This is a genomic window from Pseudomonas sp. CMR5c (assembly GCF_003850545.1).
Classification (GTDB): Bacteria; Pseudomonadota; Gammaproteobacteria; order Pseudomonadales; family Pseudomonadaceae; genus Aquipseudomonas; species Aquipseudomonas piscis.
Genome location: NZ_CP027705.1, coordinates 6,664,930 through 6,721,106 on the forward strand (window position 1 = coordinate 6,664,930; position 56,177 = coordinate 6,721,106).

Here is a 56,177-nt window from a genome sequence, read left to right on the forward strand (position 1 = left end):
GCAGAGCGTGCCCTACGACCTGCCGGCCAACGCCACCCAGAGCGGCATGAAGAGCCGCTCGAGCAAGGGCGGCTCGCCGGCCAACTTCAACGAAATCCGCATGGAGGACAAGAAGGGCGCCGAGCAGCTGTACATCCATGCCGAGCGCAACCAGGACATCGTGGTCGAGGTCAACGAGAGCCACTCGGTGGGCAACAACCGCAACAAGAGCATCGGCCACGACGAGTTCGTGACCATCGGCAACAAGCGGGTGCGCATCGTCCGGCACGTGGATGAACTGGCGGTGGGCGAGAAGAAACTCGACAGCATCGGCCAGAGCTACGTGATCGAGGTCGGCGAGCGCCTGCGCCTGGTCTGCGGCGCCAGCATCCTGGAGCTCAACGCCAGCGGCCAGATCAACCTGTGTGGGGTCAATATCAGCGTGCATGCCTCGGGCGATGCCGAAATCAATACCGGTGGCGTGCTGCACCTGAACAATGGCGGCGGCCCGGGAACCACCACCGAGGGCCAGGGCGTACAAGGCGCCATCACTGCCAAGGTCAACGCGGTCTTTCCCGCCCCCAAGGGTTAATCAAAGGACACATGGGTCATGACCTATCGCCTCAACGAACTGCAGTTCCAGCCGCCAGCCGGCGAACTGCAGGACGCCTCGATCAACATCCTCAAATTCCCGGCCCTGGGCACTTCGCTGATCGTCAGCCGCAGCCTGCTGGGCGACGGCGAAACCCTGGAGAACAGCCTGGCCAGCCAGTTGCAACGCCTGGAGCAGCAGGTGCAGGAGCTGCGCGCGCAAGAACCCAAGCCGGTGCTGGTGGGACCAGCCAAGGACATCCAAGCCATGGAGCTGCGCAGCCAGTTCACCAAGGGCAAGGAACGCGTATTCCAGTACCAGCTGGCGCTGGTGCTACCCGGCACCCGACAAATGCTCGCCATGAGCTACGTCAAGGCCCAGAAACTCGGCGACGCCGAAGCCGCGCATTGGCAGCAGATCAAGAACACCCTGGTCCTGGGCTGAGGTTCGCGCATGTCTGATGCACTCTGGGCCGCCCGCCTGGGCGACGGGCTGGAACACACCTCGATGATGGCCGACATCCTCGGCGGCGTACTGGAGGTCGCGGCCAACGTCGCCATCGGCACCCTGGCAACCATGGCAGTGGCCGCGGCAGCGGGCATCACCGTGGCCACTGGCGGCCTCGGTGCCTGCGTGCTAGGGCTGGTGGTGGGTGTGGTGGTCGGCGTGGTCATGAGCAAGACCGGCGCCGATAAGGGCTTGAGCAGTTTATGCGAGGACATAGGCAACGCACTGTTCCCGCCCTCGATCCAGGCCACCATCGCCAGCGGCTCGAAAAAAGTCCTCACCAACAACAAGCCGGCGGCCCGCGCGGCCGGTATCGCCCCGCCGTCGCAGATCAACGGCGACGGCGCCGAAGAAGGCGAAGCCACCGACACGCCTTCGGCCACCCCGGAGGAAGGCCCGGGCTTTCTCGACATGGCCACGGAATTTTTCTCGCAGATGTGGCGTCCCACCGTGGCCTCCCCGGCACCCGGCTCCCAGCCCAAGGACCTGGACCAGGTGACCTGCACCAAGCACCCGCCGATGCCTTTGCAGTACCTGGCCGAAGGCTCGGAGAAGGTCAGTATCGATGGCCAGCCGGCAGTGCGCAGCGGTGACCGCAGCACCTGCGACGCCAAGGTGGTGTCAGCCGGGCCGATCTCCCCCGACGTGACCATCGGCGGCGGTTCGGTGGTCGTACGCGAGATCCGCAGCGGCAAGACCCCGGGGGTGGGCCTGGCGGTGACCGTGCTGATGATGCTCAAGGGCGGCAAGGGCAAGTTCAAGGCCAACCTGCCGTGCATGCTGATGGCCGGGGTCAATTCGTTTGTCGTCAGCCAAGCCACCAATGCGCTGACCCAGGCTGTCGCCGGCTCGCCCAATCCGGTGCATGCCGCGACCGGGGCCAAGGTGCTGGGTGGTGAGGATGACCTGGACTTCGTCCTCCCTGGCATGCTGCCGATCGCCTGGCAGCGCTTCTATAACAGTCGCGATGAACGCCAGGACGGCCTGTTCGGGACCGGCTGGAGCGTGCCCTTTGAAGTCAACGTGCAGATCGAGACGCATCCCGAGGGAGGCGAACGGCTGCTTTACACCGATGAGCAGGGACGCCAGATCGACATGGGCTCGATTGCTCCGGGTGGCGCCATGTTCAGCCCCGGAACCGGACTGAGCGTGAGGCGCAATACCGATGGCCGCTTGCTGATCGAAAGCAGCGATGGCGTGTATCGGCTGTTCGAGCCCAGCCCTGGCAACCCGCTGCGACTGCGCCTGGGCCTGCTGGGGGATCGCAACGACAACAGAATCCATCTCGACTACGACCCGAGTGGACGCATCACCCGCCTGCGGGACAGTTTCGACCTGCTCCAGGTGGAGCTGATTCCCAGCAATCAATGGCCAGGACGGCTGGCGCGGATCGAGCGGTTGCATGCCGACCAGCAGCGCGAGGTCCTGGCCAGTTATGACTACGACACCCAGGGCAATCTCGCGCAGGTGCGCGATGCCAGCGGCCAAATCAGCCGTCACTTTGCCTACGACCCGCAGCAGCGCATGGTGGAGCACCAGTTGCCCACTGGCTTGCGTTGTTTTTACGCCTGGGACCGGGTCGACGAGCGCGAATGGCGTGTGGTGCGGCATTGGACCGACGCTGGTGACGAGTACCATTTCGACTATGACCTGCAAGCCGGCATCACCCGTATCACCGATGGCCTGCAGCGTCAGAGCTTGCGCAAGTGGAACACTCAGCACCAGATCACCGAATACCAGGACAAGCTTGGCCACGTCTGGCGGTTCCAGTGGAACGAAGAGCGCCAGTTACTCGGCGCCACGGACCCGCAGGGCGGCCAGTACCAATACAGCTACGACGAGACTGGCAACCTGTGTAGCCATGTCGATCCCCTGGGCCGCAACGAATCGACCCTATGGCTTGAGCATTGGTCGCTGCCGCTGACAGAAACCGATGCCGCCGGGAACAGCTGGAACTACCAGTACGACAAGTCTGGTAATTGCATTGGCGAAACCGACCCGCTGGGCAATACAACCCGCTATCGCTACGACAATCACGGTCGGGTGGTGGAAATCATTGATGCCGGTGGCAAGCGAAAGCAGTTGACCTGGAATGACCTGGGCCAGTTGCTCAAATACGTCGACTGCTCGGGCTACCCCACCCGTTTCAGTTATGACCGCCACGGCTATCTTCAGGTGGCGACCGATGCCCTCGGTGAACGCCAGGCCTTCGAGCACGACCCTCAGGGGCGTCTGCTGAGCATTCAACTGGCCGACGGCCGCATCGAGCGGTACCAGCGCAACACCGCAGGTCAATTGCTTTGCTACACCGATCCGGCGGGACATAGCAGCCGCTACGAATACGATCGGCGCGGCAAGCTCCAACTGCGCATCGATGCCCATGGCCGACGTGTCCACTTCAACTACGACAATTACGGGCGCCTGCAGACGCTGACCAACGAGAACGCCGAGAGCTACCGCTTCACCTGGGACGCCGCCGATCGACTGCTGGAGCAGCGCGACCTCGACGGCAGTGCCAGGCGTTTTGCCTACGACCCGATGGATAACGCCGTCAGGATGGAGTTCGCCCCGGCGCCTCAGGACGACGATCCAGCCTCGCCTCCCAGTACTCCTATCGTCCACCTGTTCGAACGCGACGCGGTGGGACGCATGCTCGCCAAAGTCACCGACGATGGTCGCAGCGAGTACCTGTACGACCCGCTTAATCAACTACTCGGCGTCACCTTTACCGACGGGCATGGCCAGAGCCGCTCATTGGGCTTTACCTACGACGCCCTGGGCCAGCTTCTGAAGGAGCAAAGCGCGGCGGGTCAGTTGCGCCACCACTACGACGAACTGGGCAACTTAACCCAGACCCAACTGGCCGATGGGCGCTGGATCAACCGGCTGTATTACGGCAGCGGTCATCTGCATCAGATCAACCTCGACGGCCAGCTCATCAGCGACTTCGAGCGTGATCGTCTGCACCGCGAGGTCCTGCGCACCCAGGGGCGGATCAGCACCCACAGCGAATACGACCGCACCGGCCGCTTGCGCTCGCGCATGCGGCGCCCCACGGGCCAGCAGCAACTGTTGTCGGCCTCCCGGGAAAGGCAGTTCGCCTACGACCCCGCCAATCAGCTGGTGGGGCGCATCGATCGCCTCCCCCAGGGCGAGCACCGGCAGTTGCTGCACTACGATGCCACTGGCCGGATCATTGCCACCCAGGACAGCCCACAAGGCACCAGCGAAACCTTCGCCTACGATGCTGCGGCCAACCTGCTGGACAGCCCGCAAGCCGGGGCCGGTCTGGTGGTCCACAACAAGCTGCTGACCTACCAGGACAAACGCTATCGCTACGATGCCTTTGGCCGGGTAGTGGAAAAACGCAGCGGCAGCCGGCGCGTCCAGCACCTGCGCTATGACGCGGAACATCGGCTGGTAGAAGTACGCACCCAGGATGGCGCCCGGGAAACCCTGGTGCGCATGGGCTATGACCCATTGGGGCGGCGGACCGAAAAGATCGAACTCGACTCTCAGGGTCAGGTACTGAACGAAACCCACTTCACCTGGAATGGCTTACGCCTGTTGCAGGAACGGAAAAACGGCCTGAGCAGCCTCTATCTGTATGCCGACGAGGGCCATGAAGTGCTGGCGCGAGTCGACGGTATCGGCGCACAACAAAAGGTCCGCTATTACCACAATGATCTCAACGGCTTGCCCGAACAGTTGACGGAGGCCGACGGGCATGTACTTTGGCAGGCTCGCTATCGGGTCTGGGGTAACTGTCTCGAAGAGCAGCGCGAAGCTCATTTCCTCGAAGAGCAGAACCTGAGATTCCAGGGACAGTACCTGGACCGGGAAACCGGGTTGCACTACAACACCTTGCGTTTCTATGACCCGGATATAGGCCGCTTTACCACACCTGATCCGATTGGCCTGGAAGGTGGCTTCAACCTTTACCTCTATGGACCAAACACGGCCACCTGGATCGATCCCCTGGGTCTGACTGCCGAGGAACTCGGAAAGAACATGGCCAATGCCGGGCGACCGCTGGCACCGGGACAGACCCCGCACCATGCGGTCAAGGAGAATGCGACCAATATCTACGCCAAGAACTCACGCAAGATACTCGAGGACGCCAAACTGCACCCGGATATCCCAGAGAACGGCGCAAGGCTTTGGGGCACCCACCCCAACCAACTGGCCCAGCCTGGGCACCCAGGCAAGGACGCGGCGAAGGCAGCAGGCAACTATCACGGTGGAACCCATATTCACGGCAAGGAAAACGACAAGTTGCTGTACAAGATCCTCAAATCCGCCAAGCGCAAGAATCTGAACATGAGAAACGTGCTTGCCAACATCACGGGAAGAATGGAAAACGGCTCGTGGAAGAAATCCTTCAACGCCTGCGGGGGGAAATAACCCAATGAATGTCATGAACAACCCGGAGCTTGAAAGCCGGCGCAACACCCTCGGCGAGCTGTTCAAGCGTTATGGGCCGGAAGTTCACCAGCAATATCTGGCGATCAGGCAAACCGTGGTCCGCTGGGAGTATTCCCTTGGCCCGACCCTGGAGCTTATCCCCTTTGAACGCTTGATCCCCAGCGTCATCAAGGAGGGAAAACCCCTGGCATCGCTGAGCAAGGCCAATCGTGAATCGAAGAATCTGCAGACCTATGGCTTCGATGCCGACGGGCAACTGATCCTGAGCATCAGCCGCTTTGACAAGGACGTGCCCACCTATGGTGAAAACGTTCGCTATCGCCATCTGTTCGATGGCAAGTCGCTGATCGTCAATGCGCACATTCACGAGGCACGACCAGAGGAGTCGCGTCTGATGTCATTGTGCTGGACCTTTAGCGCCGATGACCTGAGTTACTACCTGTCCGTCACGCCGCCCAACAACTGGTACGTCCGCGTCGACCAGTTGCAAGCTGGACGCGTCGCCAGAGCATCGACCTTTGCCACCAGTTGGTTCAAACAGCTCGACTATGACCTCGGCTATGACCCGGATCAGACCCTGTCGACGGTCACGATCGGTGAGCACCTGCATTGGCAGCGCGGCAGCTGACAGAGGACAAGGCTGGCCGGGTCAGATCGCCGTACCGCGCCTCTTGCCCGGTTTGATGATCAGCAACTGGTCCAGCTCCTGCTTCCGGGCGCGGGTGACGAACTCCAGCGCGGCCTGCATATCCCTCTCGAACAACTCGAAAGTCGCCCGGTCGATGGTGTAGTACTCCTCGTAATCGACCACGCCGCTGCTGACCGGGAAGGAGAGGTAGTACTGACCGGAAATTTCTTCGACGCCCATCGAGAACAGCTCCTCACGACTGACGAACAGAGCGCTGAACTTCATATTGCTCCCTGGAAGCTGAAGATCGTCCCATTCAAGTCGAACTCAAGAGCTCTGGCGCCGGTCAAGGCCTCGCTGCCCACTCACTGGAGCCTGGCCGACTCTCTCCGCGGGAGCGTGGCTGCCAGGCTATTCAGCGCGTACTCCGCAACCTTTGCAGTCAGGCCACCGACGGCTGCGGCTTGAGGCTCTGCATGGCCTGCTTCCAGGCTGGCTCGTGATGGGGCAGGTCGTTGACCGTGGTGGTCAGGGTGGTGATCAGTACCGCCGGCTTACGTTCGACGAACACCTGGCGCAACATCAGCTCGCGGCCTTCGCGCTTCCAGCTGTAGTCCAGCAACACGGCGGCGTGGCCGTGCATGTCGAAGTCCCAGCGCTTGATCAGGCTGAAGCCTGGCAGTTGCTGCTCGGCGCTGCTCAGTTGCCGGGCTACGTAGTCGCTGAAGGAGGCGTCGCCCTGGCTCGGGTCGCGGCTGATGACGAAACTGGCTTCCTGGGCACCGCCGACCGCGGGCAGCTTGAAGATGTTGATGCTCTGGTCCTGCCAGGAGTCAGGAATGTCGAGATCGGCTTCTTGGAGACGGTAAGAGGACAAGGGCTGGCGTTCCATGCTGAAAAGGGAGGGTCGTTCTGCGGCAAATCTTCAAGCAATGCCCGGTAACAATCAAGGAACCCGTCGGCAACTTTGAACTAACACAGCATCGTCCGTGCTGATGCACGGCCAGGGCTCAGCGCGCATCCAGGCAGGATGCATAGGCCTTGGCCAAGCGCCGATCGAACGTCAGGGCTTGAGGTTCCTCGGGATCGATGGTGACGTTCCACAAGGCTTGTCGCGCCACGTCATAACGGACCCAGCCGATGATCCCGCTACCGGAGGTTTCATAGAACAGCTGCAGGCTCAACTGCTGGCCATCATCCCGATCGACCAGAAGCTTGAGCTTGTCCGGGGTGGTGAAGTCACGGTAGGGATAATCACTGCTACGCACCATCTTGGTGAGGTAGCCGTAGCAGCCCTGGCCCGGAGCCGACTCATCGGCCTGGACGGAAAAAACGCTGCAAGCGATCAGCAGGCCAAGGCCGGCCAGGTTCAGGTGCCGCATGATTGCCCCTTCAGGGTCAGGGTCTGGACCTGATCGTTGATTTCGATGCGTGCCAGCACCTGGCGATCGTGGGACTCCTGGTACTCGCTGAAATTGTTGCGCTTGAGAATGTCCAGGGTGATCCGGATACCCGCGCCCAGATTCTGGTACTCGCTACGCTCCGGGCTTTGCACCGCGCCCGTGAGCTCCAGCAACTGGCCGCCGGTCTTGAGGTAGAGAAAACGCTGCGCCACCTCCACCAACAAGCGCGGGGCCTTGGGCGCCACGCTGTAGTCTTCGCGAGCCAGGGAGTAACCGCAGATCCAGGAGCCGGTGTCGTCGTACTTCTGGCTGTGGAACCAGCTGAGGGCCTCGCGATAGCCAATCTGTTCCAGGCGCGGCTGGCTGCCGGCCAGAGCCGACGGCAGGCCCAGGGCCAGGAAACCGGCGACGCAGGCCGGGACGAACAGACGGCGCAGCAGGTCGGTCGATAGCGGGGAATTGTTGATCGAACGGGTCATCCTTGGCCTTGGGTCGCGACGCAAACAGGCGGGCATCCTAGCCACGCCCACAGGCCTTCGCAAGCCAAGCCTGCGATTTGTGGCAGGCAAAAAAATAGGCACCCGATGCGCTCGGCGTGCCTATTTTCCCCTGTGCGCCCCCGCTGGCGGGAGAGCACTCAATGCTTATGGATTGACGCTGTCTTTCAGCGATTTGCCAGGCTTGAATGCCACGGTGTTGCTGGCCTTGATCTTCACCGGCTCGCCGGTCTGCGGGTTCTTGCCGGTACGGGCGCCACGATGACGTTGCAGGAAGGTGCCAAAACCGACCAGGGTGACGCTGTCTTTGCGATGCAGGGCCCCGGTGATTTCCTCGAGGATGGCGTTGAGCACGCGGTTGGCTTGCTCTTTGGTCAGGTCTGCTTTTTCAGCAATGGCTGCGGCGAGTTCTGGTTTACGCATAGTGTGAAGCCTCTTTGACGGTTTTTTGTTGTTATGTCCGTGCTGTTCACGGGAACAGCGCCCAAGGCGCCGCAGGCTCTACACTGCGGCAGACGGGAGTGAGGATGGCACGCGCTGGAGAGTGGCGCCAGTCTCCGAGCGAGCTTTGTGAAGGCAAAAACCCGGTTATTCCGACAGAACGACCGGTATTCAGGCCAGCAGCGCCGGAAGCTCCTTGTTCAGGGCCAGTTTTTCCATCACCGCGGCCCCGGTCAGGGCATAGCCCAGCAACTGGCCGCTGGCGTCGCGGCACAGGGCCCGAACGTCGGCGCCCTGCCCTTCGGCGGTCCAGACGCCTTCCATGCCCCGTGGCGGCGGCGACACCACCAGCGGGCAGACCGGGGTCTTGACGGTGATCGGCATCGGGCCATAGCTGACCGCAGTCGGGTTGCCGGCCAGGGTCTGCGCCAGTGCCCGGGCGCAGCTCATCAGCGGCAGCACATACAGCAGGTTCAGGCCATCGACCTCGGCGCAGTCGCCCAGGGCGTAGATATTGGAGTGGGACGTCTTGAGCTCGCGGTCCACCACGACGCCGCGATTGACCATCAGCCCGGCAGCGGCGGCCAGGTCGATGCGCGGACGCAGGCCGATGGCCGAGACCACCAGGTCGCAGATGATCACCTGGCCATCGGACAGATGGGCCTCCAGGCCGTCGGCATTGCGTTGCAGGCGGTTGAGCACCGGGCCCAGGTGGAAGCGCGCGCCCAGGCTTTCCAGGCCGGCCTGGACCGCCGCCGCTGCCGCCGCAGGCAACAGGGTCGGCATGATCTGCTCGCAAGGCGCCACCAGGTCCACCTCGTAGCCACCGAGGATCAGGTCGTTGGCGAACTCGCAGCCGATCAGGCCGGCTCCCAGCAGCAGCACCCGGCGCTTGCCGGCTGCGGCGGCCCGAAAGCGCGCATAGTCTTCCAGGTCGTTGATCGGGAAGATCAGCTCGCCGGCATCGCCCTGCACCGGCACCCGCACGGTCTCGGCGCCCCAGGCCAGGACCAGATCGCGATAGACCACCGCTTCCTCGCCGATCCACAGGCGCTTGTGGCCCGGGTCGATGCCGCTGATCCGGGTATGGGTGCGCACCTCGGCCTTGAGCTGCTCGGCCATGGCGCCGGGCTCGGCCATGCTCAGGCCATCGGCGTCCTTGTTCTTGCCGAAGCCGGTGGAGAGCATCGGCTTGGAGTAGGAACGACCGTCATCGGCGGTGATCAGCAGCAGCGGCGTGTCGCCGTCGAGCTTGCGAAATTCCCGGGCCAGGTTGTACCCCGCCAGGCCCGTCCCTACGATCACTACCGGTGCGCTCATTCCCTGCTCCTTGTTATTGGTCATTGTCTGCAAAAGTCGATCAAGCGATCTCGATCATTTCGAAGTCGGTCTTGCTCACGCCACAATCCGGGCAGAGCCAGTCTTCAGGCACGTCCTCCCAACGGGTGCCCGGTGCGATACCGTCGTCCGGCCAACCTTCCGCTTCGTTGTAGATCAAGCCACAGACCACACACTGCCACTTCTTCATCGATGCATATCCTCGAGCATTCAGGCTTTGCCGGCGGGGCGGTCGATGGGTCGACTCTGGAAGGTCCCCACGCTGATCAGCTTCCGGCACTGGGGTTTTTTACTGGTCGCTACCGGCAGATGCAAGCACGTTCGTGCCGCCTGGCGTCCCCGGTCAATCAAAACCACCGGTGGCCGTGCTAAGCTCGCCGCCTCATTTGCTGCCAATAACGAACCACCGTGCCGCACTCAATGCCCCCCGCGCCGGCCCCGACCTGGCTGGTGCAAAGCCGTCTGTCCCCTGTTCCCGGCGCACTGGTCGCCAACTGGCTGTTCGACGAAGGATCGCTGACCCGACGCCTGACCCGCCTGTCCAACAATGGCTTCAGCGTCACGCCGCTGGTGGAACAATGGCAAACCCTGCGCAGCGACGAGTGCGCGGCCCTGGGCCTGCCCGAGCACAGCCAGGGCTGGGTCCGCGAGGTGTACTTGCGCGGGCATGGCGAGGCCTGGGTATTCGCCCGCAGCGTGGCCGCCCGCAGTGCCCTCGAAGACGGCGGGCTGAACATCGACGAACTGGGCAGCCGGTCCCTGGGCGAGTTGCTGTTCTGCGACGAAGCCTTCACCCGCCAGCCCATCGAAGTCTGCCGCTATCCCCAGCCGTGGCTGCCCGCCCAGGTCGCTGCCAGCGACCTGTGGGGCCGGCGCTCGCGCTTCGATCGCGGGCCTCTTAGCCTGTTGGTGGCCGAGGTCTTCCTGCCCGGGCTGTGGCACGCCATAGAGACCCAATCGGAGGCTTGCTGATGTACTTGCGCCTGCTCCAGTCCCTGAACCGCCTGCACCCGCGGACCTGGGATTTCCTGCAACTGACCCGCATGGACAAGCCCATCGGCATCTACCTGCTGCTGTGGCCGACCCTCAGCGCCCTGTGGATCGCGGCCAAGGGCGCGCCATCCCTGGGCCATGTGCTGATCTTCGGCCTCGGCGTGGTCCTGACCCGGGCCGGCGGTTGCGCGATCAACGACTTCGCCGACCGCAAGGTCGACGGCCAGGTCAAGCGCACCGACCAGCGTCCGCTGGCCACCGGCAAGGTCAGCGCCAAGGAGGCCCTGGTGTTGTTCGCGGTGCTCATGGGTACGGCCTTCCTGCTGGTGCTGTGCACCAACGCCACCACCGTCTGGTTGTCGTTCGGCGCCCTGGCCCTGGCCGCCTGCTACCCCTTCATGAAGCGCTACACCTATTACCCGCAGGTGGTGCTGGGGGCGGCTTATTCCTGGGGCATCCTGATGACGTTCACCGCCCAGGACGGCCAACTGCCGGCGACGGCGTGGCTGCTGTACATCGCCAACCTGCTGTGGACGGTGGGCTACGACACCTACTACGCCATGACCGACCGCGACGACGACCTCAAGATCGGCGTGAAATCCACGGCGATCCTGTTCGCCGAGGCCGACCGGGTGATCATCCTTACCCTGCAGGGCCTGTCCCTGGCCTGCCTGCTGCTGGCGGGCGCGCGGTTCGACCTGGGGGGCTGGTTCCACCTGGGCCTGGTAGTGGCGGCGGCATGCTTCGCCTGGGAATTCTGGTACACCCGGGATCGCGACCGGATGAAATGCTTCAAGGCCTTCCTGCACAACCACTGGGCGGGCATGGCGATCTTCATCGGCGTGGTCCTGGACTACGCTCTGCGCTAGGGCCGTATAGCCGCTGCCGAAGGCTCGGGCCGCGATCGGAGATACAGCGCACTTGAGAGGCCGCCAGAGGTTCGACAGGACCGCCAAGCAAGGCCCCACGGGCCTTTTGCGTAGCTTGGCGGGTCCAGCAGCGGCTACAGGACCTGTAGCCGCCACAGGTGGGGTTACTGCTTGGCGACCTTCCAGGCGCCGTCCATCTTGCCTTCGCCGGTCATGTCGCCGGCCTTCTTGTCCATCACGAAGCCATACAGCGGCTTGCCGTCATAGGCCCACTGCATCTTGCCGTCGTCGCGCTTGATCACCGTCCACTTGCCTTCGGCCTTGTCGCCGGTCTCGGCCATCAGCGGCGGCCAGTTGGCGGCGCACTTGTCGTTGCACATGGACTTGCCATCGGCATCCTTGGCGAAGGTGTAGAGGGTCATGCCCTTGTGATCCACCAGCATGCCGTCCTTGCTCATCGCCGGCTCGGCGGCCAGGGCCAGGGTCGGCAGGGCCAGGGCGGCGCCCACCAGCAGGACTTTCAGGGATTGCTTGAACAGAGTCATGGAAACCTTCTTTTGTGGTTGTCAGGAATCGGACCCCAAGCTTAGTCGAGGAAGCTGCGCCACGCCCCGCGACCTGAAATACTGTCACACGACTGCAATAATTCCGTTATCTAATGCGGCGCAAGACAGTTGAATGACAAGAGGTTCAAGCATGGTTGGCAGAAGCATTCTGATCGTTGACGACGAAGCGCCCATTCGCGAGATGATCGCCGTTGCGTTGGAAATGGCCGGCTATGACTGCATGGAGGCAGAGAACTCCCAGCAGGCGCATGCCATCATCGTCGACCGCAAGCCGGACCTGATCCTGCTGGACTGGATGCTCCCGGGAACCTCGGGCATCGAGCTGGCGCGCCGCCTCAAGCGTGACGAGCTGACCGGCGACATCCCGATCATCATGCTCACCGCCAAGGGCGAAGAGGACAACAAGATCCAGGGCCTGGAGGTCGGCGCCGACGACTACATCACCAAGCCGTTCTCCCCCCGCGAGCTGGTGGCCCGGCTCAAGGCCGTGCTGCGCCGCGCCGGCCCGTCCGACGGCGAGGCTCCCATCGAAGTCGGCGGCTTGCTGCTGGACCCCATCAGCCACCGGGTGACCATCGACGGCAAGCCGGCGGAAATGGGCCCCACCGAATACCGCCTGCTGCAGTTCTTCATGACCCACCAGGAGCGCGCCTACACCCGCGGCCAGCTGCTGGACCAGGTCTGGGGCGGCAATGTGTACGTCGAGGAACGCACCGTGGACGTGCATATCCGCCGGCTGCGCAAGGCACTGGGGGATGCCTACGAAAATCTGGTACAAACCGTGCGCGGCACCGGGTATCGGTTTTCAACCAAAGGTTGAAAGCAGTTGCAAGCTGCCAGCTACAAGCGGCAAGTAGGAAGCCGTCTGCTTTGACTTGCAGCTTGCAGCTTGAAACTTTTCACCGTCCGAAGGACCGATTGTGAATCAAAACTGGCATGGCACCCTGATTCGCCACATGTTGCTGTTGCTCACCGGCTGCCTGCTGGTGGGGCTGGTCAGCGGCTACTACGGCTGGAGCCTGGCCGCCGGCCTGGGGATCTACCTGGCCTGGACCCTCAAGCAGCTGTTGCGCCTGCACGAATGGCTGCGCCTGCACCAGCCCGACGAAGCGCCACCCGACGGCTATGGCCTGTGGGGCGAGGTGTTCGACAGCATCTACCACCTGCAACGCCGCGACCAGCGGGTCCGTGGGCGTCTGCAAGCGGTGATCGACCGCGTCCAGGAGTCCACCGCGGCGCTCAAGGATGCGGTGATCATGCTCGACAGCGACGGCAACCTGGAATGGTGGAACCGCGCCGCCGAAACCCTGCTGGGCCTCAAGACGCCCCAGGACAGCGGCCAGCCGGTGACCAACCTGGTGCGTCATCCACGCTTCAAGGAATACTTCGAGCAGGACAACTACGCCGAGCCGCTGGAGATCCCCTCCCCGGCCAACGACCGCGTGCGCATCCAGCTGTACATCACCCGCTACGGCAACAACGAGCACCTGATGCTGGTGCGCGACGTCACCCGCATCCACCAGCTGGAGCAGATGCGCAAGGACTTCATCGCCAACGTGTCCCACGAGCTGCGCACGCCGCTGACGGTGATCTGCGGCTACCTGGAGACCCTGCTGGACAACGTCGACGAGGTGAACCCGCGTTGGAGCCGCGCCCTGCAGCAGATGCAGCAGCAAGGCGGGCGCATGCAGACCCTGCTCAACGACCTGCTGCTGCTGGCCAAGCTGGAGGCCACCGACTACCCCTCGGACAACCATCCGGTGCCCATCGACACGCTGCTGCAATCGATCAAGAGCGATGCCCAGGCGTTGTCCGGCGAACGCAACCAGCACATCACCCTGGAAGCCGATGCCTCGGTACTGCTCAAGGGCAGCGAGGCCGAACTGCGCAGCGCTTTCTCCAATCTGGTGTTCAACGCGGTGAAGTACACCCCGGCCGAAGGCAATATCCGCATCCGCTGGTGGGGCGACGAACAGGGTGCGCACCTGAGCGTGCAGGATTCCGGGATCGGCATCGACAGCAAGCACCTGCCGCGCCTGACCGAACGCTTCTACCGGGTCGACTCCAGCCGCAACTCCAATACCGGTGGCACCGGCCTGGGCCTGGCCATCGTCAAGCATGTGCTGCTGCGCCACCGCGCCCGCCTGGAGATCAGCAGCGTGCTGGGCCATGGCAGCACCTTCACCTGCCATTTCGCCCCGGCCCAGATGAAGAAAAACCGCATCGCCAGCCTGACCGACCAGCGCTGACAGCGGCCTGCCCCCTAGGCAACCGCCCTGTCAGCCGCTACATTGCGTAGCTTGTGCCTGCCCTCCAGGCACCGTGTCACCCTCTTTTCGAATACATGGAATCCGCAAAACCCCATCATGGACCCTTCCCCTGGTTTTACCCTCGCGTCTCTGTTCGCCGACTTCGGCATGATTGTCTTCGCTCTGCTTCTGGTCCTGCTCAACGGCTTCTTCGTGGCCGCTGAGTTCGCCATGGTCAAGCTGCGCTCGACCCGGGTCGAGGCCATCGCCCACAAGAACGGCTGGCGCGGGCAGATCCTGCGCACCGTACACAGCCAGCTGGACGCCTACCTGTCGGCCTGCCAGCTGGGCATCACCCTGGCCTCCCTGGGCCTGGGCTGGGTCGGCGAGCCGGCCTTCGCCCACCTGCTGGAACCGCTGCTGGGCGCCGTGGGCGTCAACTCTGCGGAAGTGATCCGCGGCGTATCGTTCTTCACCGCGTTCTTCATCATTTCCTACCTGCACATCGTGGTCGGCGAGCTGGCGCCCAAGTCCTGGGCGATCCGCAAGCCAGAGCTGCTGTCGCTATGGACGGCGGTACCGCTGTACCTGTTCTACTGGCTGATGTACCCGGCCATCTACCTGCTCAACGCCAGCGCCAACACCATTCTGCGCATCGCCGGCCAGGGCGAGCCCGGCCCGCACCACGAGCACCACTACAGCCGTGAAGAGCTCAAGCTGATCCTGCACTCCAGCCGTGGCCAGGACCCCAGCGACCAAGGCATGCGGGTACTGGCCTCGGCGGTGGAGATGGGCGAGCTGGAAGTGGTGGACTGGGCCAACTCCCGGGAAGACTTGATCAGCGTCGAGTCCACGGCGCCCCTCAAGGAAGTCCTGGCGCTGTTCCGCCGCCACAAGTTCAGCCGCTACCCGGTCTACGACAGCGAGCGCAACGAGTTCGTCGGCCTGCTGCACATCAAGGACCTGCTGCTGGAGCTGGCGGCGCTGGACCATATCCCGGCGTCGTTCAACCTGGCCGAGCTGACCCGCCCGCTGGAGCGGGTATCGCGGCACATGCCGTTGTCCCAGCTGCTGGAGCAGTTCCGCAAGGGCGGCTCGCACTTCGCCCTGGTGGAGGAAGCCGACGGCAAGGTGATCGGCTATCTGACCATGGAAGACGTGCTGGAAGTGCTGGTGGGCGACATCCAGGACGAACACCGCAAGACCGAGCGCGGCATCCTCGCCTACCAGCCGGGCAAGCTGCTGGTACGCGGCGACACCCCGCTGTTCAAGGTCGAGCGCCTGCTGGGCATCGACCTGGACCATATCGAGGCCGAAACCCTCGCGGGCCTGGTGTACGAGACCCTGAAACGGGTGCCTGAAGAGGAAGAAGTGCTGGAAGTCGAAGGCCTGCGCATCATCATCAAGAAGATGAAGGGACCGAAGATCATCCTGGCCAAGGTCCTGATGCTCGACTGATCGAGCCCGCACCGGTCGGCTCCTGTGCGAGCCGGCCGGCCACTCCCGCCCTATTTATTGCCCAGGGCGAAGTTCGGCAAGTCCCCCAGGGGCTGGTCGAACTGATAGGGAATCGACACCAGCCCCAACCCGGTATTGCGCTGCACCACGAAGTGCAGGTGCGGTCCGCTGCTGTTGCCGGTATTGCCCGACAGCCCCAGGGGGCTGCCCACCGCCACCCGCTGGCCCTCGCGCACGCTCACCGAACCTTGCTTGAGATGCAGGTACACGCCCATGGTGCCGTCGTCGTGCAGCACCCGGACGAAATTGCCGGCCGGGTTGTCGCCTCGACCGCTCTGGGCGTTCTCGGTCTTGACCACCATCCCACCTCGGGCCGCGATGATCGGCGTACCCACCGGCATGGCGATGTCCATCGCATAACGGCTCTTGGGGCTGGAATGGCTGTACTGGCCGTTGGCGCCCTGGGTCAGGCGAAACGGCCCGCCCCGCCAGGGCAAGGGGTAGCGGTAGGCCTGCACGGCTCCTCCCGGGTCGCCCAGGGAGTAACGAAACCTTGGGACATAGCTCAAGGGCTGGTCGGCCCGGGTCGCCGTCAAGAGCGCCAGGCGCTGCCTGCTGCGGGCTGGCAGCACCCGGCGGATCGGCTGCGCCGGCGCGCCGCTGACGTTGCTCAGGCTGGCGAACCCCAGCTCCACCTCCACCGGCCCATGCAGGTCGTTGCGCACGTACAGCGCATCCACGCCCCTGTACTTCTGGATATCCAGCCGCACCTGGCGCTCCAGGTGTTCCTCCATGCGATCGCGGAACACGAACGCCTGCGCTCCCGGCGAAGGCCGGTCGCTGTAGGACACCACGCCGTCGGCGTCGACGGACTTGTAGACCGTCATCGCCGCCAGCGAGCTGGCGACCATGGACAAGCCGCAGAGGAACAGCAGGCGTACGAACATTGAGCAGTTTCTTGGCAGGGGAAAAACCATGCTAGCAGCCTGACATGGAGCTTGTATGAATCAGGCGGGTGCCAGGGGCCCAATGCCGCCCACGTCGAAGCGGATCTCCACCCCCAGTTGCGCGGCCTCGCAGAGGTTGATCAGCGCATCGAGGGAGAACTTGTTGATCCTGCCGCTAAGCACATCGTTGAGCCTGGGCTGGGTGATGTTGAGACGCTTGGCCGCCTCCTTCTGCGACAGCCCCCAGGCCTGCACGGTCTTGCCCAGCTCCAGCATCAGCTTGGCCCGCAGACGCATGTTGGCGGCCTCCTGGGGGGTGGCTTCAAGGGCATCCCAGACGCTGGCAAAGCGCGGGTTGATCTGTTGGTCAGTCATGGCATGAACCTGCTTGCTGAAATCTGGCACGAGCCAGCTCGATATCCCGCGCTTGGGTCTTGCGGGTAGTCTTGCGCACCGCGTGCAGCACATAAATGGCTGCAGGCCGCCTGACCACATAAAACACCCGAAACGCCCCTGAATCTTCATGAATCCTGATTTCGAAGACACTCGGGCCGATGGTTTTCACCGGCCTGCAATCGTAGGGCTGTTCGCCCTGCTGCAGCAGATCCAGCTGAAACCCGGCAGCCCGACGGGCATCTTCAGGGAATGCCCTGAGATCCCGCAGCGCGCTCCCGACAAACACCACATCCTTGTGCCTGGGCATCGAACTTCTCCTGTCAGTGACCAGGAACAAGGCTAATCAAGACTGCCAGGGCTGGCCGCACGGGGTTGTTTCAACGCATGGCTGCAAAGGGTGAATCAGGTAGAGCGCTTCCGGCAATTTATATCCAAATAGATATAAATCAAGTGCAGGACAGTTAATCAGACGTACGGCGGAGGGTGGCGGGAGGAATGGCCAAGCCCCTGTGGCCTGGGGTTGCAGCCGAAGGCGCGGATTGTTGGCGGGATGGGGATAACGCAGCCGCTGGCCTGGGTGGCTGGCAGAAAATCGGCGTGGAAAAGTGTTTTCAGCAGATTTGCGCTTCGCTGTAGGAGCGGGCTTGGCAGTTCCTACAGCGAAGCGGCCGGCGAGGATCAGCCCGCGCCTGGAACGAAGTGCTTCTGCGCGGTGCCGCGGGCGATCAGGCGCGAGATGTAGTCCAGCTTCTGCGCATCCTGGTCGACGAAGCGGAAAGTCAGCTGCAGCCAATCGCTGTCGGGCTTCGGTTCGTGCGCCACTACCGCATGCAGGTAGCCATTGAGCCGCGCCACTTCGGCGTTGTCGCCCTGCTCCAGGTCCAGTACTGCGCTGTCCAGCACCTGCGGCAGGTTATCGGTGCGCTTCACCACCAACAGCGCTTCCTTGATGCTCAGGGCCTTGATCACGCAAGGCTGGGTGCCGCCAGGCAGGCGTAGTTGGCCCTGGCCACGGCCGCCACTGGTGGCAGCGGCGGCGGCAGGTGCCTTGACCGGTGGGCTGTTGAGCAGACCACGGGATGGCGCCGCAGCCGGGGCTGGTGCAGCGGCTGCCGGAGCGGCTGGCCGGGCAGCCGGGGCGACCACCTCGGCCTTGCCGCCGGTCAGGGCGCTCAGGGAATCGTTGCCAAAGGCGGAGTTCATCTTGGTCGGAGCGCTGTTCATCAGGGTGTCGAGCTTGCCGACCTTGTTCAGCGCCTGCTTGACCTTGGTCAGCAGCTGTTCGTTGGTGAAGGGCTTGCTGACATAGCCGGAAACCCCGGCCTGGATCGCCTGCACCACGTTTTCCTTGTCGCCCCGGCTGGTCACCATGACGAACGGCATGGCCTTGAGCGCTTCCTGGCCACGGCACCAGGTCAGCAGTTCCAGGCCGGACATTTCCGGCATTTCCCAATCGCACAGGACCAGGTCGAAGGCTTCGCGGGCGAGCATCGCCTGGGCCTTCTTGCCGTTGACCGCGTCTTCGATCTTGATGCCGGGGAAGTAGTTGCGCAGGCACTTCTTCACCAGGTCACGAATGAACGACGCGTCGTCCACCACCAACACACTTACCTTACTCATCGACCACCCCTCTAAAAATCCCGGCAAGCATAACGCTGGCTGATGGCACTTTGCCAAAACTCTTCAGTCACGCCGGGACTTTTCGTTCGCGGGTGCTGCTTTTCGAATTCAAGGACCGCAAACAAAAACGCCCGGCCAAAAGGCCGGGCGCTCTTCTCGGGCAATCTTAATTATCGTCAGCTTCACCCGGAACATTAGCCGAATCGCCAGCCGGTCCTTCAACTTCTTCCTTCATGCGCTTGAGGCCCAGGTGGCGCACATCGGTGCCACGCACCAGGTAGATCACCAGCGCGGAGATGTTGCGCGCGTGATCGCCAATCCGCTCCAGCGAGCGCAATACCCAGATGATGCTCAAAACCCGCGAGATAGAGCGCGGGTCTTCCATCATGTAGGTGGCCAGCTCGCGCAGCGCGGTCTTGTACTCGCGGTCGATGATCTTGTCGTACTGGGCCACCGACAGGGCCAGTTCGGCGTCGAACCGGGCGAAGGCGTCCAGCGCGTCACGCACCATGTTGCGCACCTGGTCGCCGATATGCCGCACTTCGACGTAGCCACGCGGGGCCTCGCCCTCCTCGCACAGCTGGATGGCCCGACGGGCGATCTTGGTGGCTTCGTCGCCGATGCGCTCCAGGTCGATCACCGACTTGGAGATGCTGATGATCAGGCGCAGGTCGGAAGCCGCAGGCTGGCGCCGGGCGAGGATGCGCAGGCACTCCTCGTCGATGTTGCGCTCCATCTGGTTGATCTGCTCGTCGATCTCGCGCACTTGCTGGGCCAGCCCGGAGTCGGCCTCGATCAACGCGGTGACAGCGTCATTGACTTGTTTCTCCACCAGCCCGCCCATGGCCAGCAGGTGGCTGCGCACCTCTTCCAGCTCGGCATTGAACTGCTGAGAGATGTGATGGGTTAAGCCTTCCTTCGAAATCATGGTTCGCTCCGCGAAAGTTGCAAGCTTCAAGCCGCAAGCTTCAAGCAGTTAAATATTGATCCGGATATCGCCTACCGCTTCTGTCTTGCCGCTTGAAGCTTGCGGCTTGTAGCTGCTCCTAGCCATAGCGTCCGGTGATGTAGTCTTCGGTCTGTTTCTTGGCCGGGTTGGTGAACAGGGTGTCGGTGTCGCCGAATTCCACCAGTTTGCCCATGTACATGAACGCGGTGTAGTCCGAGACCCGCGCCGCCTGCTGCATGTTGTGGGTCACGATGACGATGGTGAACTTGGACTTGAGCTCGTAGATCAGTTCCTCGACCTTCAGGGTCGAGATCGGGTCCAGGGCCGAGCAGGGTTCGTCCAGCAGCAGCACTTCCGGTTCCACGGCGATGGTGCGGGCGATCACCAGGCGCTGTTGCTGACCACCGGACAGGCCCAGGGCCGAGTCGTGCAGGCGGTCCTTGACCTCATCCCACAGGGCCGCGCCCTTGAGCGCCCACTCCACGGCTTCGTCGAGCACGCGCTTCTTGTTGATGCCCTGGATGCGCAGGCCATAGACCACGTTCTCGTAGATGGTCTTGGGGAACGGGTTGGGCTTCTGGAACACCATGCCCACCCGACGACGCAGCTCGGCCACATCCTCGCCCTTGCGGTAGATGTTGTTGCCGTACAGGTTGATGGCGCCTTCCACGCGGCAACCGTCCACCAGGTCGTTCATGCGGTTGAAGGTGCGCAGCAGGGTCGACTTGCCGCAGCCGGACGGGCCGATGAAGGCGGTCACGCGCTGCTTGGGAATGTTCATGCTGACGTCGAACAGCGCTTGCTTATCGCCGTAGAACAGGCTCAGGCCGGGCACTTCGATCGCCACGGTTTCCTGCTCCAGGCTCAGGCTCTGCTTGTCGCGACCCAGGGCGGACATGTTGATGCCGTGGGTATGGGTTTCGTGTTGCATGGGTCTCACTCCGTTCGTAGCTGCAAGCTTCTAGCTGCAAGCCGCAAGTTTTGAGCAAAAGCGGCTTGTAGCTTGCCGCTTGTGGCTAATGGCTTTAGCTGTCCAGCGCCTTGTACTTCTCGCGCAGGTGGTTACGGATCCATACCGCCGACAGGTTGAGCACGGCGATCACCAGCACCAGCAGCAACGCGGTGGCGTACACCAGCGGCCGCGCGGCCTCGACGTTGGGGCTCTGGAAGCCGACGTCGTAGATATGGAAGCCCAGGTGCATGATCTTCTGGTCCAGGTGCAGGTACGGGTAGTTGCCATCCACCGGCAGCGACGGCGCCAGCTTCACCACACCCACCAGCATCAGCGGCGCCACTTCGCCGGCGGCACGGGCCACGGCGAGGATCATGCCGGTCATCATCGCCGGGCTGGCCATGGGCAGGACGATCTTCCACAGGGTCTCGGCCTTGGTCGCGCCCAGGGCCAGGGAGCCTTCGCGCACGGTCCGCGGGATCCGCGCCAGGCCTTCCTCGGTGGCCACGATCACCACCGGTACCGCCAGCAGCGCCAGGGTCAGGGATGCCCAGAGCAGGCCCGGGGTACCGAAGGTCGGCGCCGGCAGTGCCTCAGGGAAGAACAGGCGGTCCAGGGAACCGCCCAGCACGTAGACGAAGAAGCCCAGGCCGAACACGCCGTAGACGATGGCCGGTACGCCCGCCAGGTTGTTCACGGCGATGCGGATCACCCGGGTCAGGGCGTTCTGCTTGGCGTATTCACGCAGGTAGACCGCCGCCAGCACGCCGAACGGCGTGACGATCATGGCCATGATCAGGGTCATCATCACGGTGCCGAAGATGGCCGGGAAGATCCCGCCCTCGGTGTTGGCTTCCCGTGGATCGTCGCTGAGGAATTCCCAGACCTTGCTGAAGTAGAAGCCAACCTTGGTGAAGGTGCCCATGGCGTTCGGCTGGTAGGCATGCACCACCTTGCCCAGGCCGATCTCCACTTCCTTGCCGTTGGCATCGCGGGCGGTCAGGCTGTCGCGGTTGAACTGGGTATGCAGCTCGCTCAGGCGGGCCTCGATGTCCTGATAGCGGGCGTTGAGTTCGGCGCGCTCGGCATCCATGTCGGCCTGGGCGGCGGCGTCCAGCTTGCCAGCCAGCTCCAGCTTGCGACCGTGCAGGCGGATGCGCTCCAGGCCGGCGTTGATCGCACCGATGTCGGACTTCTCCAGGGTCTTGAGCTGGGTCGCCAGCTTGTTCACCCGGTCGATCCGCGCCTGCAGCTCGGGCCAGGCGGCTTCGCCCTCGGCGACCACCTTGCCGTTTTCCTTGACGTTGACCAGGTAGCCGTAGAAGTTGCCCCACTCACGGCGCTCGATGGCCATCAGTTCCTTGGGGTAGCTCTGGTTGGTCAGCCACTCGCCGACGATCCAGGTGAAGTCGCTGCCGTTCAGGTCGCGGTTGCCCACCTTGAGCAACTCGCGGGTCATGAACTCGGGGCCCTGGTCGGGCACCGGCAAGCCGGCACTCTTCAGGCGCGCCCGGGGCACTTCTTCCTTCTGCACCACTTCACCGACGACCAGGTGATTGGCCTGGCCAGGCACGTCGTAGCTGGCATGCACCAGGTCCGCCGGCCAGAAGTGGCCCAGGCCGCGCACGGCGATCACTGCCAGCAGGCCGATGGTCATGATGACCGCGATGGACACTGCGCCACCGCTGATCCAGACGCCGGGGGCGCCGCTCTTGAACCAGTCTTTGAGGGAGTTCTGTTTCACAGACTTCTACCTTTCTTAAAGCGACGAGTATTTCTTGCGCAGACGCTGACGGATCAGCTCGGCGAGGGTGTTCATGATGAAGGTGAACAACAGCAGCACCAGCGCCGAGAGGAACAGCACGCGGTAGTGGCTGCCACCGACTTCCGACTCCGGCATTTCCACCGCGACGTTGGCCGCCAGGGTGCGCAGGCCTTCGAACAGGTTCATCTCCATGACCGGGGTGTTGCCGGTGGCCATCAGCACGATCATGGTCTCGCCCACGGCGCGGCCCATGCCGATCATCAGGGCCGAGAAGATGCCCGGGCTGGCGGTGAGGATCACCACGCGGGTCATGGTCTGCCATGGGGTGGCGCCCAGGGCCAGGGAGCCCAGGGTCAGGCCACGGGGCACACTGAACACGGCGTCTTCGGCGATGGAGTAGATGTTCGGGATCACCGCGAAGCCCATGGCCAGGCCCACCACCAGGGCGTTGCGCTGGTCGTAGGTGATGCCCAAGTCGTGGGAGATCCACATGCGCATGTCGCCGCCGAAGAACCAGTTCTCCATGAACGGGCTCAGGTACAGCGAGAGGAAACCGACCAGGATGATCACCGGGATCAGGATCGCGCTCTCCCAGCCGTCCGGCACCTTCAGGCGCAGGGACTCGGGCAGGCGGCTCCAGGTGAAGCCGGCCACCAGGATACCGATCGGCAGCAGCACCAGCAGGCTGAAGATGCCCGGCAGGTGGCCTTCGACATAGGGCGCCAGGAACAGGCCGGCGAAGAAGCCGAGGATCACCGTCGGCATCGCCTCCATCAGCTCGATCACCGGCTTGACCTTGCGGCGCATGCCGGGGGCCATGAAGTAGGCGGTGTAGATCGCCGCGGCCACGGCCAGCGGGGCCGCCAGCAGCATGGCGTAGAAGGCGGCCTTCAAGGTGCCGAAGGTCAGCGGCGACAGGCTCAGCTTGGGCTCGAAGTCAGTGTTGGCCGCCGTGGACTGCCAGACGTACTTGGGTTCGTCGTAGTTCTCGTACCAGACCTTGCTCCACAGCGCGCTCCAGGATACTTCCGGGTGCGGGTTGTCCAGCACCAGGGGTTGCAGCTTGCCACCGGCCTCGACGATCACCCGGTTGGCGCGAGGCGACAGGCCGAACAGGCCCTGGCCATCCACCACCTGGTCCACCAGCAGGGTGCGGTGGGCGGTGCTGTGGAAGACCCCGAGCTTGCCAGCGGCGTCCAGGGCGACGAAACCCTTGCGGCGCTCTTCGGCGGTGATTTCGACGATGGGCGTGGTACCCATCTGGAAGGTGCGGATCTGCTTCAGGCGCAGCTCGCCGTCCGGGTCGCGGGCCATGAACCACTGGGCCAGGCCACCTTTGGAAGTACCGATGATCAACGAGATACCGCCCACCAATTGGGCACTGGCGGTGACTTCGGTGTTGGCGTCTTCCAGCAGCTTGTAGCGACCGTTGAGGCTCTTGTCGCGCAGGCTGAAGACGTCGGCCTGGGCGCGACCGTTGATCACGTACAGCCACTGCTGGCGTGGGTCGATGTACATGGCCTTGACCGGTTCGGTCATCTGCGGCAGGTCGATGGCGCTCTGCTCGCTGGTGACCTCGCCGGTCATCATGTTTTCTTCGCGCGAGAGCTTCAGCACATGCAGCTGCGAGCCGGTGGAACCGGCCAGCACCAGCGTGGTATCGCTGGCGTTGAGGTTGACGTGCTCCAGCGCGCCGCCTTCTGCGTTGAGGGTGATCGGGGCTTCGCCGTAGGGGTATTCGATCGCCGGGGAGATGGTCTTCTTGCCATCCGGGTAGCTGACTTTGTAGGTGTGGCGGAACACCAGGGCCTGGCCGTTGGACAAGCCGACCACCACCATGGGAATACCGGGCTGGTCCTTGCCGATGGAGGTGACGCTGGTGCCCGCCGGGATCGGCAGGTCGACCTTGCGCAGCTCGGCGCCGTTATCGATATCGAAGAACAGCGCCTGACCCTTGTCGGACACGCGCATGCCGACCTGGTTCTGCTCTTCCAGGGAGAACATCAGGGGCTTGCCGGCGTCTTGCATCCAGGCAGGCGTCAGGGGGTCCTTGGAGGTCAGCTCGGCGCCCTGGAACAGCGGGGCGACGACGTAGGCCAGGAAGAAGAAGATCAGGGTGATCGCCGCCAGGACGGCCAGGCCGCCGACGAGGACGTACCAACGGGTCAGGCGATCCTTGAGCGCGCGGATGCGGCGCTTGCGTTGCAATTCAGGCGTATTGAAGTCAATGCGCTTGGGGGGAGAAGTCGTAGTCATGGTGGAATTGGCCAGATCATTCATGCGCACACCCTAGCGATCCTGTATGACAGAAAGATGACAATGCAGTGACGCAACAAATCCGCCGCATGGCTGGGCCGGCAGCGGACAGAAAATGGAGGTGGCAGGAGCCGGCCGGGGCGGTTGACCCAGTGGCCGGCTGCTGCAAGAAGGTCCGGCCAGGCCGGACCTTCGGCGGCGGCTTATGCGCCCTCTTTCAGACCCAGGTCAGCCAGGGCCTTGGCGGCGACTTTGGCTGGCAGTGGGATGTAACCGTCCTTCACGACCACTTCCTGACCCTGCTTGGACAGGACCAGCTTCACGAACTCGGCTTCCAGCGGGGCCAGAGGCTTGTTCGGGGCCTTGTTGACGTAGACGTACAGGAAGCGCGACAGCGGGTACTTGCCGTTCAGGGCGTTTTCTTCGGTGTCTTCGATGAAGTCGCTGCTGCCTTTCTTGGCCAGGGCCACGGTCTTCACGCTGGCGGTCTTGTAGCCGATGCCCGAGTAGCCGATGCCGTTCAGCGAGGAGCTGATGGACTGCACGACCGAAGCCGAACCTGGCTGCTCGTTGACGTTAGGCTTGTAGTCGCCTTTGCACAGGGCTTCTTCCTTGAAGTAGCCGTAGGTGCCGGATACCGAGTTGCGACCGAACAGCTGCACTGGCTTGTTGGCCAGGTCGCCCTTCACGCCCAGGTCGCCCCAGGTCTTCACTTCTTCCTTGGCACCGCACAGGCGGGTCGAGGAGAAGATCGCGTCGACCTGTTCCATGGTCAGGTGCTGGATCGGGTTGTCCTTGTGCACGAATACGGCCAGGGCGTCCACGGCAACCGGGATGGCGGTTGGCTTGTAGCCGTACTTCTGTTCGAAGGCGGCCAGCTCGGTGTCCTTCATCTTGCGGCTCATAGGGCCCAGGTTGGAGGTGCCCTCGGTCAGCGCGGGTGGCGCGGTGGCGGAGCCAGCGGCCTGAATCTGGATGTTTACGTTCGGATATTCTTTCTTGTAGTGCTCGGCCCACAGGGTCATCAGGTTGGCCAGGGTATCGGAACCGACGCTGGACAGGTTGCCCGACACACCAGTGGTCTTGGTGTAGCTCGGGATAGCAGGGTCGACAGCGGCAACCGCGTGGGCAGTCGCAACGCCAGCGGCGACGAAGGTCATTGCCGCCATCAAACGCTTCAGTTTCATGCCTTACTCCTAGCAGATAGGGTGTGTTAAGTCGGGGCCAAGTATCTGTAGGCCGTGTGAACACTCTATGTCCGGAATATGACAATTAGATGAAAGGCCAGCATCGCGATACCCGCGAGCCGGCCTTTTTTTCACAAGCGCCGCAGCGCGCCGTTCATGCAGGTACGGCTGCAGGTTTCAGCGACCCTTTTTCCACAGATACAACCCCGAGAGCAGGCCGATGCCGCAGATGATCGCCACGTAGTAGGCCGGCGCCATGGGGCTGCTCTTGAGCATCCAGGTCACCACCATCGGCGTCAGCCCGCCGAAGATCGCGTAGGCCAGGTTGTAGGAGAACGACAGGCCGCTGAAGCGCACCGCCGCCGGGAAGGCCCGGACCATCACGTAGGGCACCGCGCCGACGAGGCCGACGCACAGGCCGGTCAGGGCGTAGAGCGGGAACAGCAGGTGCGGGTTGTCCTGCAGCACGTGGTAGAAGACCCAGGACGAGGCCAGCAACAGCAGGCTGCCGAAGACGAATACCCGCCCGGCGCCGAAACGGTCGGCCAGGCTGCCGAACAGCACGCAGCCCAGGCTCAGGAACACGATGGCCAGGCTGTTGGCCTCGAGGGCGGTGATGGCCGAGAACTTGTAGACCGTCTGCAGCACGGTGGGGGTCATCAGGATCACCACGATGATCCCGGCCGACAGCAGCCAGGTCAGCAGCATCGAGATAAGGATCGCGCCGCGGTGGTCACGCAGCACCGCCCGCAGCGGCAGCTCCTCGGCCAGGGCCTTGCGCAATTGCAGCTCGGCGAATACCGGGGTCTCGTGGAGCAGGCGGCGCAGGTACACCGAGAACAGGCCGAACACCCCGCCCAGCAGGAACGGCACGCGCCAGGCATAGGCCGCCACTTCTTCCGGGGTATAGATGCTGTTGATGGCCGTGGCCACCAGCGAACCCAGGAGGATGCCGGCAGTCAGCCCCGAGGTCAGGGTGCCGCAGGCATAGCCGATGTGCCGCGCCGGTACGTGCTCGGAAACGAACACCCAGGCCCCGGGCACTTCGCCACCGATAGCCGCACCCTGGATCACCCGCATCAGCAACAGCAGCACCGGTGCCCACAGGCCGATCTGCTCGTAGGTGGGCAGCAGGCCCATGATCAGGGTCGGCACCGCCATCATGAAGATGCTCAGGGTGAACATCTTCTTGCGCCCCAGCAGGTCGCCGAAGTGGGCCATGACGATCCCGCCCAGGGGTCGGGCCAGGTAGCCCGCGGCGAAGATGCCGAAGGTCTGCATCAGGCGCAACCATTCGGGCATGTCCGCCGGGAAGAACAGCTTGCCCACCACGGTGGCGAAGAACACGAAGATGATGAAGTCATAGAACTCCAGCGCGCCGCCCAGGGCGGACAGCGAAAGAGTCTTGTAGTCACTACGGGTCAAGGGACGAGCGGGAGGCGCTGCTTGCGCGGCGCTGGAGGGCACAGTGGTCATGGCAAGGGGCTTCTCTTATTAGTTGGTTCTGGAAGCCGCAACAGCTCTGGTTGGGGCCTGGCAGGTTCGGCACGATAGCAAATTGTTCGAATGCCTACACAGCGACGCACAAATGACGCACAAAATTGCGAACCAGACGGGTCGTCGCGGAGTCTATCGACCGATATACTCGCAGGGCCCGGCGCGCAAAGCCGCTCCCGGCAAGGGTTGTTGTGCGAAAACGTCGTTGTACTCATGACCGCCGGCAACCGCCCGGTGCCAGCAAGACCAGACAGGAACACCAGTGCATGCCCCACTCCAGGTGCCCGGCGCGCAATGCTTCTTCCTGTGCATGAGCAGCCGGTTTCGCAGAGTTTCCCGCTAGCACGCCTTCGAAAGAACGTGACGAACGTAGTATGTTCGGGCTGAATCGTTTTTCCTGAAGACGGCTATTCACCTGAAGTACCCATGAAGCGTCACGGGTCAGAGGCCCCTCGGCATGATAGAGCTCGAACAAGAAGATCCAATCCCGCAAGGCGACCTGGCCCTGCAAATCACCGCCCTGCCACGTGAAACCAACGGTTTCGGCGATATTTTCGGTGGCTGGCTGGTGGCCCAGATGGACCTGGCGGGCACCGCCATGGCCAGTCGCGTCGCCGGTGGCCGGGTAGCCACCGTGGCCATCGATCGCATGGCGTTCCTGGTACCGGTGGCCGTCGGCGCGCAATTGTCCTTCTACACCCAGACCCTGGAGATCGGCCGCAGCTCGATCCAGATGATGGTGGAAGTGTGGAGCGACGACCCGCTGTCCAGCGAGTGGCGCAAGGTCACCGAGGCGGTATTCGTGTTCGTCGCCATCGACGGCAGCGGTCGTACCCGCTCGGTCCCGCCCAGGGCACGTTGAACCCGCAGGCTGCCTGGAAGTCCATGGCAGCCCAAGCCTTCTGAACGAGAACCACCATGCCTACGCCCCACGTTGAAACAGTACAACTGGACCAACTGAACTGCTGGCGCATCCGCCACGGCGATGCCGAACTGCTGGTGGCCCAGCAGGGCGCGCACATCCTCAGCTACCAGGTGGCCGGGCAACCGCCGCTGATCTGGCTGAACGAAGAAGCGCAGTTCAAGACCGGCAAGAGCATCCGCGCTGGCGTCCCGGTGTGCTGGCCGTGGTTCGGCAACTTCGCGCGCAATCCGCAAAGCGTGCAGGCCATGCGCCAGGGCGACGACGCGGCACCGGCCCACGGCCTGGTACGCGCCGCCGACTGGGAACTGCAAGGCATCGAGAGCGAAGGCGACAGCCTGCTGGTGCGCTTGCGCCTGCCCTGCCCCGCCGGAGGTTTTCCCGGCTGGCCGCACCAGGTGGAACCCAGCTTGCTCATCCGCCTCGACCAGCAACTGCACATCAGCCTGAGCAGCCACAACCTGGGCAATCAAAGCGTCAGCATCAGCCAGGCGCTGCACAGCTACTTCGCGGTCAGCGACGTGCGCCAGGTGCATGTCGAGGGCGTGGACGGGCTGGACTACATCGAGACCCTGGAAGACTGGACGACCAAGCGCCAGGACGGCGACCTGCATTTTGCCGGGGAGACCGACCGCATCTACCTGGATGCGCCGGCGCAGCTGGCGATCGTCGACCCGCAGTGGCAGCGGCGCATCCGCCTGGCCAGCCATGGCTCGCGTACCGCAGTGATCTGGAACCCATGGATCGGTCGCGCCGCGCAGTTCAGCGACATGGCCGACGATGGCTGGCAGCGCATGCTGTGCATCGAGACCGCCAACGTGATGGATGACATCGTGACCCTGGCTCCCGGCGCCAGCCATACCTTGAGCGTGAGCATCGACAGCGTCGCGCTCTGACCCACGATTGCGCTGATGAGCCCGGTGTTCAGGCAGGGCGTAGCGAGGGAGCTTGCTCCCTCGCTACGGTTCCTATCGGCTACAGATCCGAATCCTGCACTACCCGCACCTTCGCCGCGTCCAGGGCGTAAGCGGCGTCCGCCAGGTCGTTGCTGACCTTCTCGACCTTCAGGGTGCCGGTCACCCACAGCGGGGTGTAGATATCATCGAGCTTCACGCCCTTGGGAAAACGCACCAGCACCAGCTGGTTGGGCGGCGGTGGCGGCACGTGGATGCAGGCCCCCGGGTAAGGCACCAGGAAGAACAGCGTGCTGTGACCCTTGGCATCGGCCTCCAATGGCACCGGATAGCCACCGATGCGGATCTGCTTGCCGTTCATGGCCGCCACGGTCTTGGTCGAATACATCACTGCCGGTAGGCCCTTGCTCTGCTTCAAGCCACCTTTCTGGGTGAAGGTGCCGTTGGCTTCAGGCGAGTTGTGATCGATTTCCGGCATCTGCTCCAGGGCTTTCTGGTCCGATTTGGGCATCAGTTCCAGCCAGTCGGTTTCCGGCAGTTCGGCAGCCTGGGCCAGGCCGCAGCCCAGCAGAACGAGGGTCAACAAGAGACGACGCATGAGGGTGGGGCTCGGTCAAGAGAAAGGACGGAAGAAGGCGGGCATTCTAGTGCCCAAACCATGGGCTGCGTTGAAGTTTCAGATGAAGAAAATCACCCCCTCCGCACGAGCGGCGAAGGGGGACCGACGCACCGGCTCAGTTCTTCTTGATGAAGCCGTAGATCACCAGGAGCACGATCGCGCCCACCAGCGCACCGAAGAAACCGGCACCTTGGCCAGCCTGGTAGATACCCAGCGCCTGGCCGCCGTAGGTGGCCGCCAGCGAACCGCCGATACCCAGCAGGATGGTCATGATCCAGCCCATGCTGTCGTCTCCCGGCTTGAGGAAACGCGCCAGCAGACCAACGATCAAGCCGATGAAAATGGTTCCGATAATGCCCATGGCTGTTCCTCTGTAGGAGTGGGTAAACCAAAGCCTAGTCAGCGCCTTGGCATCCTGCTATCAGAGAACGGCGGGAAACGAAGGTTCCCGCCAGCCGGTGGATTTGTTACTTGGCGACCAGCGCCTGGACCTTGAGGATCTGCGCCTGCAGGGTCGCCTGGTCGGCGCAGCGCAGGTTGGCATGGCCGACCTTGCGCCCGGCCTTGAAGGCCTTGCCGTAGTGATGCAGATGGCAGTCGTCGATGCTGATCACCTGGTCCACCGGCGGTACTTCGCCGATGAAGTTGATCATCGCGCTTTCGCCCACCTTGGCGGTGGAACCCAGCGGCAGGCCGGCAACCGCCCGCAGGTGGTTCTCGAACTGGCTGCACTGGCTGCCTTCGGTGGTCCAGTGCCCGGAGTTGTGCACCCGCGGGGCGATTTCGTTGGCCTTCAGGCCGCCGTCCACCTCGAAGAACTCGAACGCCATCACACCCACGTAGTCCAGTTGCTTGAGCACGCGGCTGGAGTAATCCTCGGCCAGCGCCTGCAACGGGTGATCGCTGCTGGCCACCGACAGGCGCAGGATGCCGCTGTCGTGGGTGTTGTGCACCAGTGGGTAGAAACGGGTCTCGCCATCACGGGCACGCACGGCGATCAGCGAGACTTCGCCAGTGAACGGCACGAAGCCTTCCAGCAGGCACGGCACGCTGCCCAGCTCGGCGAAGGTGCCCTCGACATCGGCAGCGCTGCGCAAGACCTTCTGGCCCTTGCCGTCGTAGCCCAGGGTCCGGGTCTTGAGCACCGCCGGCAGGCCGATGCGCGCCACTGCGGCGTCCAGGTCGGCCTGGGACTGGATGTCGGCGAACTCGGGGGTGGGAATCCCCAGGTCCTTGAACATGCTCTTCTCGAACCAGCGGTCACGGGCGATGCGCAGCGCCTCGGCGCTCGGGTAGACCGGCACGAATTGCGACAGGAAGGCCACGGTCTCGGCCGGCACGCTCTCGAATTCGAAGGTCACCAGGTCCACCTCGTCGGCCAGCTGGCGCAGGTGGTCCTGGTCGCCGTAATCGGCCCGCAGGTGTTCGCCCAGGGCGGCTGCACAGGCATCCGGCGCCGGGTCGAGGAAAGCGAAGTTCATTCCCAGCGGGGTTCCCGCCAGGGCCAACATGCGGCCCAGCTGGCCGCCACCGATTACACCGATCTTCATCGTCAACGACCTCAGGCGACGCGCGGGTCTGGATTGTCCAGGACGCTGTCTGTCTGTTCAGCACGGAATTTTTTCAGCACCGCATGGAACTGCGGGTGCTTGGCGCCCAGGATGCTCGCCGAGAGCAGGGCGGCGTTGATCGCACCGGCCTTGCCGATGGCCAGGGTCGCCACCGGGATGCCAGCAGGCATCTGCACGATCGACAGCAGCGAATCCACGCCCGAGAGCATCGAGGACTGCACCGGCACGCCCAGCACCGGCAGGTGGGTCTTGGCCGCACACATGCCTGGCAGGTGGGCCGCGCCACCGGCGCCGGCGATGATCACCTCGATGCCACGCGATTCGGCCTCTTCGGCGTACTGGAACAGCAGGTCCGGGGTGCGGTGTGCAGAAACCACCTTCACCTCGTAGGGAATGCCGAGCTTGTCCAGCATATCCGCGGTGTGGCTAAGGGTGGACCAATCGGACTTGGAGCCCATGATCACGCCAACCAGTGCACTCATCGTCGTGCCTCTTTCTCTCTGGGCGCCCGCAGGCGCGTCAAAAAACAACAAGCCACGCGAATGGCGTGGCTTGTTGTACGAATTCTAGCCAGGCGAACCGGCTGGAGGCCGCGCAGTATACCCAAAATAATGTTCGCAACGCACGCTCACCGACCACCTGCGACACCCTGGCCTTTTTTGCCCAAAGCCCCGGTTTTATTGACTTTGAAGTCAGCCGCCCCGCATTGGAAATCCCTGCGGCCTTGGCGGTTTCTCGTAGCGGCTGCCGCAGGCTGCGTACGGGCGCGCAGCGACCGCAGAAAAGGTCCAGCCGGCCACCTGCCTGAAGGCCCTGCGGGCCTTGTCGCAGCCTCGCTGGCTCAGCAGCGGCTACAAGGTCATGGGTTGCTCGTGCCCTGCCCCGCGGCGCTCTCGAGCTTGCGCCACAGCAGGCGCACGTTGGCCTTGCGCACCAGGGCGCAGCGGTACAGGCGGATCTCCAGCGGCACGTGCCATTGCGCACCACCGCACACCACCAGCTCGCCCCGGGCCAGCTCGGCGCGCACGCTCAACTGGGGGACCCAGGCGATGCCCAGGCCTTCCAGGGCCATGCTCTTGAGGCTATCGGCCATGGCGGTCTCATAAACGGTAGTGAAACGCAGGTTGCGCTGGCGCAGCAGCAGATTGACCGAACGCCCAAGGAAGGCTCCGGCACTGTAGGCCAGCAGCGGCACGCTGGACTCGCCCTCCAGGTCGAACAGCGGCTTGCCCTGGGCATCGGCGGCGCAGACCGGAAGCATCTCGGTGTGCCCCAGGTGCAGCGAAGGGAAGATTTCCGAATCCATCTGCAAGGCTGCGTCCGGGTCATAGAAGGCCAGCATCAGGTCGCAGCCGCCTTCACGCAGGGCATGCACCGCATCGCCGACGTTGGTCGCCACCAACCGGGTGGCAATGTTCAGGCCCTCGTTGCGCAGTTGCGCGATCCAGCGCGGGAAGAAGCCCAAGGCCAGGGAGTGGGCCGCCGCCACCTGCATCACCTCGCCCTGCCCGCCTTCCAGGTGGTGCAAATGGCGCACTACCTCGCCGAGCTGCTCGACCACCGTGCGCGCCGTCACCAGGAACAGTTGGCCGGCGGCCGTAAGCTCCACCGGCGTGCGCGAGCGATTGACCAAGGTCAGGCCCAGGGCGGCCTCCAGGCTGCGGATGCGCCGGCTGAACGCCGGCTGGGTCACGAAGCGGCGCTCGGCGGCCTGCGAGAAGCTACGGGTGGCGGCCAGGGCACTGAAGTCCTCGAGCCATTTGCTTTCCAGATTCATCACGTCCTCCCGGACACGCACCATTTTAGGTCACACGCTTGCCGGCAACGCGGCGTCACACGGGCATTATGCCGAATATGCATAGGCCAGTGTTTAACAGCATTGGCCCAAAATTTCCCTTAGCCCTAGGATTCGCAGCGCTCCCGGCACTGACCGGGTCCCTACCGAGATGATTTCCGTCATGTCCTCCGCTGCATCTTTCCGCACAGAAAAAGATCTGCTTGGCGTACTCGAAGTACCGGCTCAAGCGTATTACGGCATCCAGACCCTGCGAGCGGTAAACAACTTCCGCCTCTCGGGCGTTCCGATCTCGCATTACCCAAAACTGGTCGTGGCCCTGGCGATGGTCAAGCAGGCAGCTGCTGACGCCAACCGCGAACTGGGTCACCTGAGCGAGGCCAAGCATGCGGCCATCAGCGAGGCTTGCGCCCGCCTGATCCGCGGCGACTTCCACGAAGAGTTCGTGGTGGACATGATCCAGGGCGGCGCTGGCACTTCGACCAACATGAATGCCAACGAAGTCATCGCCAACATCGCGCTGGAGGCCATGGGCCACAGCAAGGGCGAATACCAGTACCTGCACCCGAACAACGACGTGAACATGGCGCAGTCGACCAACGACGCCTACCCGACCGCGATCCGCCTGGGTCTGCTGCTGGGTCACGACGCACTGCTGGCCAGCCTCGACAGCCTGATCCAGTCGTTCGCCACCAAGGGTGAAGAGTTCAGCCACGTCCTGAAGATGGGCCGTACCCAACTGCAAGATGCCGTGCCGATGACCCTCGGCCAGGAGTTCCACGCCTTCGCCACCACCCTGGGTGAAGACCTGGCCCGCCTGAAGACCCTGGCGCCGGAAGTGCTGACCGAAGTCAACCTGGGCGGTACCGCCATCGGCACCGGCATCAACGCCGACCCGCGCTACCAGAACCTGGCCGTGCAACGCCTGGCCACCATCAGCGGCCAACCGCTGGTCCCGGCGGCCGACCTGATCGAAGCCACCTCCGACATGGGCGCCTTCGTGCTGTTCTCCGGCATGCTCAAGCGCACCGCGGTCAAGCTGTCGAAGATCTGCAACGACCTGCGCCTGCTGTCCAGCGGCCCGCGTACCGGCATCAACGAGATCAACCTGCCAGCGCGCCAGCCCGGCAGCTCGATCATGCCCGGCAAGGTCAACCCGGTTATCCCGGAAGCGGTCAACCAGGTGGCGTTCCAGATCATCGGCAACGACCTGGCCCTGACCATCGCGGCCGAAGGCGGCCAGCTGCAACTGAACGTGATGGAGCCGCTGATCGCCTTCAAGATCTTCGACTCGATCCGCCTGCTGCAACGCGCCATGGACATGCTGCGCGAGCACTGCATCACCGGCATCACCGCCAACGAAACCCGTTGCCGCGAGCTGGTTGAGCACTCCATCGGCCTGGTCACCGCGCTGAACCCGTACATCGGCTACGAGAACGCCACCCGTATCGCCCGTATCGCCCTGGAAAGCGGCCGCGGCGTGCTGGAACTGGTTCGCGAAGAAGGCCTGCTGGACGACGCCATGCTCGACGACATCCTGCGTCCGGAAAACATGATTGCCCCGCGCCTGGTTCCGCTGAAGGCGTAACCGCTGCGACACCGAAACATGCAACACCGCTCACCAGGTTGAGGGACTAGACACCTCTCACCTTTTGAGGGCCTGGAGATTCGTCTCCAGGCCCTTTTTTTTGCCTGGGATTTTCCCTGCCACGGCACTCGCCCACCCCAACCGCGCCTCGATCCTGTAGCCGCTGCCAAGCGCGAGTCTGCGAACGGCACCGCAGTGGCCGCAAACCAGGTACCGCGATTCCCTCGGCAAGAACGCTGCGCGCATGCGGCGACGGCCACCGATCCAGGTTTTGACCAAGCACAATCGGCCAACACGGTGGATAATCCGCCGCTCCACCCCCGAGGCAGCACAGTCGATGGACCCGACCTCCACCCAGGCCCTGCAACAGCTACGCGCCCTGATTCCCATCGGCCTGCGCCACGCCCAAGCCTTGCTCGCACGCTGCGCAGGCAACCCCCGGCAAGCCGCCGAGCTCTACAAGTCCGAGCTGTTGCAGGTGCTGGTGGACAAGTCCGGCCTGCCCGCCGAACAAGCCCGGGAGTACCTGCATGACGCCGAGTACGACCTCAACCGCGCCCTGCACGCTATAGAAGAAGCGCGCTTCACCCTGACCCAGCGCATCCTGCGCAAGCATCATCGGGACCCGGGCCAGGCCGTGGACCTGATCGCCCAAGCCATCGAAACCGCCCAGGCATTGCCCCGCCAGTACTGGCTGGACTTCGACCAGCTGGCGCAACTGCCTCCAGCACTGCGCTGCTTCATGGTGCTCCACGAGTGGCTGGCCTACGAAAGCTGGGAAGGCTTCGACAGTGCCCTGCACTTCCACCTGCCCGAAGCCCTCGCCCAATTTCGCCAGCTCCAACAACATGCCCTCGCCGATAGCCTGGAGCAGGCCAGCCAGCGCCAAGACCACCTACGCGCTGTACACATGCCCGCAACAGCCCCAATCGAATTGACGAACCTGATCAACCAGGACCCAGGGTTCTGCGCCTGCCAGGACGCCTATCGCCAACACCTGCCCCAGCTGGACGAACGCCTGGTGCAGTGGGTGCAAGAGCACCTCGAACAATTCCCGGCCTGAAGCTGCGACCATGAACATGGAACTATTGATCAGCCGTATCCCGCCCCCAACCTGGCTCGACAAGTAACCGACGCCTTGGCAAGCACCGGAACAAAATCGGTAAACAATCGCGAAAACAGCACAAAAATCGCCCTTCTGTCGCCTTTTCAAAGCTCACGCGACCGACGACCGTGATCGCTCCGTCAGCCGCCAGAGGGCCCTGCCCCGGGCTTCTGCAGGCCAGGCCAAGCCCGCCGCTACAAGAACCGATTCAGCCTCCCGCCCTCCTGCCGTTCCTCGGTTCGACGCGCTATATGCAGACGGCAAGCCCTCGCACCGGTATAGTGCGCCCCCTCTTCGCGTGGACAGCCGTCGGTAACGAGGCTCCAACCCACGGGAAACCCGAACTAATAACAACCCGCGAATAGAGAACCGGGACGAACGCTCGCCCCACCGCTTTGCCGTGCGTGCAATCAGCGGTGTAACAAGGTGTTTCTGTCCGCTCTGCTTTTGCCTACACAAAAAACAGCGAGGAATACTCCATGCTCGAAGTCATCAACGACTTCCTCTCAGGGAAAGTGCTGATCGTGCTCATTGTCGGGCTCGGCGGCTACTTCACGATCCGCTCGCGTTTCGTTCAATTGCGCCACTTCCTCCATATGTTCGCGGTGTTCCGCGACAGCCTGAAAAGCAGCGGCGGCCAGCTCAGCTCGTTCCAGGCGCTGATGCTCAGCCTCGCCGGCCGGGTGGGCGCAGGCAACATCGCGGGCGTCGGCATCGCCGTGACCCTGGGCGGTCCGGGCGCCGTGTTCTGGATGTGGGTGACCGCACTGGTGGGCATGTCCAGCAGCTTCTTCGAATGCACCCTGGCCCAGGTCTACAAGCGCGCCGACGGCGACGGCCTGTACCGCGGCGGCCCGGCCTACTACATCCAGCACGGCCTGAAGCTCAAAGGCATGGCGGTGGTGTTCTCCATCCTGCTGCTGGTCACCTACGGCTTCGCCTTCATCGGCCTGCAGTCCTACACCGTGACCCACTCGCTGCAGGACGCCTTTGCCTTCGACCCTAGCCACACCGGCATCGTCCTGGCGCTGCTGCTGGCCATCACCTTCATCGGCGGCATCAAGCGCATCGCCGCGGTGTCCGACCTGCTGGTCCCGATCAAGACCCTGGCCTACATCGCCGTGACCCTGTACGTGATCGGCACCCAGATCGAACAAGTGCCGGCCATGCTGGAGACCATCATCAAGAGCGCCTTCGGCCTCGACCCGGCCTTCGGCGGCCTGCTCGGCAGCGCCATCGTCATGGGCGTGAAGCGTGGCGTGTTCGCCAACGAAGCGGGCCTGGGCAGTGCGCCGAACGTCGCCGCCGTGGCCGCCGTGAAGCACCCGGGCGCCCAGGGCGTGGTCCAGGCCTTCAGCGTGTTCCTCGACACCTTCGTGATCTGCACCTGCACCGCACTGCTGATCCTGCTGTCGGGCTTCTACACCCCGGGCTTCGAAGGCGACGGCATCGTCCTGACCCAGAACTCGCTGGCTGCCGTGGTCGGTGACTGGGGTCGCCTGTTCGTCAGCGTCGCGCTGTCGCTGTTCGTCTTCACCTGCATCCTCTACAACTACTACCTGGGCGAGAACAGCCTGCAGTTCCTCACCCGCAACCGCACCGTGCTGATGCTGTTCCGCGGCCTGGTGCTGGCGCTGGTGGTATGGGGTTCGATGCAGGACCTGTCGACCGTGTTCGCCTTCGCCGACATCACCATGACCTGCCTGGCCTTCGTCAACCTGGTGGCCCTGGCCATGCTGTTCAAGGTCGGCATGCGCGTGATGCGCGATTACGACGAGCAGCGCCGCGCCGGCGTCGATCAGCCTGTGTTCGACTCGCGCAAATTCGCCGACCTGGACCTGGACCTGAAGGCCTGGCCCGCCGAACCTGCGGCCGCCGCCCAGGCCGAGCCGCAAGGCGCGCCCACAGCGCAACGCTGACGGGTGAACGACGGGCGCATCCTCTGCACCCGTCGGTTACAGTTCGATAAATGTGCGAGCGGGCTTGCCCGCTCCCACAAGAACTCACCGTTTCGGAGAATCCCATGAACCCTTCGACCTACCCTGCCGCCCAGCACGTCATGGTGCTCTACACCGGTGGCACCATCGGCATGCAGGCCAGTGCCGACGGGCTGGCCCCGGCGTCCGGCTTCGAAGCCCGGATGCGCGACTACCTCGACACCCGTCCCGACCTGCCGGTACCGGCCTGGCGCTTTCGTGAAATGGCGCCGCTGATCGACAGCGCCAACATGACCCCCGAGTACTGGCAGCGCCTGCGCGAAGCGGTGGTCGAGGCCGTCGAGAGCGAGGGCTGCGACAGCGTGCTGATCCTGCATGGCACCGACACCCTGGCCTACAGCGCCGCGGCCATGAGCTTCCAGTTGCTGGGCCTGCCGGCACGGGTGCTGTTCACCGGTTCGATGCTGCCGGCCGGCGTGCCCGACAGCGATGCCTGGGAAAACCTCAGCGGCGCCCTGCTGGCCCTCGGCCGTGGCCTGGCGCCCGGCGTGCAGTTGTACTTCCATGGCGAGCTGCTGGCACCGACCCGCTGCGCGAAGATCCGCAGCTTCGGCCGGCACCCGTTCGCCGCCTTGCGGCGCAAGGGTGGCGGCACCCAGGTCGAGGCCATCCCGCCAAGCCTGGACTACCGCCAGGCCCGGCAGCCGGCCAAGGTCGGCGTGCTGCCGCTGTTCCCCGGGATCGGCGCCGAAGTACTCGATGGCGTGCTCGCCAGCGGCATCCAGGGCCTGGTGCTGGAGTGCTTCGGCAGCGGCACCGGCCCCAGCGACAACCCGGCGTTCCTGGCCAGCCTCAAGCGCGCCCAGGACCAGGGCATCGTCGTAGTGGCGGTAACCCAGTGCCATGAAGGCGGGGTCGAGCTGGATATCTACGAGGCCGGCAGCCGCCTGCGCGGCGTGGGCGTGCTGTCCGGCGGCGGCATGACCCGCGAAGCCGCCTTCGGCAAGCTCGATGCCCTGCTGGGCGCCGGGTTGCCGGCCGCCGAGGTACGGCGTCTGGTCGAACTGGACCTGTGTGGCGAGCTGAGCTGAAGCTCAGGCTCGGGAGCCGGTAGCTACTGCGCTGGCTGCCGGCTCGATGACGAACAGAGGGTAACGGCCAGGTTACTTCTTGACCGAGTAATCCTGGCCCCAGACCCGCACCGAGCTCGAACTCTCGATCGGCCCTTCGAACACGAACTTCTGCCGCACTGCCGCCTTGGCCGGGATGGTGACTTCATCCGGGTTGTCGAGGCTGACAGTCAGGTTGTTGGCATAACCGTCCTGGTCGATCGCCAGCAGGGCACCGGTCTGCTTGAGGTTGATCAGCCGCAACTGGCTGTCGCTGCTGTTCTTGAAGCCCAGGGTGACGTTGAAGCTGTCGCCGACGGCTTCGGTCTTCAATACCTGGACGTCGACGCGGCCCTTCATTTGCTCGCTGGAGGAAATGATCGAGGCGCCGTCGACGCCTTGCGCCGATTGGCGACCATCGAGCACGCCTTCGCTGACGCCACCCAAGAGGTTCTTGCCTGCCGAAATGGCTGACGAGACGGCTGACTTGGCAGAGTCCTTGAGGGTGCTTTCGCTACCTGGCCCAGTCTCGGCCAGGCACAGCGAACTCAGGAGCAAGCCGGACACCAGGAGCAGGGAACGCGCAGGAGTGAGGGTCATACATAATCCTTTATCGAGGTTGCTGCACCGCCACCTCCGGCGGTGAATGACAGGCAGGTTGCACCAATCAAAGCGCCAAGTCACTAACCACGCAACGCCCGAAATGCCCCATGCCGCTGGCTGGAAAACCGCAGGTCCTGTCGAAGGCGGCATGCAACTTGCTCCGGTCAAGGGTCTTTCCCAGGTCGGAATCTGCGCATGCTGCACTCGCACCTCACCACCCTCAATGCGGTTTCCCTGATCCTCAACACCTTCAAGGACCAGGGTCAGGACGGCGGCGCGTTGTTGGCCGGCAGCGGTATAAACCCCACCGACCTGAGCCGCGCCGACACCCGCATCACCACCAGCCAGGAGATGCTGGTGTGCGCCAATGCCGTGGCCTTGCAACGCGATATCGGCCTGGAACTGGGCCGGCGCATGCATGTGTCGTCCTACGGCATGCTCGGCTACGCGCTGCTCACCAGTGCCACCTTAGGTGACGCTTTGCGCCTGGCGCTGCGCTATCCGGCGCTGATGGGAACACTTTTCGAGCTGACCCTGGAAACCGACGGACCGCGTATCTGGCTGACGGCCGCCGACTATCGCGAATGCCCGGCCCTGGCGGCGTTCAACACCGAGTTCTGCCTGGTCTCGATGAAGGTCATCTGCGACGACCTGCTGGGGCATCCGCTGCCGCTGATCGGCGCGCGCTTCGACTACCGGGCACCGGACTACCAGGCTCGTTATCGCGAACGCTTCGACTGCCCCCTAGAGTTCGATGCCGCCAGCAATGCCTTCGCCTTCGACCGGCGCTGGCTCGACCAACCGCTGCCCCTGGCAGATGCCATCACCCACCAGGCCATGGCCGAGCGTTGTCGCAAGCAGAACACCGAGTTCACCGGGCGCCAGGCCTGGCTCGGGCGCATCCGCCAGTTGCTGGCGGCGCAGCTGGATGCCGCTCCCGGCCTGGACGGATTGGCAGAACAGATGAACTGCTCGGCCCGGACCCTGCGCCGGCATCTCAAGGACCTGGGCTGCAGCTACCAGGAACTGCTGGACGAACTGCGCTTCGAGCGAGCCAAGCAGATGCTCTGCGAAGACCAGTTGCCGATCTACCGCATCGCCGAAGCCCTGGGCTTCAGCGAGACCGCAAGCTTTCGCCATGCCTTCATCCGCTGGAGCGGCGTGGCGCCGAGCCAGTTCCGGCCCTGACACAAACCCCGGCATGAAGGCGCCAATTGCATTACATTGCCGGCCTTTCATACCGGCAAGGGACGGCAACGTTGAATCTATCCACAGGCAGCACCGCCAGGCATATCGGCCTTCGTCGAATCGGCCTGGCGCTGCTGATGCTCGCCGCAGCCCCCGTCGCCCAGGCATTCGACCTGGCGAAATTCAAGTGGTGGGAGATGTCCAGCCACTTCGCCCTCGACGAGCCGGAAACCGCCACCCTGCAGATCAAGCCCTTCGCGCTGCCGGGCCTGGCCAAGCTGCCGGCGCGGATCGTGCTGAGCCAGTATCGCGGGCTGTTCTACCTCAACGCCTACCAGGACCTGGATTACCGGCAGCGCATCTACAAGTCGCCGCCCATAGCGCTGTTCAGCCCGGAAGATCTGCGCAACTGCGTGTCGCCGGACAATGACATCCAGGTCACGGACAACTGGCCACCCAGCAATACCCTGGATACCGGCATCACCCTGACGCCCCTGGACTTCGACTGTTCGGTGCCGCCGCAATGGAACCTCAGCCAACGCTACCTGCTGATCGACCAGCGCGATCCCCAGCGCACGCTGCTGGCCATCAGTCATCGCCAGGACCTGACGCAGATGGACTTCACGCCGTTGCAGCCCATCAGCGACGAAACCGGACAGCAATGGCTGCAAGCCCTGCAGAAGTTTCCACCGTGGTTCCGGCCTTTCGACAGCGGCGGCGGCCCGATCACCCTCAAGGCCTATGTCCCGCCAGCGGACGCGGACGCTGTCTGGAAGCAGTTCCGCCAACTCCACGCGCAACTGCGCAAGGCCAAGGACAAAGGGCCGGGCATCCGCCAGGCGGAGGACTTCTTCGCGGTTCATGACTACCGCAGCATTGCCACCGACCACAGCGAATACCCCGGCCTGCTCAACGACATCGCCTACTGGGCCAGTGAGGCCGGCCAGCTGAAGGTCGCTCGCGGCTGGCTGGTGGAGGTGCTGCGCCGAGACATGTCGCGCATGCCGACCTACCTCAACCTGGCCGACCTGGACTGGGCGCTGTTCGAACAGCGGCCCCTGGACAACATTCCCCAGGGCCGGGCCATCGAAGGTTATCGGCTGTATTGCGGCATGCGCCTGCAACGCCAGATGAGCATCCCGCCCCGGGTACTGCAGCGCCTGGGCCTGCAATCTGCCAACCCACAGGCGTGCCAGGGTTTCTGGCCGTTGGTGGCCGCTGCGGACGCCGGTGACGAAGCCGAGGTAAAGCGCCTGCTGGCCGGTGGCGTCAGCGGCGAAGTCATGGCCGAGGATGGCCGCAGCGCCCTGCTGCATGCCCTGGATGCCCCGCACCTGGAGATCGCCCGGCTGTTGCTGGCCAACGGCGCCCATACCAGCGGCCAGTATCGGTGGAGCACCCTGGCCATGCTGGCCATGCGCCGCGACCTCAAGGATGGCCCCGACCTCGAGCAGGGCGGGCGCTTGAAGTTCCTGCTGCAAGCCGGGGTCGCCATTGACGAACAGGATTACCAAGGCCGCACTCCGCTGATGCAACTGGCGGAGCAGGAGCGCAACCTCGAGGGCTTCACCTGGCTGCTGCAACACCCGCAGAACCTGGACCTGCGCACCGCAAAAGACCAGGAAACCGCTCTGTACCGGGCCTTCTGGGGCAACAACTATCCGGCCATGAAGCTGTTGATCAACGCCGGTGCCAACCTCAACCTGAGCTATGGCGGGGGCACCTGCTACAACCAGCCCATGGGGCAGAGCCTGCTGACTTTACTGGCCGACAAGATCTCCGCCGACGACACGTCACGCGTCGTCAGCCAGCAAGACACCCTGGAGGTCTTCACCCTGTTGCTGGAAAAAGGCGCCGACCCGAATGTCGGCCAGCGCTGCGAGAAAAAAGGCTACGCCCTGCTGCTAGAGGCCATCGCCCGGAAAAAACGCGAGGACATGCTCCAGGTCCTGCAACGCTTCGTGCCGACAGCGCCCGCAGGCTGAAACACGTGGCGCCCCGCAATGGGGCGCCATGCCCCTTCCAGGGGCGAATTTCGGTCACGCAATCTGGCCATATCGATCCCCTTTTGGCCGTTCCCGCCGTTCTCCAAAACCCCGCGCCCCGCAAGACTGTGATCCACCGAATCAGCCTGCGGAGAACAAGAAAATGCTGACGATCTACTCGGACGATCACCACCTGCACCATGGCCGTTGCGAACTGATAGACGGGCAACTGATGCCTTGCTTCGAAATGCCCTCCCGGGCCGACCACGTGCTGGACCGAGTGAAGTACCGCAACCTGGGGCCGGTGGAGGCGCCCAAGGACTTCGGCCTGGAGCCGATCCAGCGCGTCCACAGCCGCGAGTACCTGGAATTCTTCAAGGGCGCCTGGGAGCGCTGGGCAGCCAAGGGCATCGACGGCGACCTGCTGCCCTACACCTGGCCGGCACGCACCCTGCGCAGCGTGATCCCCAGCAGCCTGCACGGCCAGCTCGGCTACTACAGTTTCGACGGCGGCGCGCCGATCACTGCCGGCACCTGGCAGGCAGCCTACAGCGCGGCCCAGGTCGCCCTGACCGCCCAGGCGCTGATCCAGCGCGGCGCCCGTAGCGCCTTCGCCCTGTGCCGGCCACCGGGACATCACGCCGCCAGCGACCTGATGGGCGGCTACTGCTACCTGAACAACGCCGCCATCGCCGCCCAGGCCTTCCTCGACCAGGGCCAGCGCAAGGTGGCGATCCTCGATGTCGACTACCACCATGGCAACGGCACCCAGTCGATCTTCTACGAGCGCAGCGACGTGCTCTTCACCTCGATCCACGGCCACCCTGAAGCCGAATTCCCGTTCTTCCTGGGGTATGCCGACGAGTGCGGCGAAGGAGCCGGTGAAGGCTACAACTTCAACTACCCGCTGGCCGCCGGCAGCGGCTGGGAGGCCTGGAGTGCGGCCCTGGAGCAGGCCTGTGGGGAAATCGAACGCTACGGCGCCGATGTCATCGTGGTGTCCCTGGGGGTCGACACCTTCAAGGAAGACCCGATCTCGCAGTTCAAGCTCGACAGCCCGGACTACCTGGCCATGGGCAAGCGCATCGCTGCTCTCGGCAAACCGACGCTGTTCGTCATGGAAGGCGGTTATGCAGTCGCGGAAATCGGCATCAACGCCGTCAACGTACTCGAAGGCTTCCAGAGCGCCCAGTAAGGAACCCGCAACATGCCAAGACTCCAACGCCTCATCGCTCCCGCCCTGTGCGCCTGCCTGCTGGGCACCGCCGCCCACGCCGAGGAGCGCACCCTGCGGGTGTACAACTGGTTCGACTACATCACCCCCAAGGCCCTGGAAGACTTCAAGGCGCAGAACAGCCAGGTCAAGCTGGTGTACGACATCTTCGATACCAACGAAGCCCTGGAGGCCAAGCTGCTCACCGGCAACTCCGGGTATGACGTGGTGGTGCCGTCCAACGTGTTCCTGGCCAAGCAGATCGAGGCCGGGGTGTTCCAGCCCCTGGACCGCAGCAAGCTGCCCAACTGGAACCACCTGGACCCCAAGCTGATGCAGCTGATCGAGGCCAACGACCCGGGTAACCGCTTCGCCGTGCCCTACATGTACGGCACCATCCTGATCGGCTTCAACCCGGACAAGGTCAAGGCGGCCCTGGGCGAGCAGGCGCCGGTGGACAGCTGGGACCTGATCTTCAAGGAGGAGAACATCAGCAAGCTCAAGCAGTGCGGCGTGGCGCTGCTGGATTCGCCGTCGGAGATCCTGCCCCTGGCCCTGCAGCACCTGGGCCTGGATCCCAACAGCCAGAAGCCGGCGGACTACGAAAAGGCCGAGGCGCTGCTGATGAAGATCCGCCCCTACATCACCTACTTCCACTCGTCCAAGTACATGGCCGACATCGCCAATGGCGACATCTGCGTGGCGGTGGGCTACTCGGGGAGCTTCTCACAGGCCGCCAACCGTGCCCGGGAAGCCAAGAACGGCGTGACCGTGGACATGCGCCTGCCCAAGGAAGGCGCGCCGATCTGGTTCGACATGCTGGCGATCCCCAAGGGCGCGAAGAACCCGGAAGACGCCTACACCTTCATCAACTATCTGCTGCAACCCCAGGTGATTGCCCCGGTCAGCGACTTTGTCGGATACCCGAACCCGAACAAGGACGCCACCGAGCTGGTGGCCCCTTCGATCCGCAACAACCCCAACCTGTATCCGACGGCCGCGGCCATGAGCACCCTGTATACGCTGCAGCCGCTACCACGTGATGCCGAGCGGGCGCGGACCCGGGCCTGGACCAAGATCAAGTCGGGCACCTGATCATTACCCCCTGTGGCTTGCTCGCAGCGGATTGCGCAGCAAGCCAAGGCCGGCTACCCGCCTGTACCTGACATCCCGCAAGAACCGATTCACGAGCGCTACACGACCGCGCGGGAGCAAGCTCCCTCGCCGCCACCAGCCATCAGCAGCCGGTCAGGCCCTGGGGCGCCCGTTCCTCGGTGAAGAACCAGGGCCGCAACCGTACCCCCACGCCATTGCCGATGAAGGCCGCCACCAGCCACAACCAGCCGTGCAGGCTGCCGGAGGCGATGCCACTGAAATAGGCGCCGATGTTGCAGCCATAGGCCAGGCGCGAACCGTAGCCCAGCAGCAAGCCGCCGATCACCGCCGCCACCAGGGACCGGGTGGGAATCTTCAGGCTCGGGGCGAAGCGTCCCGCCAGGCCGGCGGCCAGCAAGGCCCCCAGGACGATGCCGATGTCCATGACGCTGGTGATGTCTTGCCATACCGGGGCCGCCAGGGCCTTGGCATTCGCCGCGCCTTGCCAGAACACCCACTGGCTGACATCCAGGCCCAGCCCGCCAGCGAGCTTGGCTCCCCACAGGGCGAATGCCGACGTGATGCCCCATGGCCGCCCCGCCAGGGCCAGGGTGGCGAAGTTCAGCAGAGCCAGGGCCACCGCGCCCCAGACCAGCGGCCAAGGACCGCGCAGCAAGCGCCGCCAGCCCTGGTGCGTAATGCCCACGGGGGCTTCGAGGTTGCCATGGCGGCGTTTTTCCAGGACCTGGGTCAGCATCGCGATCAGGGCGAACAGGCACAGGCTCAAGCCCAGGGCCGGCCCCACGCCGAAGCTCTGGACGATGGAGATCGGCGGCAGCGAAGGCAGGGCGAACCACCAGTCCACATGATGGGTGGCGATCAGCGAGCCGCAGATGAAGAACGCCAGGGTCACCAGCATCCGCGCGTTGCCACCACCAACGGTAAACAGGGTGCCGGACGCGCAACCGCCGCCCAGCTGCATGCCGATGCCGAAGATGAAGGCCCCGAAGATCACCGATACCCCGGCAGGCGCCACCAGGCCGGTCACCGGCTGGCCGAACAGCGTGCCGGCCCCCAGGGCCGGGAAGAACAGCAGCACCGCCAGCGCCAGCATGACCATTTGCGCCCGTAGGCCCGCGCCACGCCGATCACGGATGAACACCCGCCAGGCCGAGGTGAAGCCGAACGCCGCGTGGTAGAGGGTCAGGCCCAGGGCCGCCCCCAGGAGCAACAGCAATACCTGGCGCGCGCCCACCTCCACTTGCAGGAACAGGGCGCCGGCCACCAGGAGCAGCAAGGCGAACAACGGCGCGCCGAACTTGCGTTCAGGCGCCAGGGAAAGGGACTGGCTCATAGGGCGTCTCGGACAGGGAAATGCCGCCCAGTATACCCGTCAAACCCGCCAGGCCCGGCGCAGGCGCGCCACGGCGGCGCGGATCTCGGCCTCCGGCACCGCCGCGAACCCCAGCACCAGGCCGGCCCGCTGGTCCTCGGGCGTCACGCTGTCCGGCAACCAGTAACGGCTCAGGGCACTGACCTCGACATCGACGCTGGCGGCCTGGGCCTGCAGTTCCTGCTCCCGGGCCAGACTGTCGACGCGCACCGTCAGGTGCAGCCCTGCGGTCACCCCGGGCAGCGGCCCGACCCCGTCGATGACCTCGGGCCAGGCTTCGAGCAGGGTATTGCGCCGGCTCAGGGCCGCGCGCCGCATGCGCCGGATATGCCGCTGGAAATGCCCGGCGGCCATGAACTCGGCCATCACCGCTTGGGTACTGACTTCCGAGTGGCGCATTTCCACTGCCCGCAGCCGCACACAAGCCTGTACCAGGTGCGGCGGCAACACCAGGTAACCCAGGCGCAGCGCCGGAAAGGCCACCTTGCCGAAGGTGCCGACATAGATCACCCGCCCCTGACGATCCAGGGCCGCCAGGGGCGCCAGGGGTGCACCGCTGTAGCGGTATTCGCCGTCGTAGTCGTCCTCGACCACCCAACCCTGGGTCCGCTCGGCCCAAGCCAGCAACTCCAGGCGCCGGGCCAGGCTCATGACCACCCCGGTGGGGTACTGGTGGGCCGGCGTGACATAGGCCACACGGCAATTCTGCAGTCGTTCCAGCTGGCGGCAATCGATGCCCTCCTGGTCCACCGCTACGCCGTGCAGTTGCGCACCGGCCATGGCGAAGGCATGGCCGGCGGCGCGGTAGCCCGGGTTTTCCACAGCCACGGGGTCGCCGGGCTCCACCAGCAGTTGTGCACAAAGGCTGATGCCCTGTTGCGCGCCACTGGTGATCACAATTTGTTCAGCCGTACATTGCAGACCCCGGGTACTGCGCAGGTAGGCGGCGATCATGCTGCGCAGGCGCGCCTCGCCAGCCGAATCGCCATAGCACAGGTGGCGCAACTCTGGCTTGCGCCAGAAAGCCGCATTCAGCTTGGCCCAGACCTCGAACGGGAACAGGTCGAAGGCCGGCACGCCGACCCGGAATGCTCGGGGCGGACCGCTGGGATGGGTGCTCAGATGATGTTTTTGCAGGCGCTGCAAAGTGCTGTTTGAGACCAATCCACTGGATGTAACCACAGGTAAATCGACGGATTTTGTGGATAAGTCTGTGGGCAAGCCTGTTGAAAAGCCTGTGGATATTTTTGTGGATAATTTCTTGGCCGGCAATCGGGTTTGCGGCAACTGGGCCACGTAGGTGCCGTCGCCGACCCGTGCTTCGATGAAGCCCTCGGCATACAGCTGGTCGTAGGCCCGGACCACGCTGTTGCGCGAGAGGCCCAGGGCGCTGGCCAGTTCACGGCTGGCCGGCAAGCGCGTACCGCCAGCCAGGCGCCCGTCCAGCACCCGCTGGCTCAGGGCCTGGTAGAGCTGGCGGCTGAGGCCCTGGCGGCGGTCCAGCACGATGCCGGCAGGGTTGAAGGACAGCGGAGGCAAGGCACTGTTCATTGGCGCACACCCAGGGAATTGGACCTATGAAATAGAACGGAAATGGCTCTTACCATGAACCATTAGCCTGCCTAGGATGCAGCCAATCGCCAAGGATTTTCCACATGTACCTACCTCGCGCTTTCGCTGACCAAGACCTCTCCCGCCTGCACCAGGTGATCCATGACTGCCGCCTGGCAACCCTGGTGACCTACGGCGCCCTGGGCCTGCAGGCCAGCCACCTGCCGCTGCTGCTGGAGGCCGGCCAAGGGGCCGATGGCACCCTCTACGGCCACCTGGCCAAGGCCAATCCGCAATGCGCGGAGCTGGCTGCCGGTGCCGAGGCGCTGGTGATCTTCGAAGGCGGCGATGCCTACGTCAGCCCGTCGTTCTATCCGAGCAAGGCCGAACACGGCAAGGTGGTCCCGACCTGGAACTACGTGGCGGTGCATGCCTACGGCCAGGCCGAGGTGTTCCACGACCCGCAGCGCCTGCTCAAGCTGGTCGGGGCCCTCACCGAGCGCCACGAAGCTGGCCGCCAGCACCCCTGGAAGGTCGAGGACGCCCCCGCCGACTACATCGACGGCATGCTCAAGGCCATCGTCGGTTTCGCCCTGCCGATCCAGCGCCTGGAGGGCAAGCGCAAGCTCAGCCAGAACCGTGACGCCCGGGACATGGCCGGGGTCCGCGAGGGCCTGGCGGCCAGCACCGACCTGCGCGACCAGCAGCTATCCCACCTGATGCGCTAATACTTCAACAATCAAGGAGCCTTCATGAGCCAGATCCAGATCCGCACCGTCACCGCCGCCGACCACGCCGCCTGGCTGCCCCTGTGGCAGGCCTACCTGCGGTTCTACGAGACCGAACTGGCGGATGCCGTGACCCAGAGCACCTGGCAGCGCTTGCTGGATGCCAGCGAGCCGACCCATGCCGCCCTGGCCTGGGATGGCGAACGTGCCGTGGGCCTGGTGCATTTCATCTACCATCGCTCCAACTGGAGCATCGAGAACGCCTGCTACCTGCAAGACTTGCTGGTGACCCCGCAACAGCGCGGTACCGGGGTCGGTCGCAAGCTGATCGAGTTCGTCTACGCCCAGGCCAAGCAGGACGGTTGCGCCAAGGTCCACTGGTTGACCCACGAAACCAACACCACGGCCATCCAGCTCTACGAGCGCATCGCCGAGCGCCCGGGCTTCATCCAGTTCCGCAAACCTCTGTGAACCTGCCCAGGAGCCATTGAATGTCGACTTCCCTCACCGATTGGCAAGGCGTCCCCGCCCCTTCGGCCACCCTCTTGCAAGGGCGCTTCATCCGCCTGGAGAAACTCGATCCGGCGCGCCATGGCGATGAGCTGTTCCAGGCCTTGCAAGGCCCGGACGCCGACCCTGTGCTCTGGGACTTCCTGCCCTACGGCCCCTACCCCGAGCGCCCGGCCTTCGACGCCTGGCTGGCAGGCCATGAACGCAGCAGCGACCCGTACTTCTTCACCGTGATCGATCTCGCCACAGGCCAGGCCCAGGGTGTGCTCAGCCTGATGTCCATCGTCCCGGCCCACGGTCGCATCGAGATCGGCCACGTGACCTTCGGCGCACCGATGCAGCGCTCGCCCAAGAGCACCGAGGCGGTGTACCTGCTGGCCCGGGAGGCCTTCGCCATGGGTTACCGGCGTGTGGAATGGAAGTGCAACAACGCCAATGCCCGCTCGCGCTATGCGGCCGAGCGCCTGGGCTTCAGCTTCGAGGGGGTGTTCCGCCAGCACATGGTGGCCAAGGGGCAGAATCGCGACACCGCCTGGTTCTCGATCCTGGACTCGGAATGGCCGGCCATCGCCAAGGGTTTCGAGCAGTGGCTGGGCGATGCCAACCAGGGCCCGCACGGGCAACTCAGGAGCCTGGCGCAGTGCCGGGAGCAGATCCCGGGGCAATGAACGGTACCCGCCGCGCCCCATGCGCAGCGGGTCTCCTCAATCGCCTGGCAAGGCTCGGGCGCGGCTGGCGCGCTGCACCTTCACCACTCCCATCTGCATGCCGAAGGGCTTGAACACCGCGTTCAGCGACTTGAGGGTCGGATTGCCGTCGCCATGCTCGATGTGCACCAGGGTCCGCAAGGAAATCCGGCACATCTTGGCGAACTGGCTCTGATGCAGCCCGGTGACCTCGGTGCGCAAGCGTCGTACCGCATCGCCGAGCGGCAAGCGGCCGGTGGCCAGCTCCTGCTGGATGTCGTCGATCAATCCAGCGCGTTCGTCCAGGGCCGTACTCATCGCAATCCCCACTCTTGCAGGCGTCGGTCCAGGTGACGCAGGTGGACACCTGGATGGTTCATGGTGGCCGCCGGCAGGCCTCCGGCATCGAGCAGGTCCGGCAGGGCGCGCAGGCGCTCGGCATCCACGCGCAGGCGCGCCAGGGCCAACTCAGGATCGAGCAACGGCCGCAGGCTGGCACAGACCAGGCGCCAGTCCACCTCGCCGGCCACCTCCATGCGTCCGGGCCACTTGGTGGCGCGGGCAATTCCCGCGGTATCCATCACCATGGGGGCCAGGTCATGGATCGGGGCCAGGCGCACGCCGTCTTCACCGCGGATCACCGCGATATTGCGCCCATGGTTATGGGGATTGCCGAGGATCTTGTTGATCAGCTCCCGGCGCAGGTAGTCGGCCACCAGCTCGGGGATCGAGGCCTCCTGCCCCGCCGCTCGCCACAGCTCGGCAAGGGTCCCCAGCACTTCGGTATGGCGCATGCCCTGGTCGTAGCCCACCAGCCCTGCCAGCGAATAGATCGACTCCAGCGCCAGGCGCTCGACGCCAGCCGGGCCGACACAACGGTCGAAACGCGGCAGCCACAAGCTGGGCACGTGTCCCTCCTCCAGGGCCAGGCCGGCCGCAGGAACGGTCTCGATGTCCAGCTGCTGCAAGGCGCGGTAGTAGTGAAACTCGCTCCTGAGGATGTCGCAGTCGTTCTGGGCGGCCCGGTTACGAGGGAACTTGACCAGCCAATGCTGGGCTGCAGCGGCATCCTCCAGCAGTGCATCGGGATACAGCAAGCCGGCCCGGTTCTGTGTCAGCAACAGCTTGGGAGCCTCGCCACCGGCGCCCCTGGCTGCGCCCTGCTCATGCATGTACTCGACGAAACGTTGGTCGCCGGCCACCACCGCCTCCCGGGAAAACCCTTGCAAGGGCCGCCCGGCCAAACCGACCAGGGATTCCTTGATGCGCAGATGACCGATGGGCGCGGCGGTCGCCCGAGCCAACAGGAACAGCTCGGCAGCGACGCCCGCAGGGCACTCGCGACCGATCTGGCCGAGCAAGAAACGCCGGGCATCGCCGGCCGGGGCAATGTCATAGAGAAATGCCGGAGCCCGGGATTCGCGTATCGGCTCCCAGCCCAGGGGCAGCGACCCACTGACCGAGCAGGCCAACGGACTGGCGACCGACTCCAGGTTATCCACCAGATACTGCCGCACATAACCGAAGCTGCACGGGCTGTTGAAGCCCTCCTCGGGCTTGTCGAAGCAGAGGGTCATGGCGTCGGTCCATGCCCCCGAACGGTAGAGTTGCAGCGTCAGCCGATACATCTTATTACCTGCAATTTAATGCACTTCTATCATGCTGATTGGTGTAAATACGCATTTTAATGCAGATATACAACAATAATCGAGAATAGATCTGCATCTAAATGCACTTGCTGAATTCGCCGAAAGCGCCCGCAAGCACAGCGGAGTCCATGGCGGCCCACGACCAGACCGAGAGTCGTAGCCCCGAATGACAGGCAAAAAAAGGGAGGCCGTAGCCTCCCCGAGGTAAAACGTTGCAGATGAAGGCCGTGGATCAGCCTTCGATCTCGATGAGGATCTCGCCCGGGTTGACCCGGTCGCCCTTGGCCACATGGATGGCCACGACCTTGCCGGCGATGGCCGCCTGGACTTCGGTCTCCATCTTCATGGCTTCGGTGATCAGCACGGCCTGGCCGGCCTTGACCACGTCGCCTTCCTTGACCAGTACATCGACGATGTTGCCCGGCATGGTGGTACTGACGTGGCCTGGCGCGCTGGCTTGCTTGCGCTTGCTGCTGCCGCCGCCGACGAACTCGTTGAGCGGCTCGAACACCACTTCTTCCGGCATGCCGTCGATGGACAGATAGAAGTGGCGCTTGCCTTCGGCCTTGACGCCGACACCGGTGATGTCGACGCGGTAGGTCTCGCCGTGGACGTCGATGACGAACTCGGTCGGCACACCCTCGCCGCCCGGCTTGCTGACACCGCCGGCCTCGGGGATCGGCAGCAGGACTTCCGGCACCAGGGTCCCGGCTTCACGTTCCTCGAGGAACTTGCGCCCGATGTCCGGGAACATCGCGTAGGTCAGCACATCCTCTTCGGACTTGGCCAATGCGCCGATCTCGCCGCGCAGTTTGGTCATTTCCGGCTTCAGCAGGTCGGCCGGGCGCACGTCGATGACTTCTTCGCTGCCGATGGCCTGGCGCCGCAGCTTCTCGTCGACCTCGCCCGGAGCCTTGCCGTAGCCGCCCTGCAGGTACAGCTTCACCTCGTTGGTGATGGTCTTGTAGCGCTCGCCGGCCAGCACGTTGAAGAACGCCTGGGTGCCGACGATCTGCGAAGTCGGGGTCACCAGCGGCGGGTAGCCCAGGTCGTGGCGCACCCGCGGGATTTCCGCCAGCACTTCGTTCATGCGGTTGAGGGCGCCCTGCTCCTTGAGCTGGTTGGCCAGGTTGGAAATCATCCCGCCCGGCACCTGGTTGACCTGTACCCGGGTGTCCACTGCGGTGAACTCGCTCTCGAACTGGTGGTACTTCTTGCGCACGGCATAGAAGTACAGGCCGATCTCCTGCAGCAGTTCCAGGTCCAGGCCGGTGTCGAACTCACTGCCTTTTAGGGCCGCGACCATGGACTCGGTGCCCGGGTGGCTGGTGCCCCAGGCGAAGCTGGAGATGGCGGTGTCGATATGGTCGGCGCCGTTTTCCACCGCCTTGAGCTGGCACATGGCGGCCAGGCCGGCGGTGTCGTGGGAATGGATGAACACCGGCAGCGACTGCTCGGCCTTCAGCGCCTTGACCAGCTCGCCAGTGGCAAACGGCGTCAGCAGGCCAGCCATGTCCTTGATCGCCACCGAGTCGCAACCCATGGCTTCCATCTGCTTGGCCTGGGCCACGAAGGCCTCGATGGTGTGCACCGGGCTGGTGGTGTAGGCGATGGTGCCCTGGGCGTGCTTGCCGGCGGCCTTCACCGCTTCGATGGCCACGCGCAGGTTACGCACGTCGTTCATGGCGTCGAAGATGCGGAACACGTCGATGCCGTTGACCGCCGCCTTGGCCACGAAGGCCTTGACCACGTCGTCGCTGTAGTGGCGGTAGCCCAGCAGGTTCTGGCCGCGCAAGAGCATTTGCAGGCGAGTGTTGGGCAACGCTGCGCGCAACTGGCGCAGGCGCTCCCACGGGTCTTCCTTGAGGAAGCGCACGCAGGCGTCGAAAGTCGCGCCGCCCCAGACTTCCAGCGACCAATAGCCGACTTTGTCGAGCTTGTCGCAGATCGGCAGCATGTCTTCGGTGCGCATGCGGGTAGCCAGCAAGGACTGGTGGGCGTCACGCAGGATGGTGTCGGTAACAAAGATCTTCTTGGACATTCTTATCTCCTCTTAGCGACAAGCTTCAGGCTGCAAGCTGCAAGACAAAGCCGATCGGCTCTAGCTTGACGCTTGTCGCTAAACGCTTGCCGCTGCTTATTCATAGGCCTGCGTGGGCGGCGATGGCGGCGGCGATGGCCAGGGCCAGCTCTTCGGGTTTGCGCTTGATCGAGTAGTTGGTCAGTTCCGGGTGGCTTTCGACGAAGCTGGTATTGAACTGCCCGCTACGGAATTCCGGATTGCGCAGGATTTCCTGGTAGTACGCCGCGGTGGTCTTGACCCCCTGCAGGCGCATGTCGTCCAGGGCCCGCAGGCCGCGGTCCATGGCTTCTTCCCAGGTCAGCGCCCAGACCACCAGTTTCAGGCACATGGAGTCGTAGAACGGTGGAATGGTGTAGCCGGTGTAGATCGCCGTGTCGGTGCGCACGCCCGGGCCGCCGGGGGCGTAGTAGCGAGTGATCTTGCCGAAGCTGGGCAGGAAGTTGTTCTTCGGGTCTTCGGCGTTGATCCGGAACTGCAACGCGTAGCCACGGTGGTGGATGTCTTCCTGCTTGACCGAAAGCGGCAGGCCCGAGGCGATGCGGATCTGCTCGCGGACAATGTCGATGCCGGTGATTTCCTCGGTGATGGTGTGTTCCACCTGCACCCGGGTGTTCATCTCCATGAAGTACACCTCGCCATCGGCGAGCAGGAACTCCACGGTGCCGGCGTTCTCGTAGTTCACCGCCTTGGCCGCGCGCACCGCCAGGTCGCCGATGTAGGCACGCTGCTCGGGAGTCAGCTGCGGGCTCGGGGCGATCTCGATGAGTTTCTGGTTGCGGCGCTGGATCGAGCAGTCGCGCTCGAACAGGTGGACCACGTTGCCGAAGCTGTCACCGAGGATCTGCGCCTCGATGTGCTTGGGATTGACGATGCATTTTTCCAGGAACACTTCCGCCGAACCGAAGGCCTTGGTGGCCTCGGAGATCACCCGGGGGAAGTTCTGTTCCAGCTCCTCGCGGCTGTTGCAGCGACGGATACCACGCCCGCCGCCACCGGAGGTGGCCTTGAGCATCACCGGATAACCGATGCGGTCGCCTTCACGCAGGGCTTCGTGGATATCGGCGACGTTGCCTTCGGTGCCCGGGGTCACCGGTACGCCGGCCTTGATCATGCTGCGGCGGGCTTCGGTCTTGTCGCCCATGCGACGGATCACATCCGCGGCCGGGCCTATGAACTTGATTCCACGTTCGGCGCAGATGTCCGCCAGTTCGGCGTTCTCCGAAAGAAAGCCATAGCCGGGATGCAAGGCATCGCAGCCGGTTTCCACCGCCAGGTTCACCAGTTTGCGCGGGTTGAGGTAGCCCGCCAGGGGCTCGGCACCGATGCTGTGGGCTTCATCCGCGCGCTTGACGTGCAGCGCATGGCGGTCGGCGTCGGAGAAGATCGCTACCGAACGGATGCCCATCTCGGCGCAGGCACGCACGATTCGTACGGCGATCTCACCACGGTTGGCAATCAGGATCTTTTTTATCACTTGGAGTTTCCCTTGAGCCGTTGAAACAAACGACCCGCTAGACCGAGTCGGCGCGTGACCAAATGTTTCAAGTCAGTCGCAGCGACACACTAGCTCCGCTAAGGGATTAACAAAAATCAATAATTATTGGGATAACCATAAGTAAAGACTTATAGTTTTGCCTCCAGCCCCGGCGCGAGCCCTTGAAGCATGCGTAAATCCCTGATGCGCCTGACATTGCGCCAGCTGCAGATCTTCAACGAAGTCTGCGATCTACGCTCCTACAGCCGGGCCGCCGAGGAAATGTCCCTGACCCAGCCGGCGGTCAGCCTGCAGATCCGCCAACTCGAGGAGCTGATCGGCCAGCCGCTGTTCGACTATGTCGGCAAGAAGCTCTACATGACCGAAGCGGCCGAAGCCCTGCAACGGGCCAGCCGGGACATCTTCGGGCGCCTGGAGAACCTCGATATGCAGCTCTCCGACATGCAGGGCTCGCTGCAAGGCCAGCTCAAGCTGGCGGTAGAGTCCAGCGCCAAGTATTTCGTGCCGCACCTGTTCGCCGCCTTCAAGCGCCAGCACCCGGAAGTCCACCTGCAGCTGACCGTGGTCAACCGCGCCCAGGTGATCCGGCGCCTTTCCGACAACCGCGACGACCTGGTGATCATGTCCATGGTGCCCCAGGACATGGAACTGGAATTCCTGCCATTCCTGAACAACCCGATCGTTGCCGTGGCGCCCCCGGACCATCCCCTGAGCCACATGGGAGCCCTGCGCCTGCAAGACCTGGAGCCCTACACCCTGGTGCTGCGCGAGCAGGGTTCCGGCACCCGCCTGGCCTGCGAGGAATACTTCAAGGAGAAGCGCGTGCACTTCACCCAGATCCTCGAAGTGTCATCGGCCGAAGCACAGCGCGAATGCGTTCGGGCGGGTCTGGGCGTGGCGTTGCTGACGCGCCACGCCCTGAAC

The 56,177-nt window shown here is 64.1% G+C and carries 53 protein-coding genes (2 of these 53 only partly in view); 23 read left to right on the forward strand and 30 right to left on the reverse strand.

Features of this window, described 5'->3' with window-relative positions; genetic code table 11:
• The 4 genes in view from C4K40_RS30840 to C4K40_RS30855 are tightly spaced (at most 18 nt apart) and all read left to right on the forward strand, a layout consistent with a single transcriptional unit that may run on beyond the window.
• On the forward strand, positions 1-571 hold the 3' end of the coding sequence (locus C4K40_RS30840; protein WP_053133590.1) for a type VI secretion system tip protein VgrG. Its footprint begins 1,367 nt before the window's first position; 571 of the gene's 1,938 nt are visible here — the last part of the coding sequence; the start codon falls outside the window, past its left edge; the stop codon is at positions 569-571.
• A gap of 18 nt (positions 572-589) precedes the next feature.
• Positions 590-1,015, forward strand: coding sequence for a DcrB-related protein (locus tag C4K40_RS30845; protein WP_022641876.1), 426 nt, complete (start codon positions 590-592; stop codon positions 1,013-1,015).
• A 9-nt stretch (positions 1,016-1,024) separates the two neighbouring features.
• Positions 1,025-5,482, forward strand: coding sequence for an RHS repeat-associated core domain-containing protein (locus C4K40_RS30850; RefSeq protein WP_053133587.1), 4,458 nt, complete (start codon positions 1,025-1,027; stop codon positions 5,480-5,482).
• Between the two features lie 4 nt (positions 5,483-5,486).
• Positions 5,487-6,131, forward strand: a complete 645-nt coding sequence (locus C4K40_RS30855) for a hypothetical protein (RefSeq protein ID WP_124421376.1) — start codon at positions 5,487-5,489, stop codon at positions 6,129-6,131.
• Positions 6,132-6,152: 21 nt separating this feature from the next.
• Here C4K40_RS30855 and C4K40_RS30860 read toward each other — a convergent pair whose 3' ends face one another.
• The 7 genes from C4K40_RS30860 to C4K40_RS30890 all read right to left on the reverse strand — a co-directional run bounded on the left by C4K40_RS30860 (position 6,153) and on the right by C4K40_RS30890 (position 10,000).
• The gene (locus C4K40_RS30860; protein WP_053133580.1) at positions 6,153-6,416 is read right to left on the reverse strand and encodes a hypothetical protein; all 264 of its coding nucleotides are present in this window, start codon (positions 6,414-6,416) and stop codon (positions 6,153-6,155) included.
• A gap of 157 nt (positions 6,417-6,573) precedes the next feature.
• The gene (locus tag C4K40_RS30865) at positions 6,574-7,008 is read right to left on the reverse strand and encodes a DcrB-related protein (RefSeq protein WP_053134095.1); all 435 of its coding nucleotides are present in this window, start codon (positions 7,006-7,008) and stop codon (positions 6,574-6,576) included.
• 133 nt (positions 7,009-7,141) lie between these two features.
• Positions 7,142-7,513 (reverse strand): hypothetical protein, encoded by a 372-nt coding sequence (locus C4K40_RS30870; RefSeq protein WP_053133577.1) that lies wholly within the window; start codon positions 7,511-7,513, stop codon positions 7,142-7,144.
• On the reverse strand, positions 7,501-8,013 hold the full coding sequence (locus tag C4K40_RS30875) for a hypothetical protein (protein ID WP_053133574.1): 513 nt from the start codon (positions 8,011-8,013) through the stop codon (positions 7,501-7,503). The genes C4K40_RS30870 and C4K40_RS30875 overlap by 13 nt, the downstream gene beginning before the upstream one ends.
• A 165-nt stretch (positions 8,014-8,178) precedes the next feature.
• Positions 8,179-8,454, reverse strand: coding sequence for an HU family DNA-binding protein (locus C4K40_RS30880; protein WP_011064269.1), 276 nt, complete (start codon positions 8,452-8,454; stop codon positions 8,179-8,181).
• 189 nt (positions 8,455-8,643) lie between these two features.
• Positions 8,644-9,792 carry an FAD-dependent oxidoreductase gene (locus tag C4K40_RS30885; protein WP_022641879.1) on the reverse strand — a complete coding sequence of 383 codons (1,149 nt, stop codon included), beginning with the start codon at positions 9,790-9,792 and terminating at the stop codon, positions 8,644-8,646.
• Positions 9,793-9,832: 40 nt separating this feature from the next.
• Complete coding sequence (locus tag C4K40_RS30890; protein ID WP_022641880.1) at positions 9,833-10,000, reverse strand: rubredoxin; 168 nt, start codon at positions 9,998-10,000, stop codon at positions 9,833-9,835.
• 218 nt (positions 10,001-10,218) lie between these two features.
• Between C4K40_RS30890 and C4K40_RS30895 the strand changes: the two genes are divergently transcribed.
• The gene (locus C4K40_RS30895; protein ID WP_031320717.1) at positions 10,219-10,782 is read left to right on the forward strand and encodes a chorismate lyase; all 564 of its coding nucleotides are present in this window, start codon (positions 10,219-10,221) and stop codon (positions 10,780-10,782) included.
• Positions 10,782-11,672, forward strand: coding sequence for a 4-hydroxybenzoate octaprenyltransferase (gene ubiA / locus C4K40_RS30900; protein ID WP_053133571.1), 891 nt, complete (start codon positions 10,782-10,784; stop codon positions 11,670-11,672). The genes C4K40_RS30895 and ubiA overlap by 1 nt, the downstream gene beginning before the upstream one ends.
• 164 nt (positions 11,673-11,836) lie before the next feature.
• On the opposite strand, the gene C4K40_RS30905 is transcribed toward ubiA, so the two are convergent.
• Positions 11,837-12,217, reverse strand: a complete 381-nt coding sequence (locus tag C4K40_RS30905) for a hypothetical protein (protein WP_022641883.1) — start codon at positions 12,215-12,217, stop codon at positions 11,837-11,839.
• A 151-nt stretch (positions 12,218-12,368) separates the two neighbouring features.
• Between C4K40_RS30905 and phoB the strand changes: the two genes are divergently transcribed.
• The 3 genes from phoB to C4K40_RS30920 all read left to right on the forward strand — a co-directional run bounded on the left by phoB (position 12,369) and on the right by C4K40_RS30920 (position 15,945).
• Positions 12,369-13,058 (forward strand): phosphate regulon transcriptional regulator PhoB, encoded by a 690-nt coding sequence (gene phoB, locus C4K40_RS30910; protein WP_022641884.1) that lies wholly within the window; start codon positions 12,369-12,371, stop codon positions 13,056-13,058.
• A 136-nt stretch (positions 13,059-13,194) separates the two neighbouring features.
• Positions 13,195-14,487: a phosphate regulon sensor histidine kinase PhoR gene (gene phoR / locus C4K40_RS30915; protein WP_235777341.1), complete on the forward strand. Its 1,293-nt coding sequence runs from the start codon at positions 13,195-13,197 to the stop codon at positions 14,485-14,487.
• Between the two features lie 117 nt (positions 14,488-14,604).
• Complete coding sequence (locus C4K40_RS30920) at positions 14,605-15,945, forward strand: hemolysin family protein (protein WP_022641886.1); 1,341 nt, start codon at positions 14,605-14,607, stop codon at positions 15,943-15,945.
• A gap of 50 nt (positions 15,946-15,995) precedes the next feature.
• Here C4K40_RS30920 and C4K40_RS30925 read toward each other — a convergent pair whose 3' ends face one another.
• The 10 genes from C4K40_RS30925 to C4K40_RS30970 form a co-directional block, all read right to left on the reverse strand.
• Positions 15,996-16,892, reverse strand: a complete 897-nt coding sequence (locus C4K40_RS30925) for a peptidoglycan DD-metalloendopeptidase family protein (RefSeq protein WP_022641887.1) — start codon at positions 16,890-16,892, stop codon at positions 15,996-15,998.
• Between the two features lie 60 nt (positions 16,893-16,952).
• Positions 16,953-17,267 carry a helix-turn-helix domain-containing protein gene (locus tag C4K40_RS30930; RefSeq protein WP_053133567.1) on the reverse strand — a complete coding sequence of 105 codons (315 nt, stop codon included), beginning with the start codon at positions 17,265-17,267 and terminating at the stop codon, positions 16,953-16,955.
• Positions 17,260-17,595 carry a type II toxin-antitoxin system RelE/ParE family toxin gene (locus C4K40_RS30935; protein WP_053133564.1) on the reverse strand — a complete coding sequence of 112 codons (336 nt, stop codon included), beginning with the start codon at positions 17,593-17,595 and terminating at the stop codon, positions 17,260-17,262. The genes C4K40_RS30930 and C4K40_RS30935 overlap by 8 nt, the downstream gene beginning before the upstream one ends.
• A 371-nt stretch (positions 17,596-17,966) precedes the next feature.
• Entirely contained in the window at positions 17,967-18,908 is a 942-nt protein-coding gene (locus C4K40_RS30940) for a response regulator (protein ID WP_053133562.1), read from the reverse strand.
• Positions 18,909-19,074: 166 nt separating this feature from the next.
• Positions 19,075-19,836, reverse strand: a complete 762-nt coding sequence (phoU, locus tag C4K40_RS30945; RefSeq protein ID WP_022641892.1) for a phosphate signaling complex protein PhoU — start codon at positions 19,834-19,836, stop codon at positions 19,075-19,077.
• Positions 19,837-19,954: 118 nt separating this feature from the next.
• A complete protein-coding gene (gene pstB, locus C4K40_RS30950) occupies positions 19,955-20,788 on the reverse strand; it encodes a phosphate ABC transporter ATP-binding protein PstB (protein ID WP_053133558.1) in 834 nt (277 codons plus the stop codon).
• Positions 20,789-20,882: 94 nt separating this feature from the next.
• A complete protein-coding gene (gene pstA / locus C4K40_RS30955; protein WP_022641893.1) occupies positions 20,883-22,553 on the reverse strand; it encodes a phosphate ABC transporter permease PstA in 1,671 nt (556 codons plus the stop codon).
• 15 nt (positions 22,554-22,568) lie between these two features.
• Positions 22,569-24,854, reverse strand: coding sequence for an ABC transporter permease subunit (locus C4K40_RS30960; protein WP_053133555.1), 2,286 nt, complete (start codon positions 24,852-24,854; stop codon positions 22,569-22,571).
• 179 nt (positions 24,855-25,033) lie between these two features.
• Positions 25,034-26,017 carry a phosphate ABC transporter substrate-binding protein PstS gene (locus C4K40_RS30965; protein ID WP_022641895.1) on the reverse strand — a complete coding sequence of 328 codons (984 nt, stop codon included), beginning with the start codon at positions 26,015-26,017 and terminating at the stop codon, positions 25,034-25,036.
• Positions 26,018-26,194: 177 nt separating this feature from the next.
• Complete coding sequence (locus C4K40_RS30970; RefSeq protein WP_172681662.1) at positions 26,195-27,484, reverse strand: MFS transporter; 1,290 nt, start codon at positions 27,482-27,484, stop codon at positions 26,195-26,197.
• A gap of 487 nt (positions 27,485-27,971) precedes the next feature.
• On the opposite strand from C4K40_RS30970, the gene C4K40_RS30975 reads away from it, so the two are divergent.
• Entirely contained in the window at positions 27,972-28,376 is a 405-nt protein-coding gene (locus C4K40_RS30975) for an acyl-CoA thioesterase (protein WP_003229628.1), read from the forward strand.
• Positions 28,377-28,432: 56 nt separating this feature from the next.
• A complete protein-coding gene (locus tag C4K40_RS30980; RefSeq protein ID WP_053133553.1) occupies positions 28,433-29,332 on the forward strand; it encodes a D-hexose-6-phosphate mutarotase in 900 nt (299 codons plus the stop codon).
• A 79-nt stretch (positions 29,333-29,411) separates the two neighbouring features.
• Here C4K40_RS30980 and C4K40_RS30985 read toward each other — a convergent pair whose 3' ends face one another.
• The 5 genes from C4K40_RS30985 to C4K40_RS31005 form a co-directional block, all read right to left on the reverse strand.
• The gene (locus C4K40_RS30985) at positions 29,412-29,948 is read right to left on the reverse strand and encodes a DUF3299 domain-containing protein (protein WP_031320732.1); all 537 of its coding nucleotides are present in this window, start codon (positions 29,946-29,948) and stop codon (positions 29,412-29,414) included.
• Positions 29,949-30,084: 136 nt separating this feature from the next.
• Complete coding sequence (locus tag C4K40_RS30990) at positions 30,085-30,330, reverse strand: GlsB/YeaQ/YmgE family stress response membrane protein (protein WP_022641917.1); 246 nt, start codon at positions 30,328-30,330, stop codon at positions 30,085-30,087.
• 106 nt (positions 30,331-30,436) lie between these two features.
• Positions 30,437-31,519, reverse strand: a complete 1,083-nt coding sequence (locus C4K40_RS30995) for a 5-(carboxyamino)imidazole ribonucleotide synthase (protein WP_022641918.1) — start codon at positions 31,517-31,519, stop codon at positions 30,437-30,439.
• 11 nt (positions 31,520-31,530) lie between these two features.
• Positions 31,531-32,022 (reverse strand): 5-(carboxyamino)imidazole ribonucleotide mutase, encoded by a 492-nt coding sequence (gene purE / locus C4K40_RS31000; RefSeq protein ID WP_022641919.1) that lies wholly within the window; start codon positions 32,020-32,022, stop codon positions 31,531-31,533.
• Between the two features lie 377 nt (positions 32,023-32,399).
• Positions 32,400-33,317 carry a LysR substrate-binding domain-containing protein gene (locus tag C4K40_RS31005; protein WP_022641920.1) on the reverse strand — a complete coding sequence of 306 codons (918 nt, stop codon included), beginning with the start codon at positions 33,315-33,317 and terminating at the stop codon, positions 32,400-32,402.
• A 181-nt stretch (positions 33,318-33,498) separates the two neighbouring features.
• Here C4K40_RS31005 and aspA point away from each other — a divergent pair, with 181 nt between their 5' ends.
• The 4 genes from aspA (at position 33,499) to C4K40_RS31025 (ending at position 39,056) form a co-directional block, all read left to right on the forward strand.
• A complete protein-coding gene (gene aspA, locus C4K40_RS31010; RefSeq protein WP_053133550.1) occupies positions 33,499-34,923 on the forward strand; it encodes an aspartate ammonia-lyase in 1,425 nt (474 codons plus the stop codon).
• Between the two features lie 337 nt (positions 34,924-35,260).
• Positions 35,261-35,986 carry a hypothetical protein gene (locus C4K40_RS31015; RefSeq protein WP_053133543.1) on the forward strand — a complete coding sequence of 242 codons (726 nt, stop codon included), beginning with the start codon at positions 35,261-35,263 and terminating at the stop codon, positions 35,984-35,986.
• Between the two features lie 521 nt (positions 35,987-36,507).
• On the forward strand, positions 36,508-37,947 hold the full coding sequence (locus C4K40_RS31020; RefSeq protein ID WP_022641923.1) for a sodium:alanine symporter family protein: 1,440 nt from the start codon (positions 36,508-36,510) through the stop codon (positions 37,945-37,947).
• A gap of 104 nt (positions 37,948-38,051) precedes the next feature.
• A complete protein-coding gene (locus C4K40_RS31025; protein ID WP_022641924.1) occupies positions 38,052-39,056 on the forward strand; it encodes an asparaginase in 1,005 nt (334 codons plus the stop codon).
• 72 nt (positions 39,057-39,128) lie between these two features.
• On the opposite strand, the gene C4K40_RS31030 is transcribed toward C4K40_RS31025, so the two are convergent.
• On the reverse strand, positions 39,129-39,674 hold the full coding sequence (locus C4K40_RS31030; RefSeq protein WP_256224103.1) for a hypothetical protein: 546 nt from the start codon (positions 39,672-39,674) through the stop codon (positions 39,129-39,131).
• 198 nt (positions 39,675-39,872) lie between these two features.
• Between C4K40_RS31030 and C4K40_RS31035 the strand changes: the two genes are divergently transcribed.
• The 4 genes from C4K40_RS31035 (at position 39,873) to C4K40_RS31050 (ending at position 45,158) form a co-directional block, all read left to right on the forward strand.
• Positions 39,873-40,865, forward strand: a complete 993-nt coding sequence (locus tag C4K40_RS31035) for an AraC family transcriptional regulator (protein ID WP_053133537.1) — start codon at positions 39,873-39,875, stop codon at positions 40,863-40,865.
• Between the two features lie 71 nt (positions 40,866-40,936).
• Complete coding sequence (locus C4K40_RS31040) at positions 40,937-42,850, forward strand: ankyrin repeat domain-containing protein (protein WP_053133534.1); 1,914 nt, start codon at positions 40,937-40,939, stop codon at positions 42,848-42,850.
• A gap of 163 nt (positions 42,851-43,013) precedes the next feature.
• Positions 43,014-44,045: a histone deacetylase family protein gene (locus C4K40_RS31045; RefSeq protein ID WP_053133531.1), complete on the forward strand. Its 1,032-nt coding sequence runs from the start codon at positions 43,014-43,016 to the stop codon at positions 44,043-44,045.
• 12 nt (positions 44,046-44,057) lie between these two features.
• Positions 44,058-45,158, forward strand: coding sequence for a polyamine ABC transporter substrate-binding protein (locus C4K40_RS31050; RefSeq protein ID WP_053133528.1), 1,101 nt, complete (start codon positions 44,058-44,060; stop codon positions 45,156-45,158).
• A 142-nt stretch (positions 45,159-45,300) separates the two neighbouring features.
• Here the strand turns inward: C4K40_RS31050 and C4K40_RS31055 are convergent, their stop codons facing one another.
• Both C4K40_RS31055 and C4K40_RS31060 read right to left on the reverse strand, forming a co-directional pair.
• The gene (locus C4K40_RS31055; protein ID WP_053133525.1) at positions 45,301-46,512 is read right to left on the reverse strand and encodes a YeeE/YedE family protein; all 1,212 of its coding nucleotides are present in this window, start codon (positions 46,510-46,512) and stop codon (positions 45,301-45,303) included.
• 39 nt (positions 46,513-46,551) lie between these two features.
• Positions 46,552-48,102, reverse strand: a complete 1,551-nt coding sequence (locus tag C4K40_RS31060) for a PLP-dependent aminotransferase family protein (RefSeq protein ID WP_053133521.1) — start codon at positions 48,100-48,102, stop codon at positions 46,552-46,554.
• Between the two features lie 104 nt (positions 48,103-48,206).
• Between C4K40_RS31060 and C4K40_RS31065 the strand changes: the two genes are divergently transcribed.
• From C4K40_RS31065 to C4K40_RS31075, 3 genes are read left to right on the forward strand one after another with little or no spacing between them, the layout of a single operon-like run.
• The gene (locus C4K40_RS31065; RefSeq protein WP_053133518.1) at positions 48,207-48,830 is read left to right on the forward strand and encodes an FMN-binding negative transcriptional regulator; all 624 of its coding nucleotides are present in this window, start codon (positions 48,207-48,209) and stop codon (positions 48,828-48,830) included.
• Positions 48,831-48,854: 24 nt separating this feature from the next.
• Entirely contained in the window at positions 48,855-49,301 is a 447-nt protein-coding gene (locus C4K40_RS31070; protein WP_053133515.1) for a GNAT family N-acetyltransferase, read from the forward strand.
• A 20-nt stretch (positions 49,302-49,321) separates the two neighbouring features.
• Positions 49,322-50,008: a GNAT family N-acetyltransferase gene (locus C4K40_RS31075; protein WP_022641936.1), complete on the forward strand. Its 687-nt coding sequence runs from the start codon at positions 49,322-49,324 to the stop codon at positions 50,006-50,008.
• Between the two features lie 36 nt (positions 50,009-50,044).
• Here C4K40_RS31075 and C4K40_RS31080 read toward each other — a convergent pair whose 3' ends face one another.
• The 4 genes from C4K40_RS31080 to C4K40_RS31095 all read right to left on the reverse strand — a co-directional run bounded on the left by C4K40_RS31080 (position 50,045) and on the right by C4K40_RS31095 (position 55,232).
• The gene (locus tag C4K40_RS31080) at positions 50,045-50,344 is read right to left on the reverse strand and encodes a helix-turn-helix domain-containing protein (RefSeq protein WP_022641937.1); all 300 of its coding nucleotides are present in this window, start codon (positions 50,342-50,344) and stop codon (positions 50,045-50,047) included.
• A complete protein-coding gene (locus C4K40_RS31085; protein ID WP_083456934.1) occupies positions 50,341-51,603 on the reverse strand; it encodes a HipA domain-containing protein in 1,263 nt (420 codons plus the stop codon). Before C4K40_RS31085 ends, C4K40_RS31080 begins: the two co-directional genes overlap by 4 nt.
• Positions 51,604-51,907: 304 nt before the next feature.
• Positions 51,908-53,716 carry a sodium-extruding oxaloacetate decarboxylase subunit alpha gene (gene oadA, locus C4K40_RS31090; RefSeq protein WP_022641939.1) on the reverse strand — a complete coding sequence of 603 codons (1,809 nt, stop codon included), beginning with the start codon at positions 53,714-53,716 and terminating at the stop codon, positions 51,908-51,910.
• A gap of 100 nt (positions 53,717-53,816) precedes the next feature.
• Positions 53,817-55,232: an acetyl-CoA carboxylase biotin carboxylase subunit gene (locus tag C4K40_RS31095; RefSeq protein WP_022641940.1), complete on the reverse strand. Its 1,416-nt coding sequence runs from the start codon at positions 55,230-55,232 to the stop codon at positions 53,817-53,819.
• Between the two features lie 189 nt (positions 55,233-55,421).
• Here C4K40_RS31095 and C4K40_RS31100 point away from each other — a divergent pair, with 189 nt between their 5' ends.
• A protein-coding gene (locus C4K40_RS31100; RefSeq protein WP_053133507.1) for a LysR family transcriptional regulator crosses the window boundary here: on the forward strand, positions 55,422-56,177 show its 5' portion. The gene runs 207 nt beyond the window's last position; only the first 756 of its 963 coding nucleotides appear in the window; it begins with the start codon at positions 55,422-55,424; the stop codon falls past the right edge of the window.

Excerpts from the sequence above, each read along its gene's own strand:
- C4K40_RS30845 (WP_022641876.1), top strand. The coding sequence starts at position 590 with ATGACCTATCGCCTCAACGAACTGCAGTTCCAGCCGCCAGCCGGCGAA.
- C4K40_RS30850 (WP_053133587.1), top strand. The coding sequence starts at position 1,025 with ATGTCTGATGCACTCTGGGCCGCCCGCCTGGGCGACGGGCTGGAACAC.
- C4K40_RS30855 (WP_124421376.1), top strand. The coding sequence starts at position 5,487 with ATGAATGTCATGAACAACCCGGAGCTTGAAAGCCGGCGCAACACCCTC.
- C4K40_RS30860 (WP_053133580.1), bottom strand. The coding sequence starts at position 6,416 with ATGAAGTTCAGCGCTCTGTTCGTCAGTCGTGAGGAGCTGTTCTCGATG.
- C4K40_RS30870 (WP_053133577.1), bottom strand. The coding sequence starts at position 7,513 with ATGCGGCACCTGAACCTGGCCGGCCTTGGCCTGCTGATCGCTTGCAGC.
- C4K40_RS30875 (WP_053133574.1), bottom strand. The coding sequence starts at position 8,013 with ATGACCCGTTCGATCAACAATTCCCCGCTATCGACCGACCTGCTGCGC.
- C4K40_RS30880 (WP_011064269.1), bottom strand. The coding sequence starts at position 8,454 with ATGCGTAAACCAGAACTCGCCGCAGCCATTGCTGAAAAAGCAGACCTG.
- C4K40_RS30885 (WP_022641879.1), bottom strand. The coding sequence starts at position 9,792 with ATGAGCGCACCGGTAGTGATCGTAGGGACGGGCCTGGCGGGGTACAAC.
- C4K40_RS30890 (WP_022641880.1), bottom strand. The coding sequence starts at position 10,000 with ATGAAGAAGTGGCAGTGTGTGGTCTGTGGCTTGATCTACAACGAAGCG.
- ubiA (WP_053133571.1), top strand. The coding sequence starts at position 10,782 with ATGTACTTGCGCCTGCTCCAGTCCCTGAACCGCCTGCACCCGCGGACC.
- C4K40_RS30905 (WP_022641883.1), bottom strand. The coding sequence starts at position 12,217 with ATGACTCTGTTCAAGCAATCCCTGAAAGTCCTGCTGGTGGGCGCCGCC.
- phoB (WP_022641884.1), top strand. The coding sequence starts at position 12,369 with ATGGTTGGCAGAAGCATTCTGATCGTTGACGACGAAGCGCCCATTCGC.
- phoR (WP_235777341.1), top strand. The coding sequence starts at position 13,195 with ATGTTGCTGTTGCTCACCGGCTGCCTGCTGGTGGGGCTGGTCAGCGGC.
- C4K40_RS30920 (WP_022641886.1), top strand. The coding sequence starts at position 14,605 with ATGGACCCTTCCCCTGGTTTTACCCTCGCGTCTCTGTTCGCCGACTTC.
- C4K40_RS30925 (WP_022641887.1), bottom strand. The coding sequence starts at position 16,892 with ATGTTCGTACGCCTGCTGTTCCTCTGCGGCTTGTCCATGGTCGCCAGC.
- C4K40_RS30930 (WP_053133567.1), bottom strand. The coding sequence starts at position 17,267 with ATGACTGACCAACAGATCAACCCGCGCTTTGCCAGCGTCTGGGATGCC.
- C4K40_RS30935 (WP_053133564.1), bottom strand. The coding sequence starts at position 17,595 with ATGCCCAGGCACAAGGATGTGGTGTTTGTCGGGAGCGCGCTGCGGGAT.
- C4K40_RS30940 (WP_053133562.1), bottom strand. The coding sequence starts at position 18,908 with ATGAGTAAGGTAAGTGTGTTGGTGGTGGACGACGCGTCGTTCATTCGT.
- phoU (WP_022641892.1), bottom strand. The coding sequence starts at position 19,836 with ATGATTTCGAAGGAAGGCTTAACCCATCACATCTCTCAGCAGTTCAAT.
- pstB (WP_053133558.1), bottom strand. The coding sequence starts at position 20,788 with ATGCAACACGAAACCCATACCCACGGCATCAACATGTCCGCCCTGGGT.
- C4K40_RS30960 (WP_053133555.1), bottom strand. The coding sequence starts at position 24,854 with ATGAATGATCTGGCCAATTCCACCATGACTACGACTTCTCCCCCCAAG.
- C4K40_RS30965 (WP_022641895.1), bottom strand. The coding sequence starts at position 26,017 with ATGAAACTGAAGCGTTTGATGGCGGCAATGACCTTCGTCGCCGCTGGC.
- C4K40_RS30975 (WP_003229628.1), top strand. The coding sequence starts at position 27,972 with ATGATAGAGCTCGAACAAGAAGATCCAATCCCGCAAGGCGACCTGGCC.
- C4K40_RS30980 (WP_053133553.1), top strand. The coding sequence starts at position 28,433 with ATGCCTACGCCCCACGTTGAAACAGTACAACTGGACCAACTGAACTGC.
- C4K40_RS30985 (WP_031320732.1), bottom strand. The coding sequence starts at position 29,948 with ATGCGTCGTCTCTTGTTGACCCTCGTTCTGCTGGGCTGCGGCCTGGCC.
- C4K40_RS30990 (WP_022641917.1), bottom strand. The coding sequence starts at position 30,330 with ATGGGCATTATCGGAACCATTTTCATCGGCTTGATCGTTGGTCTGCTG.
- C4K40_RS30995 (WP_022641918.1), bottom strand. The coding sequence starts at position 31,519 with ATGAAGATCGGTGTAATCGGTGGCGGCCAGCTGGGCCGCATGTTGGCC.
- purE (WP_022641919.1), bottom strand. The coding sequence starts at position 32,022 with ATGAGTGCACTGGTTGGCGTGATCATGGGCTCCAAGTCCGATTGGTCC.
- C4K40_RS31005 (WP_022641920.1), bottom strand. The coding sequence starts at position 33,317 with ATGAATCTGGAAAGCAAATGGCTCGAGGACTTCAGTGCCCTGGCCGCC.
- aspA (WP_053133550.1), top strand. The coding sequence starts at position 33,499 with ATGTCCTCCGCTGCATCTTTCCGCACAGAAAAAGATCTGCTTGGCGTA.
- C4K40_RS31015 (WP_053133543.1), top strand. The coding sequence starts at position 35,261 with ATGGACCCGACCTCCACCCAGGCCCTGCAACAGCTACGCGCCCTGATT.
- C4K40_RS31020 (WP_022641923.1), top strand. The coding sequence starts at position 36,508 with ATGCTCGAAGTCATCAACGACTTCCTCTCAGGGAAAGTGCTGATCGTG.
- C4K40_RS31025 (WP_022641924.1), top strand. The coding sequence starts at position 38,052 with ATGAACCCTTCGACCTACCCTGCCGCCCAGCACGTCATGGTGCTCTAC.
- C4K40_RS31030 (WP_256224103.1), bottom strand. The coding sequence starts at position 39,674 with ATGACCCTCACTCCTGCGCGTTCCCTGCTCCTGGTGTCCGGCTTGCTC.
- C4K40_RS31035 (WP_053133537.1), top strand. The coding sequence starts at position 39,873 with ATGCTGCACTCGCACCTCACCACCCTCAATGCGGTTTCCCTGATCCTC.
- C4K40_RS31045 (WP_053133531.1), top strand. The coding sequence starts at position 43,014 with ATGCTGACGATCTACTCGGACGATCACCACCTGCACCATGGCCGTTGC.
- C4K40_RS31050 (WP_053133528.1), top strand. The coding sequence starts at position 44,058 with ATGCCAAGACTCCAACGCCTCATCGCTCCCGCCCTGTGCGCCTGCCTG.
- C4K40_RS31055 (WP_053133525.1), bottom strand. The coding sequence starts at position 46,512 with ATGAGCCAGTCCCTTTCCCTGGCGCCTGAACGCAAGTTCGGCGCGCCG.
- C4K40_RS31060 (WP_053133521.1), bottom strand. The coding sequence starts at position 48,102 with ATGAACAGTGCCTTGCCTCCGCTGTCCTTCAACCCTGCCGGCATCGTG.
- C4K40_RS31065 (WP_053133518.1), top strand. The coding sequence starts at position 48,207 with ATGTACCTACCTCGCGCTTTCGCTGACCAAGACCTCTCCCGCCTGCAC.
- C4K40_RS31070 (WP_053133515.1), top strand. The coding sequence starts at position 48,855 with ATGAGCCAGATCCAGATCCGCACCGTCACCGCCGCCGACCACGCCGCC.
- C4K40_RS31075 (WP_022641936.1), top strand. The coding sequence starts at position 49,322 with ATGTCGACTTCCCTCACCGATTGGCAAGGCGTCCCCGCCCCTTCGGCC.
- C4K40_RS31080 (WP_022641937.1), bottom strand. The coding sequence starts at position 50,344 with ATGAGTACGGCCCTGGACGAACGCGCTGGATTGATCGACGACATCCAG.
- C4K40_RS31085 (WP_083456934.1), bottom strand. The coding sequence starts at position 51,603 with ATGACCCTCTGCTTCGACAAGCCCGAGGAGGGCTTCAACAGCCCGTGC.
- oadA (WP_022641939.1), bottom strand. The coding sequence starts at position 53,716 with ATGTCCAAGAAGATCTTTGTTACCGACACCATCCTGCGTGACGCCCAC.